Origin of the sequence: Paenibacillus xylanilyticus (genome assembly GCF_047246825.1) — a bacterium.
GTDB lineage: Bacteria > Bacillota > Bacilli > Paenibacillales > Paenibacillaceae > Paenibacillus > Paenibacillus xylanilyticus_B.
In genome coordinates this window covers 1-57,671 of record NZ_JBFOLB010000010.1, presented here as the reverse complement: position 1 = coordinate 57,671, position 57,671 = coordinate 1, and the positions used below count along the sequence as shown (strand labels likewise).

General features: G+C 39.3%; 55 protein-coding genes, 4 tRNA genes and 4 pseudogenes. 10 read left to right on the top strand and 53 right to left on the bottom strand.

The genetic code is table 11. From position 1 onward, the window contains the following. Positions 1-43: 43 nt before the first annotated feature. The 9 genes from AB3N00_RS28930 to AB3N00_RS28890 form a co-directional block, all read right to left on the bottom strand. A complete protein-coding gene (locus AB3N00_RS28930; RefSeq protein ID WP_413037595.1) occupies positions 44-1,087 on the bottom strand; it encodes a hypothetical protein in 1,044 nt (347 codons plus the stop codon). Continuing rightward, on the bottom strand, positions 1,071-2,942 hold the full coding sequence (locus AB3N00_RS28925; protein ID WP_413037594.1) for an AAA family ATPase: 1,872 nt from the start codon (positions 2,940-2,942) through the stop codon (positions 1,071-1,073). The genes AB3N00_RS28930 and AB3N00_RS28925 overlap by 17 nt, the downstream gene beginning before the upstream one ends. Before the next feature lie 878 nt (positions 2,943-3,820). Continuing rightward, a complete protein-coding gene (locus tag AB3N00_RS28920; RefSeq protein WP_413037593.1) occupies positions 3,821-5,173 on the bottom strand; it encodes a WD40 repeat domain-containing protein in 1,353 nt (450 codons plus the stop codon). A gap of 23 nt (positions 5,174-5,196) precedes the next feature. Further along, positions 5,197-5,562 (bottom strand): hypothetical protein, encoded by a 366-nt coding sequence (locus AB3N00_RS28915; protein ID WP_413037592.1) that lies wholly within the window; start codon positions 5,560-5,562, stop codon positions 5,197-5,199. Between the two features lie 34 nt (positions 5,563-5,596). Further along, a complete protein-coding gene (locus AB3N00_RS28910; RefSeq protein WP_413037591.1) occupies positions 5,597-6,109 on the bottom strand; it encodes an AbrB/MazE/SpoVT family DNA-binding domain-containing protein in 513 nt (170 codons plus the stop codon). A 352-nt stretch (positions 6,110-6,461) separates the two neighbouring features. Next, the gene (locus AB3N00_RS28905) at positions 6,462-6,782 is read right to left on the bottom strand and encodes a nucleoside triphosphate pyrophosphohydrolase (RefSeq protein WP_413037590.1); all 321 of its coding nucleotides are present in this window, start codon (positions 6,780-6,782) and stop codon (positions 6,462-6,464) included. A 23-nt stretch (positions 6,783-6,805) separates the two neighbouring features. Beyond that, the gene (locus AB3N00_RS28900; protein ID WP_413037589.1) at positions 6,806-7,726 is read right to left on the bottom strand and encodes an HNH endonuclease domain-containing protein; all 921 of its coding nucleotides are present in this window, start codon (positions 7,724-7,726) and stop codon (positions 6,806-6,808) included. Positions 7,727-7,789: 63 nt separating this feature from the next. Next, a complete protein-coding gene (locus AB3N00_RS28895) occupies positions 7,790-8,191 on the bottom strand; it encodes a DUF6979 family protein (RefSeq protein WP_413037588.1) in 402 nt (133 codons plus the stop codon). Between the two features lie 215 nt (positions 8,192-8,406). Continuing rightward, complete coding sequence (locus tag AB3N00_RS28890; protein WP_413037587.1) at positions 8,407-8,751, bottom strand: DUF3221 domain-containing protein; 345 nt, start codon at positions 8,749-8,751, stop codon at positions 8,407-8,409. 496 nt (positions 8,752-9,247) lie between these two features. Between AB3N00_RS28890 and AB3N00_RS28885 the strand changes: the two genes are divergently transcribed. Beyond that, positions 9,248-9,592: a DUF3221 domain-containing protein gene (locus AB3N00_RS28885; protein ID WP_413037586.1), complete on the top strand. Its 345-nt coding sequence runs from the start codon at positions 9,248-9,250 to the stop codon at positions 9,590-9,592. A 67-nt stretch (positions 9,593-9,659) separates the two neighbouring features. On the opposite strand, the gene AB3N00_RS28880 is transcribed toward AB3N00_RS28885, so the two are convergent. The 6 genes from AB3N00_RS28880 to AB3N00_RS28855 all read right to left on the bottom strand — a co-directional run bounded on the left by AB3N00_RS28880 (position 9,660) and on the right by AB3N00_RS28855 (position 14,421). Next, a complete protein-coding gene (locus tag AB3N00_RS28880; protein ID WP_413037585.1) occupies positions 9,660-10,136 on the bottom strand; it encodes a hypothetical protein in 477 nt (158 codons plus the stop codon). 443 nt (positions 10,137-10,579) lie between these two features. Next, positions 10,580-10,825 (bottom strand): hypothetical protein, encoded by a 246-nt coding sequence (locus AB3N00_RS28875; protein WP_413037584.1) that lies wholly within the window; start codon positions 10,823-10,825, stop codon positions 10,580-10,582. 322 nt (positions 10,826-11,147) lie between these two features. Beyond that, on the bottom strand, positions 11,148-11,609 hold the full coding sequence (locus tag AB3N00_RS28870) for a GNAT family N-acetyltransferase (protein WP_413037583.1): 462 nt from the start codon (positions 11,607-11,609) through the stop codon (positions 11,148-11,150). Between the two features lie 202 nt (positions 11,610-11,811). Further along, a complete protein-coding gene (locus AB3N00_RS28865; protein ID WP_413037582.1) occupies positions 11,812-12,738 on the bottom strand; it encodes a phosphotransferase enzyme family protein in 927 nt (308 codons plus the stop codon). A gap of 86 nt (positions 12,739-12,824) precedes the next feature. Then, the gene (locus tag AB3N00_RS28860) at positions 12,825-13,691 is read right to left on the bottom strand and encodes a YwqG family protein (protein ID WP_413037581.1); all 867 of its coding nucleotides are present in this window, start codon (positions 13,689-13,691) and stop codon (positions 12,825-12,827) included. Positions 13,692-13,776: 85 nt separating this feature from the next. Next, a complete protein-coding gene (locus AB3N00_RS28855; protein WP_413037580.1) occupies positions 13,777-14,421 on the bottom strand; it encodes a hypothetical protein in 645 nt (214 codons plus the stop codon). A 538-nt stretch (positions 14,422-14,959) separates the two neighbouring features. On the opposite strand from AB3N00_RS28855, the gene AB3N00_RS28850 reads away from it, so the two are divergent. Continuing rightward, complete coding sequence (locus AB3N00_RS28850; RefSeq protein ID WP_413037579.1) at positions 14,960-15,211, top strand: hypothetical protein; 252 nt, start codon at positions 14,960-14,962, stop codon at positions 15,209-15,211. A gap of 181 nt (positions 15,212-15,392) precedes the next feature. Then, positions 15,393-16,712 (top strand): hypothetical protein, encoded by a 1,320-nt coding sequence (locus AB3N00_RS28845; protein ID WP_413037578.1) that lies wholly within the window; start codon positions 15,393-15,395, stop codon positions 16,710-16,712. Positions 16,713-16,973: 261 nt separating this feature from the next. Here AB3N00_RS28845 and AB3N00_RS28840 read toward each other — a convergent pair whose 3' ends face one another. From AB3N00_RS28840 to AB3N00_RS28780, 13 genes and pseudogenes are all read right to left on the bottom strand, one after another. Continuing rightward, positions 16,974-17,834 (bottom strand): phosphotransferase enzyme family protein, encoded by an 861-nt coding sequence (locus AB3N00_RS28840; RefSeq protein ID WP_413037577.1) that lies wholly within the window; start codon positions 17,832-17,834, stop codon positions 16,974-16,976. Between the two features lie 450 nt (positions 17,835-18,284). Next, positions 18,285-19,046 carry a helix-turn-helix domain-containing protein gene (locus AB3N00_RS28835; RefSeq protein ID WP_413037576.1) on the bottom strand — a complete coding sequence of 254 codons (762 nt, stop codon included), beginning with the start codon at positions 19,044-19,046 and terminating at the stop codon, positions 18,285-18,287. Positions 19,047-19,108: 62 nt separating this feature from the next. After that, positions 19,109-19,383, bottom strand: a pseudogene (locus AB3N00_RS28830) (DUF6886 family protein); the annotation flags it as partial. Positions 19,384-19,660: 277 nt separating this feature from the next. After that, a complete protein-coding gene (locus tag AB3N00_RS28825) occupies positions 19,661-20,260 on the bottom strand; it encodes a hypothetical protein (RefSeq protein WP_413037575.1) in 600 nt (199 codons plus the stop codon). 116 nt (positions 20,261-20,376) lie between these two features. Further along, on the bottom strand, positions 20,377-21,234 hold the full coding sequence (locus AB3N00_RS28820; RefSeq protein WP_413037574.1) for an ATP-binding cassette domain-containing protein: 858 nt from the start codon (positions 21,232-21,234) through the stop codon (positions 20,377-20,379). A 56-nt stretch (positions 21,235-21,290) separates the two neighbouring features. After that, on the bottom strand, positions 21,291-22,049 hold the full coding sequence (locus AB3N00_RS28815) for an ABC transporter permease (RefSeq protein WP_110756142.1): 759 nt from the start codon (positions 22,047-22,049) through the stop codon (positions 21,291-21,293). After that, positions 22,046-22,795, bottom strand: coding sequence for an ABC transporter permease (locus AB3N00_RS28810; RefSeq protein ID WP_413037573.1), 750 nt, complete (start codon positions 22,793-22,795; stop codon positions 22,046-22,048). Before AB3N00_RS28810 ends, AB3N00_RS28815 begins: the two co-directional genes overlap by 4 nt. Then, complete coding sequence (locus tag AB3N00_RS28805; protein ID WP_110756269.1) at positions 22,792-23,505, bottom strand: ABC transporter ATP-binding protein; 714 nt, start codon at positions 23,503-23,505, stop codon at positions 22,792-22,794. Before AB3N00_RS28805 ends, AB3N00_RS28810 begins: the two co-directional genes overlap by 4 nt. Before the next feature lie 92 nt (positions 23,506-23,597). After that, positions 23,598-24,608 carry a histidine kinase dimerization/phospho-acceptor domain-containing protein gene (locus AB3N00_RS28800; protein ID WP_413037572.1) on the bottom strand — a complete coding sequence of 337 codons (1,011 nt, stop codon included), beginning with the start codon at positions 24,606-24,608 and terminating at the stop codon, positions 23,598-23,600. After that, a complete protein-coding gene (locus AB3N00_RS28795) occupies positions 24,605-25,282 on the bottom strand; it encodes a response regulator transcription factor (protein ID WP_413037571.1) in 678 nt (225 codons plus the stop codon). Before AB3N00_RS28795 ends, AB3N00_RS28800 begins: the two co-directional genes overlap by 4 nt. Before the next feature lie 435 nt (positions 25,283-25,717). Continuing rightward, entirely contained in the window at positions 25,718-25,915 is a 198-nt protein-coding gene (locus AB3N00_RS28790) for a hypothetical protein (RefSeq protein WP_413037570.1), read from the bottom strand. An 84-nt stretch (positions 25,916-25,999) separates the two neighbouring features. Then, complete coding sequence (locus AB3N00_RS28785) at positions 26,000-26,611, bottom strand: class I SAM-dependent methyltransferase (protein WP_413037569.1); 612 nt, start codon at positions 26,609-26,611, stop codon at positions 26,000-26,002. Positions 26,612-27,085: 474 nt separating this feature from the next. Beyond that, positions 27,086-27,679 (bottom strand): TetR/AcrR family transcriptional regulator, encoded by a 594-nt coding sequence (locus AB3N00_RS28780; RefSeq protein ID WP_110758095.1) that lies wholly within the window; start codon positions 27,677-27,679, stop codon positions 27,086-27,088. A 172-nt stretch (positions 27,680-27,851) separates the two neighbouring features. Here AB3N00_RS28780 and AB3N00_RS28775 point away from each other — a divergent pair, with 172 nt between their 5' ends. Then, positions 27,852-28,247, top strand: coding sequence for a VOC family protein (locus AB3N00_RS28775; protein WP_110758097.1), 396 nt, complete (start codon positions 27,852-27,854; stop codon positions 28,245-28,247). Between the two features lie 379 nt (positions 28,248-28,626). On the opposite strand, the gene AB3N00_RS28770 is transcribed toward AB3N00_RS28775, so the two are convergent. The 14 genes and pseudogenes from AB3N00_RS28770 to AB3N00_RS28705 form a co-directional block, all read right to left on the bottom strand. Next, a complete protein-coding gene (locus AB3N00_RS28770) occupies positions 28,627-29,040 on the bottom strand; it encodes a hypothetical protein (protein WP_110758100.1) in 414 nt (137 codons plus the stop codon). Between the two features lie 195 nt (positions 29,041-29,235). Next, positions 29,236-30,111 carry an alpha/beta fold hydrolase gene (locus tag AB3N00_RS28765; RefSeq protein ID WP_413037568.1) on the bottom strand — a complete coding sequence of 292 codons (876 nt, stop codon included), beginning with the start codon at positions 30,109-30,111 and terminating at the stop codon, positions 29,236-29,238. Positions 30,112-30,258: 147 nt separating this feature from the next. Beyond that, the gene (locus AB3N00_RS28760; protein ID WP_110758102.1) at positions 30,259-30,762 is read right to left on the bottom strand and encodes a ClbS/DfsB family four-helix bundle protein; all 504 of its coding nucleotides are present in this window, start codon (positions 30,760-30,762) and stop codon (positions 30,259-30,261) included. Between the two features lie 404 nt (positions 30,763-31,166). After that, the gene (locus tag AB3N00_RS28755; RefSeq protein ID WP_110758105.1) at positions 31,167-31,898 is read right to left on the bottom strand and encodes a DNA polymerase beta superfamily protein; all 732 of its coding nucleotides are present in this window, start codon (positions 31,896-31,898) and stop codon (positions 31,167-31,169) included. A 520-nt stretch (positions 31,899-32,418) separates the two neighbouring features. Then, positions 32,419-32,715, bottom strand: coding sequence for a hypothetical protein (locus AB3N00_RS28750; RefSeq protein ID WP_413037567.1), 297 nt, complete (start codon positions 32,713-32,715; stop codon positions 32,419-32,421). Positions 32,716-33,111: 396 nt separating this feature from the next. Continuing rightward, a pseudogene (fabZ, locus tag AB3N00_RS28745) lies at positions 33,112-33,551 on the bottom strand (3-hydroxyacyl-ACP dehydratase FabZ). Between the two features lie 323 nt (positions 33,552-33,874). Continuing rightward, entirely contained in the window at positions 33,875-35,683 is a 1,809-nt protein-coding gene (locus AB3N00_RS28740) for a serine hydrolase domain-containing protein (RefSeq protein ID WP_413037566.1), read from the bottom strand. Between the two features lie 47 nt (positions 35,684-35,730). Then, positions 35,731-37,359, bottom strand: coding sequence for a serine hydrolase domain-containing protein (locus AB3N00_RS28735; RefSeq protein ID WP_413037565.1), 1,629 nt, complete (start codon positions 37,357-37,359; stop codon positions 35,731-35,733). A 716-nt stretch (positions 37,360-38,075) separates the two neighbouring features. Beyond that, a complete protein-coding gene (locus tag AB3N00_RS28730) occupies positions 38,076-38,252 on the bottom strand; it encodes a hypothetical protein (protein ID WP_181429751.1) in 177 nt (58 codons plus the stop codon). A gap of 302 nt (positions 38,253-38,554) precedes the next feature. Beyond that, positions 38,555-39,442 carry an AraC family transcriptional regulator gene (locus AB3N00_RS28725; RefSeq protein ID WP_413037564.1) on the bottom strand — a complete coding sequence of 296 codons (888 nt, stop codon included), beginning with the start codon at positions 39,440-39,442 and terminating at the stop codon, positions 38,555-38,557. A gap of 146 nt (positions 39,443-39,588) precedes the next feature. After that, the gene (locus tag AB3N00_RS28720) at positions 39,589-39,957 is read right to left on the bottom strand and encodes a DUF5071 domain-containing protein (RefSeq protein WP_413037634.1); all 369 of its coding nucleotides are present in this window, start codon (positions 39,955-39,957) and stop codon (positions 39,589-39,591) included. 196 nt (positions 39,958-40,153) lie between these two features. Then, on the bottom strand, positions 40,154-40,885 hold the full coding sequence (locus tag AB3N00_RS28715; protein ID WP_413037563.1) for a DinB family protein: 732 nt from the start codon (positions 40,883-40,885) through the stop codon (positions 40,154-40,156). Positions 40,886-40,928: 43 nt separating this feature from the next. Next, positions 40,929-41,654: pseudogene (locus AB3N00_RS28710) on the bottom strand (IS1595 family transposase); the annotation flags it as partial. Positions 41,655-41,790: 136 nt separating this feature from the next. After that, a pseudogene (locus tag AB3N00_RS28705) lies at positions 41,791-42,954 on the bottom strand (IS3 family transposase). A 236-nt stretch (positions 42,955-43,190) separates the two neighbouring features. On the opposite strand from AB3N00_RS28705, the gene AB3N00_RS28700 reads away from it, so the two are divergent. Further along, entirely contained in the window at positions 43,191-43,340 is a 150-nt protein-coding gene (locus AB3N00_RS28700; protein ID WP_413037562.1) for a hypothetical protein, read from the top strand. A gap of 48 nt (positions 43,341-43,388) precedes the next feature. Here the strand turns inward: AB3N00_RS28700 and AB3N00_RS28695 are convergent, their stop codons facing one another. The 7 genes from AB3N00_RS28695 to AB3N00_RS28665 form a co-directional block, all read right to left on the bottom strand. Further along, a complete protein-coding gene (locus AB3N00_RS28695; protein WP_413037561.1) occupies positions 43,389-43,607 on the bottom strand; it encodes a hypothetical protein in 219 nt (72 codons plus the stop codon). 537 nt (positions 43,608-44,144) lie between these two features. Then, positions 44,145-46,241, bottom strand: a complete 2,097-nt coding sequence (locus AB3N00_RS28690; RefSeq protein ID WP_413037633.1) for an immunoglobulin-like domain-containing protein — start codon at positions 46,239-46,241, stop codon at positions 44,145-44,147. 1,376 nt (positions 46,242-47,617) lie between these two features. Beyond that, entirely contained in the window at positions 47,618-48,058 is a 441-nt protein-coding gene (locus tag AB3N00_RS28685; protein ID WP_413037560.1) for a methyl-accepting chemotaxis protein, read from the bottom strand. Between the two features lie 47 nt (positions 48,059-48,105). After that, positions 48,106-48,342: a hypothetical protein gene (locus AB3N00_RS28680; RefSeq protein ID WP_413037559.1), complete on the bottom strand. Its 237-nt coding sequence runs from the start codon at positions 48,340-48,342 to the stop codon at positions 48,106-48,108. 215 nt (positions 48,343-48,557) lie between these two features. Further along, positions 48,558-49,646 carry an IS200/IS605 family element RNA-guided endonuclease TnpB gene (gene tnpB, locus AB3N00_RS28675; protein WP_413037558.1) on the bottom strand — a complete coding sequence of 363 codons (1,089 nt, stop codon included), beginning with the start codon at positions 49,644-49,646 and terminating at the stop codon, positions 48,558-48,560. A 117-nt stretch (positions 49,647-49,763) separates the two neighbouring features. After that, a complete protein-coding gene (locus AB3N00_RS28670) occupies positions 49,764-50,039 on the bottom strand; it encodes a hypothetical protein (protein ID WP_413037557.1) in 276 nt (91 codons plus the stop codon). Between the two features lie 440 nt (positions 50,040-50,479). Then, complete coding sequence (locus tag AB3N00_RS28665) at positions 50,480-51,877, bottom strand: erythromycin esterase family protein (protein ID WP_413037556.1); 1,398 nt, start codon at positions 51,875-51,877, stop codon at positions 50,480-50,482. Positions 51,878-52,898: 1,021 nt separating this feature from the next. Here AB3N00_RS28665 and AB3N00_RS28660 point away from each other — a divergent pair. The 5 genes from AB3N00_RS28660 (at position 52,899) to AB3N00_RS28640 (ending at position 56,206) form a co-directional block, all read left to right on the top strand. Next, a complete protein-coding gene (locus tag AB3N00_RS28660) occupies positions 52,899-53,078 on the top strand; it encodes a hypothetical protein (protein WP_413037555.1) in 180 nt (59 codons plus the stop codon). Continuing rightward, positions 53,053-53,280, top strand: coding sequence for a hypothetical protein (locus AB3N00_RS28655; RefSeq protein ID WP_413037638.1), 228 nt, complete (start codon positions 53,053-53,055; stop codon positions 53,278-53,280). Before AB3N00_RS28660 ends, AB3N00_RS28655 begins: the two co-directional genes overlap by 26 nt. 14 nt (positions 53,281-53,294) lie before the next feature. Beyond that, positions 53,295-54,596: a hypothetical protein gene (locus AB3N00_RS28650; RefSeq protein WP_413037554.1), complete on the top strand. Its 1,302-nt coding sequence runs from the start codon at positions 53,295-53,297 to the stop codon at positions 54,594-54,596. Positions 54,597-55,026: 430 nt separating this feature from the next. Next, positions 55,027-55,206, top strand: coding sequence for a hypothetical protein (locus AB3N00_RS28645; protein ID WP_413037553.1), 180 nt, complete (start codon positions 55,027-55,029; stop codon positions 55,204-55,206). A 382-nt stretch (positions 55,207-55,588) separates the two neighbouring features. Continuing rightward, positions 55,589-56,206, top strand: a complete 618-nt coding sequence (locus tag AB3N00_RS28640; protein WP_110821762.1) for a hypothetical protein — start codon at positions 55,589-55,591, stop codon at positions 56,204-56,206. A gap of 986 nt (positions 56,207-57,192) precedes the next feature. Here the strand turns inward: AB3N00_RS28640 and AB3N00_RS28635 are convergent. The 4 genes from AB3N00_RS28635 to AB3N00_RS28620 all read right to left on the bottom strand — a co-directional run bounded on the left by AB3N00_RS28635 (position 57,193) and on the right by AB3N00_RS28620 (position 57,504). Continuing rightward, positions 57,193-57,265 (bottom strand) — tRNA-Lys (locus AB3N00_RS28635). A gap of 9 nt (positions 57,266-57,274) precedes the next feature. Then, a tRNA-Trp gene (locus AB3N00_RS28630) sits at positions 57,275-57,348 on the bottom strand. A gap of 3 nt (positions 57,349-57,351) precedes the next feature. Further along, positions 57,352-57,425: transfer RNA gene (locus AB3N00_RS28625), tRNA-Val, on the bottom strand. A 7-nt stretch (positions 57,426-57,432) separates the two neighbouring features. Beyond that, positions 57,433-57,504: transfer RNA gene (locus tag AB3N00_RS28620), tRNA-Glu, on the bottom strand. Between the last annotated feature and the right edge of the window lie 167 nt (positions 57,505-57,671).

Sequence of the window (57,671 nt, the reverse complement as noted above, 5' to 3'; positions counted from 1 at the left end):
AACCATAGATAAGTATAAACAGGCATTACTACATTAATAATTACTATAGCCTTATGTCTTTAAACCTTTGAAGAAGACCTAGTTCCTCCACAATATCTTCTGTCAGTTTTGAAAGAGTCCTTTTATGGTGACCATCATTAAATACATAATTCCCCACTACGAAACGAGCAACCTCTTCACGTGTTTGAAATATCAATCCAGAATTGTCCAGCAAATTGTCAATTGCTTCAGACGAGTAGTGGTACGACTTCTGGATAATCTCAGTAATGTAGTCATCATGAAAGTTATATAATTCTTTTATCTTAAACAAATTCACAGAGTTTTCTACTCTTTGTTTAAAATCAGAATCATTTGTCATAAAACGAATGCCAATCTCTAATTCTTTTTTTTGCAGTAGCTCGGTTAAATCGATCTCATCAGTACCGTTTATGCGAGGGGGATTAATCGTGAAGCGAACCTTATCCTCAAAACCATCTTGATAAGGATGAAGGAAACTGTTTAAAGTAAAGGATTTAGTCCCTTTAAAGTCAGAGTTACAAACTTTGCAACAAGGAATAAGGTTATACAGAGACAATGACAAATAAGGAAAGTTTGCTTTATCATAGAAATGATCGAGCACTGCTCTTGTTTGACCTTCTTTGTAGTTCTCAGATTGAGCTTTTCGATCCTTAGACTTTGATTTCATTCTGTAAGCATGAATATACTGCCGATTACAATAAGGACATACGGATATATTCAGTTCTTTCACGAGCAGATATGCTCCCCAATTATTATCATGGACTCCTGGTTGTCGGACGGAAAACTTTCCATAGTCAAACACAGTCATCATGCCTCTAGATATTGCCTTGCTGAGAGAACGTCCTCCATTTATCCGGTTAACCTCTGTAATAACTGTCTCAAGTTGTTCCGGTTCTCCTAATATAACTGTTTTATATTCCTTCAATAAGTATTCCCATACTTTTCTCTCTTTTTTTAAGCGACTTGGCTTTACTGCTAAGTCTTTAAGTAACGGCAATCCAGTTGATTCAAAATAACTTAGATGTTTATCCTTTACGCTTCTTATCTTGTCTTCAGGAATTTTTATCATCATTTTTTCCTTTCATTTTAAGAAGTTCATGCTCTAATTCTAGAATTCTCTTTTCCATTTGATGAAGAGAACTCTGAGTCAATTGAATCTTGTCCAAATACATCGCCCTTAACTTATTTCGTAGAATAGGCTCACCAATAAGTTCTATGAGCTTTTCTATAGTTTCTCTATGCTCCAATATACTAGTTGTATCTGACTGCACAATGTAGTTCGCTAATCTATTTATTTTCTTTTTGGCATACTCTCCAATTAAACCTTCACTCATGAAGAAGGCATCCGAAAACAAAGTATTTATGTTGGCTGCAAACGTCTGTTTGTGATCGTCAAGTCCATCCATTGTCTTTATTTTGTTATCACTTCTACGAAGAAAAACAATATGATCGTTCGGTAAATCAGAAATAATAAAAGGTGAATGGGATGTTAATATGATTTGTAAGTTAACTCTGTGTTTCTCACAGTATGAATAAGAGAAATATTCAATAAGGTCATTTATCAACCTTCGTTGCCATAGAGGATGAAGATATAATTCTCCTTCATCAATCAAAATTAAAACGTGTGACTTTTTATGAATTTTAGAATATGGACTATTAATTGCGGAAGAAAATCTGGAAATGATATTAAATAAAGCCCTCTCACCTGAGCTTAGATCACGCCAATCAAAATGTAGAAATGGATAATGTCTAAAAGCGTTTCTATAGTAAATAAGGAAATCACTAATCGAATCATTTATGTCAATATGAATTCCTTTCCTATCTATCTGGAGACGTTTTTGTTCAATCTCTTCAAGCAAATAATTAATAAATTTATATAGTCCTTGAAGAGTTTCATAGAATTGAAATGAATTTTTTGCTTTCAAAGTGATGAATTGGATCATTTCTAAAGCTTGGTAAATGTCGAATTTCTCACTATATGTATAGTAGTCCAGAGATTTATTAATTTCTTCGACTACTTCTTTGGGGCTGTTACGTATTTCAAAATATATATGCATTATCACTAAAAGTGTGAAATGAGAGACAGCATCATTTTTGTAGACTAAATCGTCATAAGCGGAGTTTAATATTTTTTCAAGTTGATAAGCATCTTTATAGCTCCTTAAATCGTTTACCATATGTTCATAAAAAATCATTGTAGGCTCAAATTTAGCTGTTACTTTCTTTGGCATTGAAAAAGGCAGGCTCCATTTTTCCACTTTATTTCTATGCCTAATGAGAAAGTTTAGTTGGTTTTCAGCGTCTAAGTAACGAATCATTTCAGACTCACGAGGAGTAAAGTCGTTTGTTTTATAACTACTATGAAAATATGGTCGATGGATCAGGAAATTTGTTGATATATTCTCTAAATTTCTGAATTCATTAGGAGTTGGAACATATGCTGAGTCAAAAATATTAGAAAAATAAACAATAGACATATCCTGAAAATGATCCTCGGTCATCAATTCAGTTTTTTGAATTTCCATAACACCCGATTCTTGAAAGTTACCATTATTCACATGCAGTTTATCTCCAACAAATAATCTTAAATCTCCATCAATTTTGAAAATAAGTAACACTTCGTATTCTTGAGAAAACTCTATAAGTTCCGTACTCCCACCTGACATAACAGAAGCAATTCGATTTAATAAGGTTGTTTTTCCTGTTCCGTTTTCTCCTATTAATGCTGTTATGTTTCTAATATAATAATTTTCTGAGAGGTGTTTTTCTGGCACAAAAAAACGAGGAATATGTAACTTATTCTTTTTCACGGATAGCTCTTCTGACGCTCGATCAAAACTAAATCTCCATGGTCCACCAAAATTAAGCTCCCATTCGTCCATACTTCTCAAAGGATCATTTATCCACATATATACAATTTCCATTTTCTTATATTACTCCTTCTCTTGACTCTTTATTTTCTAGTCCGTATTAAATCCATTACCTAGATTTAACAGTCTTATAAGGTTTTCTATTTTGATTCAATAACTCCCCCTCTTTTTAGTCTTAACCTTAGAAAAGTGATTCAATGACGAAGAATTATTGATTTCAATTCTGCTATAAAAACATACGTCAATCCACTATGAATAGAGTGAGATAACTGGAATCCTATAATTGTATTCAACTTAACTTTGAGCTCTTACACAATTTTCTTTTAGAGTTCCTCCAGTCCCTGTTAATAAATATACTCTATAACTCGTAGATATGCTTTAGATAGTAAAGAAGCGACAAGTAAAACTAGTCGCTTCTTTTTCTTCTTTTATCATATAGTTGCTTAGTTACTTGAATGTAATCGAAATCAGGAGCCATGAATCAACAACTTTAATAAACCTGTCTATTTTATTACCTATTTCTCGTACTTTATAGATGCCTATGAAACCCCATAGGGTGGTCGAAATCCGCTCCTGCTAAACTCACGGACACAATACTCCCCATCAGTCCCTTTTTGCGGGCTCTTCTGCACAATCTTTACAAATGCCCAAAATCACCACTTCGATCTCCCAGGCGTCTGTATAGTCTCCCGGCAGAGTCATTTCGTTTCCAATGTCTTTTGTATGCTGTAGGTGTTGACGGTTACTGGTGAATTAGCCAGTCCATCGGCGACTCTCCAGATGACTTCTCCATTAACACCCCATTTACTTCTTAGCTTGGAAAGCGGAGTGTTCGCCAGATCTCAACAAAACGAGCGATATTAAAGTGTCTCTCTTCAAGGTCGGTAATATGTAGATTACTCCGAGTCATTCATTCCATTCTTGTCGCTGTTCTAGACACCCAATTCTACCTGATCTTCGTACGCTATAAGAATTTGACCATTTGGGTTATGTATCGCATACCGGTTATAGACTACACCATAGGAATATGACCAGCTGTGCGGATTCCATGACTGAACTCTCTTACCACTCGAATAGTGATACAGCTCTGTTGCAGTGCGATCGATCAGCCACAAACGGTCCCTCTCTTCATCTATCATGATCTGATGAATGTCGTTTGAATTGTGGGTATCAGTTATGGCCTCAGCCTGATCGTCCGTGATCTGCCATTGATACATAAGAGATTCCTTAGAATTAAGCACCGCAATGAGGACTCGATCTTTCGAGTCGATTGCCACTGCACAGCTAGTATGCGGCTTTTCCAAATGACATAACCTATCCGGATGGTGGCCCTCCACATGGACAGCACGTACCTCGCTATTCTGCGCCGCATACACCAACCATTCGCTGTTAGGCGTGAAGGCCATAGTTTGAGTCGATCCCACACGGTCAGCCCGTGCAAGCCACACAAAATCATTACGCGAAGTCACAGGCTGGCTTTGTACCACATCCCAGATCTCTATTTCCTTTCCTTCCAGGCCAATAGCAAGAAATCGTCCATCCGGACTGAAAACGCTAGCGATAATCTTTCGATCCACATAGGTATGTTTGAGGATTAATTCACCTGTAACAAAATCCAGGATATAGAAAGTCCCGTATTCAGCTGGTATGGAATAACCGTTATCGCCCTGAGGATCATATTGAGCCGCTGTAGGTATGATCAGAATATACTTGCCCGAAGCGCTAAACGAAACATGAGTGTACTCTTCGTAATAGGCATTGGGAACCAGTTGCTCCCAATCCAAGCCCGGATATTTTAACTCCCTGACGAACTCCAGGCGCTGTAGATCCACAACAGCAACAAGCCCCACAGCCATCCCTACAGCAAGGAATTTCCCATCTGGACTGAATGCTAACCGAACCTCCATCGCTTTTTCTCCCAAAAAGAACGTATTGTAATCGGTCAATACCTTTAGTACCATACCATCCTGCATTCGGATCAACTTCAACTGTCCCGAGTAATCCATGACCGCGCCAATCGATCCATCTGGGCTTATCGCTATATCTCCTATCCACGAGTTCATCCGAGTTAATTCCAATAAAGCTGCACGGTTTCGGGAAGGGAACTGCACCGCTTCGGTGTAAAGCATGTTGTACTCACCCAAGGATTTCTCCATATCCTTCAACATTGTATCCCAGTATGAGCTACCAGAAGTTGGTCGCTCATGTAATTTAGCTTGAGCATCGAGCAGGTTTCCTTCACGTAGATTAGCCAGAGCCATCGTGTAGACTGCTTTAAACCGCAATTTCGGATGAATTTGTCCCCTGTCTAGCCACGGGCCGACTTCCCCATAACCGCATAACTATCACAGGGTTCTTGAAATACCAAAACCATTCCTTCGGTGATATCAAGCAACTGCCGAACGAAGCTCTCATTTTCGCTAGATTCCGTCTGTGTCGTGAATATCCCCTTCAAACAGGGAATCAGGTCACTCTCTACTCTGTGGATGTTACCGATATGCAAAGACGCTTCTATGTATAGAGAAAGTACTTCCATATGAATGACCTTACCTGCTTGATCGGCAAAATCCAGCCATTCACCCGCCGTAAAGGAATCAAATAGTTTCGTCAGTTGGGTAAATGAGCCTTCCGCATAGAAGTGCTGCACCTGATTGCGCTGATCCTTCGTAATCATGATTCCTTCACATGGCCTGCCTTTCTTACGTCTATTATAGAAGTTTCTTTAATTGAGAGATCCGACCTTGACTAATCCCCAATTGTACTGCAATTTGCTGCTGAGCCAGATCCGGCTGCTGTTCCATAAGTTCTTTCAACTGTTGAAGTTTAATGGCCGTTTTTTGCCTTACCTGCGGATATTCACTACTGGCTCTCTTAATAGACTCGTTAGAAGTATCTTGTTTAGAAGCAGAAACAATCGTACGCTCCGAGGATGCGGGAGTTTCGATGATTGGAGGAACGAACTCTTGAGGAATGTCATCTTGGTTTTTTAAATCTTGTGCACAGGTTCGGCAAATGAACTGCTCTTTATAGTACGTATCTGTATTCAGATCTCCGCAGAACACACATATCGTCGACTTATACTTTCTTAAAATCAACTCTTTTCCCTCTGTGAAAAACTCAAGCGGATCACCAATATGAATACCCATGGTATCTCGCATCTCTTTTGGAAGAACAATGCGTCCAAGGCGGTCTAAAGATCTCTTCATTCCGGTTCGTTTCATCAAAAATCCCTCCCCAAGTATATGAACTTCAAATGCTATCTTGTTTATTGTAAGAGGGAAGCCAAATTATTACAAGAAATTTACTTTTTAAGAGTGTTATCCGTATCAATTTCCTGAGTCTCACTCAAATAGACGGTCGATCAGCATTCAGGATTCGATCTTATTCTCGAGTATGGATAAACAGAAAAAAATACCTAGATAACAAAAAAAGTCGCATGAAAGCGACTTGAAATGCAATTGCATTGTGTAGCTGGAGTAACGATGAAACAAATATGATGTCTACCTAGAACTAATGACATAGAGAAAACTGCTGTCTTTTAATCTCTCTACTTGAGTGTTAAAAAAATTGTAACTATTGGACGGTTAAAAGCATAATTTTTTGATCAAACCCTCCACGCTCATCGTGTTTAGTTTTGCGAATATGCTCTAGTTCCTCCACTGTAGTACCTTGACTACGCGCAAAACTATAGACTACCTCTAACAAATCGGCCAAATCCTCGATCTGCTCGTTTTTCTCTTTCGCTTCAAGAAACTCGTTCAGTTCTTCTTGTAGCTTCGTCTTTAGAGCAACCGGATATTCTTCATCATCAAGTACTCTTATCTTACATTCCTTATCGTCTGCTTCAATAATTTGGGGTATCTTATCTCGAACAAGCTTGTTATATGTCTTCATCCAAAAAACCTCCTGTCGATTTCTTAACCCTGGCATGAAATCCAGAACTTGCGTACAAGATTACTTTCTATTGCTAGGTCTAGATCAGAAACATGCTTATTCAACTTCGCATTCTCTTTCAAATGGTCAAGAAGTGCTTGGTTTCTTGCTTCTAATCGAAGAATCATGTCCTCACTCGGTATCACATTGGATTTACTACTGTTACAAGATTGATGCGCGAACACTAAATTCCAGAGATCATCCGAATACAGATACGACCATGGGATCACATGATCAATCGCAGGTGTTTCAGCTTCTATTATTTCACCGCATAAAAAGCAAAGACACTCTGGGTTCTCAGCTTCAATAAACTCCGCAAATTTACCAAGTGGTTTCCGGCGCACCTGATCTTCGTCAATGATTCGTACTTTCTTTGACAATCTTGGCGAGTGATTAAAGTTCTCTAACATCTGCGTCCATCGATAATTAATGGCATCAAACACAATGAGACAATTGCTCTTAAGGGTAAGTAAATCCCCTCTTTGCATGAACAGACTATCCGCTTTTTGCTGATATTGATAAACACCTTCCACTTCTTTTCCTTCTATACGTAAGAAGCGGTAACTTACATCCGATTTTAGCGCTTTGACTGTAGAAGATACAGCCTTCTGATACTCTACACTGCATACGGTCTCTATATTAGATCTAAACCATTTTACTGGTTTCATCGAGCCTGTACGAGCCTGATAAGCGGTTATCAGCTGCTTTGCAATTGTCACCATAACAGGCGGCTTTACAGGATTTGAACTTTGCTGAAGAGCAAAGAATATGGTTTGCTCAAAATAATAGCGAAGTACCTTTTCTGCAATATCTCTTAACGGAACCTCAACTAGAATTACTTCTTCCGTTGGAAAAGCTTCTTCTTGCTCTACAGCAATTTCAGTAATGGCTTTAGCCCAAGCCATTTTATACGTGTTATCAAAAGAACAATTCCGAATGATATGTAGCCATTTTTCTAAGAAGTTCACTCATTTACTCCGATCTATCATATGGTTATTCCACAATGCTAACACAACATCCATCTGTGAGTTATGAGACATTTGTTTCCCATTCAACACCTCTCTCCACAAACCTAGCTTGTCCTTTGATAATCCAGGTTTGCTTTTCAAGACTTCAATCGCATGGATAGCGTAATATTTATTCTTCTCTGATCCACTTCTTGCAGAGTAATTACCATGAGGTATACCATTTACTAAACCCTTCTCACATAATCCAAGAAAAGCATTCTTAGGACAACCTTTACGCTGCCCCCATGTCCCCTCTCCGAAAGAAATTGACGCTGCTTTCTTCCAAGCAGAGAGTGGATGGGTTTCTTCACCATTTAATATGGAATGGATTGCACGAACCGCCACTTCACCGTACTTGTTCACCGATGTTTCCTCCAGAATTAAAAGTTAATGGGCTTTGACGAGATATGTTGAACCCCCTATATCCTAACATATCCAATTGATCTCAAGGTATAGATTTAGAGTTGTTTGGTTCATGTTGTTTTCACAAAGGCGCCTTGTCCACAACTTAGAACAAGAAATTGGTTTCTAAAACAAAAAAGCCGCGCGGCTTTTGATATCAATTACCATAACTCTTATTATTCAATAATAACTTTTTCAGCTAGAGCTTGTGGAGGCGATGACTGGGCTATAAGATTTTTTATCCATACTTCAGCTTTTTTGTTTTTTATTGAATTAGCAAATGTAGACTCGGCAGATCCACCGATAACCATTTCACTATTTTCATCTTGACTTATCCAAATTTGTTTCATTGCAGGATCATCTGGGTTATCTTGTTCAATCAATATTTGATTATCTTGTTCATTAACTTCTATAATTGTACCGCTGACGTCCGCATCTGATTGAGTTGGTTCATTTTGAGAACTACAGCCGGCGACTAGTAGCAACAAAACGAGCGTGAGCCCACTCACTAATTTAGCCATGATCATTACCTTCCACTTCATTATAAAGCCATCAATTGGAGGAATCAGTGTTAACTCCCGAGAGACCTAGCGCACTAATTGTATAACTATATTTTGAAAAAGCTTGCCAGATTTTCACTCCATCTATTCTAACTATACCCGAGTGGGTCCCTTCAATTCCTGCATAGTTTCGTACCCACTATTGACGACATTGTATACTAACCCTCCACTATCTCCTAACTGTGTACCACTAAGTTCAGTAATTATCATATCTGTCAGTCCACATTTAATCTCGTAACTAGTGTGAACAATATCTCAGCTAGAGGATAACTACTTCCATTCAGATTCTATCCACTCTTACCATACGCCTTGAGCTTCCCAGAAGTTATTTGAAATGTCGTCTCAAGGTGTATGAATTTTTATATGAATCGATATCTGTAGTTCGATCCCATTATGAAGCAACATCAAATGGGGATAGAGCGTTAATAAGTAAGGAAAACACATTAGGAGGTGTACAGTGAAAAATTGGAGTCTATTTGTATTACCTTGTCTTTTATTGTTTATAATCGGTTGTTCTGGCAACGAATCAATCATCCCTGAGAAATGGGATCGTTCAGAGGGCTATGTCATTCGAAAAGAAGATCTGAAAATATTGGTAGTTAAGCATATACCTGAGACTGGTAACATCTCAGTATCGCAAATTCTCGAACTAAACGAACCTGATGCAATTTGGATAACAGTCAAAAATTCTGAAGTGTATGAAACCATAGTAATAGGTGATAATGTTGACTTAAGCATTGAAGAATCGATAAAAAAGTCGTATCCATCTCAAGCTAATGCTACCGTTAGAATCAAGAACTAGTATCATTTTATAAGGTAGAAACGCTCATGTGGGATCCATAGAACAGGTCACACGTTCAATTGCTAAGCTAATTATCCGTATACTTCCTTTCGTGAATCGGTGTACCTTTAGTCACTTCACCTGTCGCAGTGTTGATTTCCAATGGCTCTACTAAAACCTTCCACCCATTGTCGCTATTAAAAACTATATAAGGGAGTGGCGGTGACTGCTGGTAGCCTTGGCCTGCATATTTTTCGATCACTGAAATTTCAACTTCCTGACTATTGATCTGTTTGCTTCCCACAATTTCATACCCAGTAGTAGGATTGGTTTTAAAATCCTTTAGATACCCTTCTTCACGACTCTTCTCATCCAAATAGTTTATATCTTTTGAATAGAACATCATTCCCTCTGCATCCCTGGCAATGTAAGCATCATAGTACTCCTTTGCTGCCTCTATCGGAGTTTGGGCAACAACTCTTTCCGCAGTTGTAGTCGTCGTTACTAAAATGGAACCAGCAACAATTCCTGCAAATAAAAGCGGAACTATTTTTTTCCTCTTCATGGATCGAAAACTCCTTTCAACGTAATATTTCTAAAGAATGGAAAATTCTTATATCTACTAAGTATAACGTGTTCAATTACCGGAAAGTTTTAAGATTTTTGAGAACTATTATTCCACAAGGAGGACAAAACTACTGATAGATAAATTTCGAGTTGAAGTTACAGTACTACTGGTAATAATCACCGTCTTACTAAGCCTTATCTATTTTGAAATGAAGTATAGCAACGAGCTACAAAATATTATTATTGAGTATTTGTATAATCATAGAGACTAAGCAAATAAATCGCCATTTTCAAGGAATTCCAGTTAATACTAAGCTTTCTTTCCCATAATCTCTAAAAGTATTCAAAAAGGACCGTTAGCATTTCTGCAACGATCCCTATTATCATCCACTAGTTATACCACAGTTGATCCGTTGATGCGGATGTATAAAGTTTCATTTATTATTGGATAGTTTCATTTGCTAATTCATCATTCCAATGAGTATCGGTATACCCGCGGCTGTTATTCCACTCTGCTAACATTCTTATTTGTCTCAATTCTAAATCCCTGTAGGGGGCTGCAACAAACTCGATGTCGCGGAACAGATCATTATAAATAGGTAATTCGCTATTTAATTCCTTGAATTTTTTAAATGCACCTATATCCCTATCATTTGCAGCCCAAACCACTTTTTTAATCAAAGACAACACAATTGTTCCCGTGCACATGGGACAAGGCTCACAGTAGTATATAAGGTAAGTTCGTTCTTAGGGATAAATTTCTTGCTCTCAAGATGAAGTATCACATTTCCGGCTTTTCTTATAGCGTCCACTTCGGCGTAAAATGCTAGAGATGAAGGTACTTTTCCTATCGGGGCAATTATTGTTGCTGCAGATGGTTCAGTTGTAAGCAGAGGTAGGAACCGAGTTTTTTCAAGTTGTGATTCTACAGCCCATCATCCCATCTCAGTAATTCCCAATGATAATATATTCCAGAAATATACTGCTACTTCTTCTCACATAATGCTCTCTAGCTTAATTTAATCCTGTAGATTATTTCTCCGTCCTGGTTCAAACGGTTCTCACTGATGAAGCCTAATCCTTGATATAAACGCTGTGCAATAAAATTCTCTTTTTCCACAGTCAAAGAAATGAGGTTACAACTTGGATGACTTTCTCTCAAAAATTGAATGATTGCTGCCATGGCTTTTTTTCCGCACCCTTTTTGTTGGTACTTTGCATCAATCTGAAATCCGCCAATCCAGTAATTATCTGAACTGTTAGGGGTGTACGACACGTAAAAGAAACCAATAATTTGTTCATGTATGGATAGTATGAAGGGATCTAACGCTTCATCCCATGGCTTGATATAAGCATATGCGAGTGATTGAGTCACTGAAGGGACAAAGCATTTCTGTTCCTCAAAAACAGATATATTAATCGCTTCTTCCCAATTTTCTGCAGATACTGGTTGTATGGTGAAATGCTCCATGTTTCCTCCTCGTTAACTGTTATAAATTTTTTTAATAAGTGTGTTTGCGGTATGTACTGCCCATAGCAAGTTCGGCGCACCCTATTTTTGCATAATAGAAATGTACTGCATATTAGGTTTAGTAAGAAAGGAGTAGCTGCTGCAACGGCCAACTGTTTCTGAAATTGTTCAAATACAAATTCGAGAATTATCCACCGTTAGCTCAAACATCCATGTTTTCAATCCTAATTCTATATAAGTTCAAGATTCGAACTTGTTCCTCGCTGAGCTCTTCAAAATTCCAATACATATGCATCAAGTTATATTCAAATAATTCTTTAAGTTTTAGAAATAGCGGTAATTGCATAAGCACTTCAGAAGAGAGATCATTCTCTTCCTTATATCCTTCGATTAGCGCTTTGGTAATGGATTGTTCATAATCTCGTATGTTCCCTCCCCCGGAGTACGAGAACTCAAGTGCTGAATAGATTGGAACGGCTAAATCGTATGCATAAAAATGCTTCTCACAATCTTGAAAATCAATCATAGTTAGTTTAGATTCATTGTCTATGAGGATATTTTCTAGCCACAGGTCTCCATGTATTAGACCATAAGTTGAATGATCCTGTGGCAGGCCCTTCACACGCTTTACCACGTCATGTGCAATCTCCCGTATGGACTTCTCTTCTGTAGGAATATATTTGAGAAAATCATATTCATCACTTTCGTACCAATGATTAATATGTACAATCGTTTTAGACTTCAAGTATCCTTTACTCACTCGATGCATTTTTCCCATTTGTTGTCCAAGTAGTCTAAATGCAGTTCCGTCCCATTTTGAGCGTGGCAGATGAATTCCCGATGCAGACTGAAATAAAACGGCCAACTTCTCTTCATCTATTGTTATCTTTTCAATTAGTAGATCGTTGTTAGATGGTATGACCTCGGGTACCCCTACACCTTGGGTAAATAAAAAATGGGTCCACATCACTTCTTCCAGTTGTTCTTGATATGTCTTATAGTTCGTTATTCGAACAAAGAAACTACCCTTGTTTGATTGGCAACGGTACATTTCATTAGTTATGGTTTCTACAATATAAAAATGAATAGGATATGTTTCATTCAAAAATAGTAGAATTCTTTCATCCATTCGCTTCTCCTCCCCATGTTTGCCGCAAGAAAAACAGCCGATCGCGTTACACAACTACCCCATTATTTTTATTGAGCTTTTATACCTTACGTACATTGCATCACACAAATTACTCGTTCAAAACATAAATTAGCAAGATCATCTTCATGGATCCAAAAATAAATTCTACCAACATCTCCCCACATCATCCCCGTCTTTTCTTCTTCCGAATCAATTTGGAGAAGTAAACGCCATTTAAGTGCAGAATGTGTAACTTGATCTCGAATCTTTGGGTTATTGCTTTCAATCCACTTATGTGGTCCATAAGTTAACTCACAGCTAACTTGCATGTCTCCCTGAATTTGATCCGGATGGCCCATAAGTCGGTTAATGTATCCTTTAGTGCTCCAATTCGGTAAAAATAATCTCCAATACTTTTCAAAATCCTCGATGTTCCCGTTCCAATCGAGCCCCAAGCTCTCCAGATAAGCGGACTCAGCGTCTGGTACTGAGAATTTGGATTCGAATACAACTTGGTTCGGCTTCATTTTTTCTAAATCAGTTAAACCATCGGGCGTGTCTCTTCGTACTAATTTTTTGAGACGGTCCGAGTCGAAGTAGAACACTCGGCATGTGGTAGGATCATGATGAAATTCCATATCTTCATACATAGGTTTTACAGCGTAGAAAAAGGATAGGAGTCCACTCGTAGGAAGAGACATGTATTGTGGGCAATCTGACAAATTAATTTGCGAGATAAAAGTCATATCATAGTCTTTCCATTTTGGCCATGCTAGGTCTTCTGGAAGATCTGGATTACCGCCTACCTTACTTTTTCCCAATGAAATATCAGAATCGGACATAGGCTTCAGGAATAGTTGAGCCGTCGGGAAAATCCAGTTGGCAATAGCATTACTGTATTCTTTTAGACCCACTTGTTCGAGCTGTTGTATTACTTTTTCTTTGATCATCATTATAAGGCCCCCAAAAGGTACTTTATTCTTTTCATGGTTAAATCATCGAAGCACATAATAGTGCTGGCTAAACGTTTTGCGTTTATCATATAGACTCAACAGCTTCCGGCAATATTCTCTCGTATTCTTTATGTAAGACATAACGATGGACACCTCTTGAAGCATCAATTGCTTCCCTAGCATGCTGGATGGCCTTTTCCCGGCATCCTGCTTTGATTTCTATTTCGGCGAGTAACGCAGATCTCATCCAACGCTTTTTGATTGACTTCGGACGTTCTCTTGCCTTAGTACTTTTCTCATCTTCCGATAACAATATGGTTTCGTAATATGTACGGTAATCCGAAAAGCGGATATGCGGCACGGCTTTCCGAACATCATTCATATCCTTGCGATAAACCCCATAAGCTGCTTTGTACACTGCTTGTGCCTTTTCACTCCTATGCTTATTCATAATCTGCTCCATAACCATTCTTGATTCATCCTCGAATCTATTCGCAAGCACATAATTCATATAAAGTTCAGGCGTACTTTTCTGAATAAGTAAAAAGGACTCCACACGATCCAAACGCTTTTCAAGGGCTAACGGATAAAAATAGTGGATGATAAACGCCATAAGGGCTGCTCCCATACCAACCCCTATGGTCAGGATTTTTGAATACCCATTTAAGCTCATAAATAAGACAAGCAGGAACACGGCGACATAAAAGGCAACTTTCCATCGAAACTTCATTATTACTCTCCTTTGAACATGGTAATGAACAAGCAAGTCTCTATTATACCAAAATAAATTCTCTTTTTTGTAAAATGTTAGGAGTGGTGGTTTGCGCTTGCCCAGTCGCTTCACGAGATGAGTCTACTCGTCTTCAGGTACAATCTTTATGAAGCTTCTGCACACAATGAATGATAACAATGCGAGGAGGAAGCTTCTTCACATCCACAAGCCCTATGAATTAAAACCCTTCTCAGGTTGATTCCAAAATGACTCCGATCCCCTTACATGAATTGGGTCCGCAGAGTACCTTTATTGTTCTAATCGAACGTTTAAAGCGTATTGCTCGTGACGCAGAATATGTTGGGTCATACCGCCGGTGAATCATTGCAGACGTCTAAGGGGTCACATCCATCTCCTCTATGTACGCATAAACACAAAATATAGTAATATACCCATATCATGATAGAACTAAGGAGTGGACATTATTCGTAAAAGTAAGTCATTTATTGCATTCATTTTTGTTTGCTTTGTCCTGATCATGGGAGGCTGTAGCTTCTTGTTTGATTCACACGAAAATACTCAAGTGATCAACAAAGCTATAGAAGCAGGGATAACACACTTTAAAGAAAAATACGGTCTCAATGTTGAATTTACTCGCCACAAGATAAATCCTCCCGATCTCGGGACGGACGTTGGGCTATACGGACATTTAATAGAAGATAAGGATACAGAAGTGTTTCTCCTCATTAACTATGAAACACTTGAAGTCGTGACTGTAGGTGTTCCTGAAGAGATCATTCAAAAATAGAAATTTTTAAACTTAATATTACTATTCCCACCTCTTATGTACTTTCCATCAACCCCATGCATGCAGAGTTGGTGCAATGGGCTGGTAATTCAGATTGGTAATATTTACTCATTAAACTAAGTTCTCGTCTTTGTTAAAGTGGATAAGCATTATGAAGACATAGACGGGAGTTTTAATTGACATGAACGTTCGCACCAAATCTATCATTGGCTTGCTTTGTGTGACAACAATAGCGGGCACGTATTTCAGTTATACGGAGCATCAGAAGAATCAACAATGGGAGCAGCAACAACAGCGCAATACGCAGTACTGGTCGCATATGCAATCGTTCTACCTGCGCGATTTCGACTATGCGCTTGCGGAGTCCCTTGCGGCCTCTACGATTTCAGATCGCCAAGCAGCACTTCAATCTGCGATAGAAAATGCTAATCTCATCTTGGAATATGTAAGGATCGGATCCGTTACAATGAACTTTCAAACTTGGGCATATGAGACGTTTATCTCAGACGGCAGCAGCTACTTGGCCTATCCTGCCAGTGAGAAAGATAACTCGCTTAACCCGGACCAATTAGAACAAATTGAGCGTTTGAGAACGTTCGCAAAGACCGCCCTACCGTATCTCGATCAGATGGAAAAGAAAGCTACTATTTCCTCTACATCAGATATACAACAGATATTAACTGAAATGGAAGAGGCTTTGTCTCAACTTGACTCGGTCTCCACGTATGGTAATAAAGCCTTTAACGAGTTCCTGTACAACCTGAATCCTTACATACCTCCGAAGCCAGGAACCGTTTTCGCCGGTGAAACCAAGTATACGGCTACGGAGCTTGCGGCCAAAGCAGAAATTTTCATGGGCGAGGCTTGGAATAAAGGAGCTGGTAAGCAAATCGTCCACATCTCAGGCGGGAGCAGTGCCGAGTTCGGAGAAGTCATGGATTTCAAGTTATCGGACACCGAAGGAAAATCGAACAGCTCCTATGTTGCAACGCTAAGTAAAAGCGGACACGTACTCCAAGTGACACGCAAGGGCTCGATCTCCGAAAAAGAAGCTGAAGAGCAATCTATGGACTTAAAGCAGGCTATCGCGGTTGCAGACATCTGGATGGCTCGCTGGTCTGACGAACGTCTGACATTAGTAGCAAAAGAAATAAAAGAAACATCCATTTATCTCACGTATATTCCGGTCCGTGAGCAAGTTCCTATTCCGCAGATGAAAGTCGTATGGAAATTTGATCGCCGTACCGGTGCGTTGAATAGCTTTAATGCGTTTAATTATTTTTCCCATTACAATAAAACCTTCCCCCTTCACCCGAAGCTGACAGCAGAGCAAGCCTCCGAGAAGCTTGGTCCAAACGTAAACGTATCGGGTAAGCCAAAACTGAAAATCCACAACGCCAAGCTCATATATGCATTTCCCGTCACTGGGATCGAAGGTGTATCTCACATATACGTAAACGCCCGCACAGGCGCTAGCGAAGGTATTGATTATAACTTGTAACCTCAACAAAACGAGGCAGCCCCCCGAATACCTTCGGTGCGACTGCCTCATTTTTGCGTGCAAATTTTTGGGTTAACATTTCATTTTTTAAATTGATGCGGTTCATCATATGTGAATACTAGTAATAAAAAAGAAGGAGCTTACGAGTTTTGGCATCTCCTAGAGATTCAATCAATTAACGTAAGCGATATTTCCTAACCTAACGCTGCATTCAGAACTGGTTATAAGGACGACGGGACGGGGATTACCACAACAATAAGACTAAATATTGCGATTCTCATACTCAAACGGTTCTTCACTTGAGTATATCTCATGAAAAAAACCTATATACGAGATATCTTCTTCCAGACATTTTATGAGATACGATAGTTCCTCATCACACTCAGGCTCTTCTCCATTGTTGCTCATATATTCGAATCTATCTAGTATATTTTCCATAAGATTCACTTGAATAAATAAGGGTAACTTAGCCAGTATCGACTCTTCAAGATTGGTCTCGGATCTGTATCCTGCAAGAACTGACTCAAAGTAATCATCCATAAACTTTCTGCGACGGCTAGCGTCTGGTTCAAATTGTATCCAACCTACGCCGTTTCTCCAGATACTGGCGAGGTCAAGCATATACCAACCAAAACATGAATTATCGAAATCATATACAGTTATTTGTCCGGTATCAGAATCTATCGAATAATTTCCATCGTTGTAATCAAAATGAATCATACCAAAAGTCTCCTGGTCTCTACTTAATCCTCCCAGGGTATCAAGCAGTTCTACCATCTTCGCCTTAAGTAAAGATAAGGAACATGGTATCATCTTATCGATATATTCGGCATTGAATTTGTCATGAAAGCTATACCGGTGATGGACAGGCGTATACCCTTTTGATATTTGATGCAGTCGCCCCAGCGTTTTGCCGCAATTATAATAATATTCGATAAGTGGAGCTCCTTCTCTGTACTGATAATTATTTTCTATAAGCAATTTCCCCTTCGCCTTTTCAAACAGGCAGACAAAAAAGATGTGGTTATTATGGGTAATCTCCTCTAGCAGATTCCCATTTCGGGAGCTAATTATATTGGAGACACTGCCTCCATGCTCAAATAGATACCGTACAAACTCCACTTCGCCTAGGAAATCTTCTCGGCTCCTGTCTGGTAAGAAAGCAATTCTGAGTATTTTAGCGACCTCGCCCTCTTTTTCACAGTATAGACGACATTCCGCCCTCCATCATGTGCCGGAATCCGCTGGATTTCATAACGTTCTAATCCGAACAACTCTGATACAACTGTAAGTAAATAGGCATCTCCGATTACAACGACTTCGTTATAGTTTATAACTATCTCTCCTTAACTGTACAAACATCTATTTGTGATTACTTTCAAAAATGAGTATGCCACAGTATCGGCACACTCAATGGACTTTTTTGATCATTTCAAAAAGATGTTCACTCTGATGGGCGCAAACCATTCCATCTGGCAATACTCTCCATCATATGCCTCCGTATCTACTTTTTCGAAGAAGAACTCGCTATCCAGAAGTTCGAATCTCTTGCTGTGCTCTGCTGCTAGCCTATCAATGGTAGTATACAGCGCCTCTGCTCGTTGTTGACTCAGATCCTCGTAATGATGATTTCCGATATAACGAAAGCCAACACACATTGAAGCAGGGACGGTGTCCCCAATACAGCCCCTCAGGTATGTTGTTCAGATCCGTTACACGCATAGAGGGTAGGTAGTACGTCCAACTAAGCGATGGATCTGGTGTTCTCGTTAGACCGTAATAGATATGGGGTTCTATCGGATTAAGCACTTCATGACGCTTGTCCCACCAAAACTGTTTTGCCACTTCGGGTGCTTTGGTCGGCGATTCAGCAATTTCAATTTGATACATTCGCCCGATTACATGAAAAGATGGGATCATGACCATGTCCGGCCCATATACTAGATTTCCGCAAATGTCGTTCTCTGGAAACAAATGAATTGGAGCGGTTACTTGAATGCTTTTTCCAGACTCCCTGCATTCGCCAGGCGTTATTCCGTATTCGCGTTTAAACGCGCGTATGTAAGTTTGTTCATGTTCATAACCACATTCGATGGCAATGTCGAAAACGCGTTTCTCCGTTTGCATCAAATCTTCTAAACTAAAGGCTAGCTTTCGAGAACGGATATACCTTTGTAGCGGTACGCCAAAAACAAACTTGAAAAGTCGACGCAAATGAACTGTAGAGATCGGGAAATAGTTCAAATATTCTGTCTCGCTGGTACCAGAAACACTTTCTTCTATTCGAAACAGGAGCTCAGAAAGAATTTTGTATGGTTGGTTAGCTTGTGTCACTCTCCTAATATGTTTTTGTTCCTTAGAATTCATAATATGGAACATATTCGCTACTAGCGGAATTATACCATATGGCGAGAGATGTAGTAGCCAGCTGTTTTATCAAAAAGATCAAAACCCTCATTGTCAAAGCAATATCTAAATATGTTTGCCTTTGATATCCTCTTATACCAGTCACTTTCTACTGTAACTATGGTATTCGCAATTGAATTATTAAAGAAGAGTTTTAAATGTTGTTCTGTTCTCGCCTCATCTTTCCTAAGACAATTCGGGGACGATCTCTAGGGAAATAGTACGAAAACTCGTGCTCTTCACCTATTGCCCAAACTTCCGTAGGAGTATCAGGACGATTAAACTGGAATAGAAGGCGCTACCCTGTGCCGGATACCGTTGTCTGTCTTACTTAGTAAGTAAGACAAAACTACTATATCTTATGAGGCAAAAAAAGAGGATCGGCCACCCTCTTTTTTTGTATAGCTTGACGGCAACGGTCGAATATACCACAAAGAAAGCAAAGAAAAGAGGACCAAAAGTAGATGGCCCTCAAATAATAGCGTATAAATCAATAAATACTCATTTTCAAAGAGATCAGTTACTTCATAAAACAAAATTTCTTATGAATAAGATGAATCCAGCTTTCGTCTATGAAGCATGAACAGAAATAACGCAGCACTAATTACACCATATAGTAATGATGCTCCAATTACATTTAGTTTGCTATAAAGCGTTGCAGCATCATAATCAACTAGCACGTTTACAGTGCTATTTAATGGAGGCAACAAAAGAATCATGTTTTCTAAGCCTTCAGGCAAAATATTTTCAATTCCTTGTACGGAAAGGGTAACGACAACGACAACACTTAACAATAAGAAAGACATGACTCGGGATCGGATAAATTTAGAACTAAACCAACAAGCTAGTGCGACACCTAACCAGGATGAAGAGACATGATAAATCAAGGACATGCATAGCTCTTCAAAGCTAGGATTTCTATCAAATTTTTGGAATAATGCAGGAAACAACACCGCATATAACGCCAATGGGACAGAAAATAGCCAGCTATATACCAATTTAGAAATATACAGTTTAAGTAAACTTCCACTGTGCAACATAGTTACAGATTCCTGATTCGAAGTTTCAATATCTATGAACGTATAACAAATAACCGCAGAAATAATAAATAAAAATGTAGTTGAAAACGCATAGCTTGCCATCACGGGATTTGGAACTACACTGTACACAAATATAATACCCAGAAAAAAGACAAATGTAGGCGGGCCATACCGATAAGAACGCATGTAGCACGTATGTAAGAAGGACACCAGTGAAGTCATTCATTCAGTTCCTTTCTTGACAGGCTGTTAATCTCTCCTCCGTTATGTATAAATTCAATTAAAAAGTCACGATAATCCTTCTTCATGATAGTGAACAGGAGATATCCATTATCGAATGTTTTCCAAGTAACATCAGAAAATAAACCTGAAAGACGATCTAAAGTCTCCTGGTCCACTGAACCTTCCAATTCGAAAAAGGCAATCGAATGATCTGAAGAATTATCTACACTATCCATCAATATTCGCCCTTGCCTGATCCAGTATGTTCTACTCTCCAATTGACCTGCTAGTAATGGATCATGAACAGCAGCAACTATTGAAGTGCCTTGAGATATTATTCTCTTCAATGAGCTAAGTAAGTGCCCTGTAGATTCTTTATCTAATCCTGAAAAAGGCTCATCCAGTACAAGGACATCTGGCGTTTTAATCATTGCTTGCATGAGGTTCGTTTTTTGCAACATTCCTTTAGAAAAATGAGACATTTTCAACGTATTATTCTGTTCAAGACTAAAAAAATCGTGCAATTCTCTAATGCGATTTTTTAGATTATTTTTGGGGATACCAGATATCCTCCCCATTTGTGTCAGGTACTCAGTCGAAGTCATCCTTAGTTTTGAGAGTCGGTCAGGTGTGTAACCAATAACTAAGCCAGAATGCTTCAGCAACCTTTCACCTGAATTTATTGGAATTAGCCCACTTACAATTCGGAGCATCGTACTTTTTCCTGAACCATTTCCCCCCCTTAAAATTAAACAATCTCCTTTGTTTATCGTAAGAGAGACATCTGTTAACACATCTCTATTTCCATATTTTTTTGAAACACCTTTAAGTGTTAATAGTGCCTCCGTTGTCATTTACCCACCACCTTAAAAAATTACTACGTTATATATGGAATTGATGAAACTTAAACTTAGGCATCTCGTTTACGGTAAAATACAATAGCTACTGTAATAAAAATCAGTGTCCATAACATCAAAATCCCTGTCCCTTGCATTGGTGAAAGGACATTTATTTCATCAGAGGTAGGCGGCATATACATATAATATCCTGCCGTATCCGGAAAATACTTTTTAAGTATAGGTAGAAAATCTCTCGATAATGGACTGACAATGAAATAATAACCAAGCAGTACCACTAAAGCAGGGGTGGTTCGTCTTAATAAAGCACCTATAGCTGCACTGAGAAGTGTGGTTAATGTGAGATAGCCTGTTGCACCTGCTAATGATTTTACCATTGTATCAACATCAATCGCTGCGGCTGTGTCTTTCATCATCATATAAGTATATAGTACACCGGATGCAGCTATAATAAAGGCCGCGGGAACGGTTATGATTGCCAACGCCATGTTCTTCATGGATAGATGGAACCCACGACAAGGTATCGTAGCTAACGTCGTTCGAATCTGTCCACCGGTATACTCTGAACAAATAGCTATGATCCCAAGAATAATGAATCCTGCTTGTAGATAACCCATCGAAGCAAACCCTATATTCAGTATTCTTTGTGTCCCTAATTCCCCTTGTAGAGCAATAGAAGTAAAAGCTGCGGCTAATCCTAAATTAAGAATGAATGTACCCACAAGAGTGAGCCATATCAATGGTAGTGTAGCTAATTTATCCAGTTCAGCACGAAGGATTTGTGTTATCTTTCTAATAGAAGGGTCACTCATGCTGCAACGTCCCTCCTATGGAATACAATAGCTGCAGCAATGAGAAGAACGGCTACCCAGGCAGACATGACTAAGCCGCCTGTGAACGGGGTGAGAAATCTATCGCTCATAAACATAAACATTTCAAGGCCGGCCCGATCCGGTAAGTATAACGCTAACCTTGTGGCCTTAGAAAGCAAGAAACTAAATGATACCATCGATGTATTTATGATGAGCACAGCAAGCGGAATAGTGCCATTTTTAGTTATAACAGTAATCCCAAATGCTAAAAGAGCAGTGAATGTCCAGTAACAAACTGCACCGAGCAGTTTAGACCATTCAAATGCAGGGGTATACTGACCAAGAACAAGATGCGTGGCAGACACAGTTGTCACTATAGCAACAACACAAAGCAGTATACTGATTACTGTCACAGCGCCCGCTTTTGCTAGCAAAAAATGAAGCCTTGATGAAATAACCGTTAAACTTGTTGTCATCTGTTGTCCTCCGCCAGATTCACTGCTCTCTGTCAAATACTCGCTACTGACAGCTAGCACACCAAGGATGATGACACCTTGTACACCAAGAGCTAACCCAATATAGCCAACTTCCAATAGCCGTGTGCTAGCTCCAGCTATAATCTCCTCTTTTTGTGCTTTACTGTCTAAGGTGGCTATGACCGCAGGAGAAAATGCTCCAACAAGAAAGGCAAGCCAAATGCCCGGCAGGGAGAACAATTTAGATAATTCCGCGTTGAATGCTCTCATACAATACCACCTGCATGTTCAGATGTCCGGGCAAAATAAGCTTTTTCCAGCGTGGAATGGTTATTTATCACCTCATCCAAGGTTCCATCTGCAACGATTGTTCCTTGCTTAATAATGATCACATCATCAACAGTCTCTGCAAGTTCTCCTATTAGATGACTGGATAGTAACACCGTGTTGCCAGACTCAGCCCGTTTACGTAAAAATGTCCGAATCCAACGAATTCCTTCCGGGTCGAGCCCATTTACGGGTTCATCTAGAACCAATATTGGGGGATCACCCAGTAGTGCAGCGGCCATTCCAAGTCTTCTCCCCATACCAAGCGAATAATTTCCAACTCTTTTCTCAGCTGCATGAGTAAGACCTACGAGTTCCAGAACTTCCTCGACTCGTGAATTAGGCAATCCTGCGGCACGAGCAATCCAGCGCAAGTGCGCTCGTCCTGTTCGCATACGATGGGCCCCAGATCCATCAAGTGCTGCACCTACTGTTGCTAAAGGATTATGTAATTCTGCAAATGGCTTTCCATTAATGAGTGCACTCCCTGATGTGGCACGATCTAATCCAAGCAGGATGCGAAGTGTAGAACTTTTACCTGCCCCATTTGGGCCTAAAAAACCAGTCACTCTGCCCGGTCTCGCTTTAAAACTGATACCTTTTAAAATTTCTTGAGTTCCGCGATGTTTGACTACGTTATTAATGGTAAGCAACCATAACACTCCCTTTCTGTTATGGCTCTCATTATAAAGAAGCAAAGTTACATCACGGTGATCCTGGTGTTTACTTCTGGGTTACCTTTAGGTTACGCTCTACCAATAACTACACGTGTGCCATTTTCATTTGATGTAAAGTCAGCTTTCAGCTTCATTTTTTTCAACATATAATTTGAAGTCGATAAACCAATCCCTGCCCCATGCTCATAGGAAGAGTTATCCAAACCTGGACCTCTGTCTGCAATAATGATCTGTTCTTTTTCTACATCAACCACAATGTTTGCATATTTCCCTTCTGCTGCATGGCGAAGAATATTTTGAAATAAATTATCCAAAACCCGTGTCATCCAATTCGGATCTACTTCCCAATAAAAAGTCTCCTCTCCCGGTAAATCAACATCGAGCTGAATTTCTTTTTCTTCAAATACAGGATACCACGCAGCAACAGATGCTCTTACTAGACGTCCAATATCTGTTGAAACGGGTACAAAAGGATGTTTTCCGGAGGTAAGCAATGTATAGGACAGTAAATCCTCCATTAGATCTCCGACTCTTGTAATCGTATGGTTGATCTCTGTTATCGAGTTTTGTCCTTCTTGACTCATGGGCTCTTTATTTAAACGGGTGACATGTCCTCTCAAAATGGTAAGCGGTGTTCGTAAGTCGTGAGATAAATTCGCAATCAGTCGATGTCTTAATAACTCCTCTTCATATTCTCGCATGCGACTGTCTTCAAGCTGCTGAATCATCCAATTAAAAGAACTACCTAACTGGTCAATCTCATCCACACGATTTGATTGGACAGATATAGTTTTAGGAAATGAGTTGTTTTTAGCAGAAAATGACATGACTTCTTGTAAGCTGGCGAGACGTTTTTGAAGTATCAAGAAGAACCGCCAAGATAAGATCACAAATGCGACAATAATAAAACCAAACACTAGTACGGTAAAGTAAAACAGATTTAACGTATTTACATTTTTATCATGGATTTCTGAAACCCCAAAAAACGCACTGAAGAAAATAATAATAATCGGAGGAAAAAAGATAAATAGAAAATGTACTTTTAAGAAACGACGAAATAGTGATCTCTTTTGCTTCATAATTTCACCCGATAGCCTATTCCCTTCAATGTTTCAATAATCTCCGGGGAATCCGGATGACGTTCCAGCTTTTGACGCAGTCGGTGGATATGCACCATTAGTGTTTTATCGCCTGTTATATAGGCTTCTTCCCAAATAGCCTCATAAATTTGTTCTTTTGTTAAAACTTGATTAGAGTGGCGTATGAAGTACATTAAGATTTGATGCTGTTTTCCTGTTAATATAATTTCTTCTCCTGTGTGTTTGTCAAATATCATTTGACCTTCAGGATCTACTTCAATCTGATTTCCTAATGAAATGCGATCGGATTTTATTCCACCACTACGACGTATTAATACTTCTATTCTTGCAACTAGTTCATCCGCATGGAATGGTTTCGTTAAATAGTCATCAGCAAATTGCAAACCATCTACTTTATCTTCTATCGATGTTCGAGCGGTTAACAGCAAAATAGGAACAGCAGGAGCTGTCTTCTTTAATCGTCTTCCCACAGTAAATCCGTCTAAACCGGGTAACATGACATCCAAAATAACGATTTCATGCTGATTGACTTCTCTTTCGGCTCCTTCCCCAGTTAGCAGCCACTGAACTGAAAACCCTCGCTGTTCCAATTCTTCCTTTACCCAAGTGCCTATTTTCTCATTATCTTCAATATATAATACACTTCTTTTCAAGTGACGTCCCTCTCTCTAAATGGAGTCCACTACAGATTAACACAATATAAAGGAATAGTTCCCAGTTAAGACAATTTTATTGTTCGTTAATAGAGTTTTATAAAAAAAAGGGGCTCATCTAACTGGTTGGCTCTTTCTGTTCTTAAATTAATTAAACTTATTGGTCCAAAACTGAAATTAGTTAGTTGAAAACTAAAGCGAGGGTAAAAATGGGAAAAAATCTGCAAATCCTGTACTGTTGTAAGTCCTACCTCAACAAACAAAAAGGATGTGACAGATGCCACTCCTGTATCAACGAACTGCTCGGAATACCAGGACTACATCTTCATAACGTACTGAATATCAATGCTAAAAAGGTTCATCTGGGAACGAAGACAGCCGATCACTATAACTGGTTGCCTCCTCGTCTTTACAAGACTAACGTTTACAGTTAATTTAATAAGCATCCTTGTTTAGTTTCTTTAAAGTAATCAGATTGCCAATAACTCCTATAGATCCTGTGACCGCAAGTACTATTGGAATATTCAACAGACTGAAAGTTGATGGCGTTTCTGTAATTAAACGATATCCCCCAAAAAAACATACAATTAGGGAACCAATCACCCCAATAATTCCTTTTGTTTTTTTGTTCATCAAATACACCACCTTAAAAACAATTATAACTTTCTTAAACAATCCTCCCCATTAGTTTATTGTTCAAGACAAACCATGAAGAAGTTACTTTATTGCTAGAAAACATAGCCAACCTCTTTTTTCTTTTTCAAAAACAGATACGTCTCTGAAGCCGGATCTCTCCAGCAGATGCAACATATCATGCTGCGATTCATAATTTTTCATATGATAATTCATCTTATATTGTTCTGAAACAATCATAAGTTGACCCGATGGTTTTAATACTCTGTGCAGCTCACTAATATCATGTTCTAGATCGGGCCAAAAATAATGAGTTTGAAAAGCAGTTATGAGATCGAAATATTCCTTAGAGTAGGGGATATCTGAAACAGATGCTTGACGAATCTCGACTATGCCTTGTTCTACTTTCTCTTTATTATTCCTTATTGAATCTGTAACGGCTTGATGTGAATAGTCAATGCCGCATATTTTTCCTTTCGGATTAATCCTAGACAGGTTCTGGATTGCACGGCCGCCTCCGCACCCTACATCTAATATGACGGAACCCGCTTGCACTGGATTTAACTCTAATGCCCATCGATTCATTCCCTCATGGGCACGATTCATTATACCGAGCATAATAGAGCCCAAAAAACCTTTTGGACTTTTCGCCTGTTCAATTAACCGATTTAAAATGTTCCGTTCACTAGTAGTCATTCTAGTCACATCCAACTAGTTATTTTCCCAACTAGCCATTATTACGTTTTAAGTTCTCCGTGGTTTCTGATCAAATTGTGCGCATCACAATCCAGATAATGTGATCTTAATTTACAATTTTACCAGGTAATCTTCATATTATGGTGAAAAGTTGTTTTTAACTAAATTTTAATGCCCCGGTAGTCAAATAAAGCCGCCGATCCTGTTGATCGGCGGCCTCCTATGGTTTTATGGAACTATTGTTTCCCGTTGGTTGAGTCGCTACCTACCCTGCATTGGACGACCTTATGAGGACAGTGAAACGTCTCTACGCAGTCGATCCCCGTTGGTCAAATGGCTCGAAGTGAAGATTCGCTATATATTACACCTCATAACCTTAAGACAAACAAATTCCTGGGTTCTGTTCCGGAACAAAACAGTTTGTTTGCAGTTTGTAACCCTCGTGAGAGGGTCAGTGGCGGAGCATAGGGGATTCTATAATTTAAATATGCGTTCACTAATGGCGCGCAAAAACTCAGTCCATTTTTTTTGAAATTCTGGATCTTCAGGGGTATGGCCTGTTATCATTTTCGTCACATTACTATAGAGAATTGGGTATATCGTCAGGCTAGATATCATCAAAGTAATCAATGACGGATCTAACTCCTTTGGAACCAGCCCCATCTCTTGCTTAGACCTCATATCATCATTGTAAGATTGAAGCAACTGCCCCCTGCTATTTTCACCATTCTTATTCTCAGGTATTTGTTCGACAGCTTCCCAAGCTGTATATTTTAGAAAATCCAATAAATGGGCTACATTGACCTTGAAACGAAATTCAGCAATATCCACTGGATTATCAGGTAATGTGAATGTTCCCAGTGGAACAGAACTCAAAAAATCAGTTACGGTCTCATTCATTAACTCTTCTTTGTTCTTAAAGTAATGATAGATTAATTGTTTGTTTGTACCTGCGCGTTTAGCGATGGATTCAACTCTTGATCCATTGAACCCCTTCTCAAATAATTCCTCTCTCGCTGCTAGAAGTATCGATTTACGTGTACGTTCAGCATTACGAATCTCACCCATTTAAAATCACACTCCAGTATGGTCATTCTGTAATATTACCAAAACTTGAATACCCCCTCAAACCATACTTTAAAATCACTCAAACTTACTTTACATTAGTTAAGTTGTAGAATATAATGAACCTACAACTTTACAACTGTAAAGTTAATATCCAGTGAAATGGGGTTGTTATATGGGAGCTCAATTACACGCGTATTTAATGTCAGACGACGCAAAAACTCAGGCAAACTTTTACATCCAATCGCTTGGAGGCGAAATTTTATTCCTCACTACGTTTGGTGAAACACCGGGGACTCCTGAAGCGATGAAGGATAAAGTCATGCACTTGGCTATAACAATCGCGGGTGCAAATACGATCATGATGGCCGACTCTTTCGAACCAGTTAATTACACCCGAAGCATCAGTATTTCCTTAAGCTTTGACGATGTATCAGAGGCAACGACGGCTTATGCTAAGCTAAGCGAGGGCGGAGAAATGAAATATCCTTTCGCTCCACAGCCTTGGGGTGCCCATTATGGTGAACTCGTAGATAAATTTGGCGTCACCTGGATGATTACCAAACAATAATCATTAAGCGAAGAAAAGCGCGCCTAATTTGGACGCAGTGGCCTGTAGGCAAAGTTTCGCAAGAATTAGGGTCCTTCAGTTTCTTCTTTATGATTCAGATAACGTAACTTGAGGCGTGGAAGATGCTGAGTATGAACCTTATGAAGACCACTTTCAAGAATAGCCCCAGTTCATGCGGATATCATTTTTTCAGAATTAGTCATTGTTCCCACGCCCCTCTGCTTTAATATGCCGCAACATTATCGAATAAGATTCCAATTTCTGAAAAGTTGCGTTAGCCTGCCCGTTAGCTGAATAAAAGCAGCTGATCATTATAATCAGCTGCTTTCTTTGTAGTATAGAACTATTGCTTCCCGTTAATGTAACCGATTATCAGTTATTAATCCCAAAAGCTATCGTTCAATATTTGTTGTTTAACTTTTTCGAAATCCTGAAAGACAGTTGCTTTGCACGCAGGATGAACATAGTCACATATGCGTACTGGTGAGATAGTTGTGCTGCTGCCATCGCTTGAGCAAGGGAAGGTGAGGATTCGAAGATTGTCTCTATTAAAACAATACAATGCTATGAACCAGTGTGTAGCATAAGAGTATTCACTGACTTGCATTTCTTCGTTCCAGTACTCGTTGTTCAAGATCCTGTAGTCATTCTCACCCATCGGCATTAAACTATACCTAAGAGCATACCATTCTGAGTTAACATGCTTCTTGCGACTTAATTTCAAAGTTTTTAGCATAATGTTATGCTTCTGTTTCCAAGGTAACCCCAGTTTTTTTCTTACTCTTTTGTTCATGTTTCTCCTCACTCTAATATTTAAATTAAGGATATCCATTTTATTTAATTTTAACTCTCGTTTGCTTAACAAAACAACCGTTCACAATGATCAGCTTCTTCTCTGTTCTTATTGTGCTATTACTTCCCATCATTTTAAAGAACACACTTTAAAGCAGAAAACGATCATTTACTCCCACTCTTGGCTGTAGTTCATTCAATGCAAAAAGCGAATAACCTCCATATTGATCAGATTAGCCTGCTCATGATTAATTGCATGGCCTGTATCCGGGATAATTTTGTAGTTCATCTGGTTGTCCTTAAGTCTCCTTATCGCTTTTGGACAGTTCGACAATCTATCGTATTCACCGATCAGGAACAGCACCTTGTCTCTCAACTCAGCTATCTCCTCATCCGTATGTATTTCAATTTTGTGTTGCATTATCGACCTGTTATTGAAGTATTTTAGCAGATAGTACCAATGCTTCGTCAAAAGTTTATTGTCATGAAATGTGGAACGCCGAGGCCCGCTCAATTGATTCAGTAGTTTTGTACAATTCTTTTCAGATGGAAATAATGCCTCTGGCAAAAAGGCTGTCATCATTTTAAACAGCACTTCAAATGAATTGCTCGGGATTCTACCGGCTAGGCAGGCTACCTTATTCACCTTATCGGGTCTTTTCAATGTATAGTAATAAGCTAAATATGCGCCATATGAAACCCCGCAAATGTTCATATATTGTATGTCCAAAGCTGTTACAATGTCATCCATCCACGTTATTTGATTGAATGATCTCCAATATTCATCATTCGGTTCGCTTTTACCAGACCCACCAATAGCATCCACTGCGATGACATAAAATTCCTTGGACAAGTCCTTCATATTATAAATCCACATCATGGCCGAGTTATCAGCAGTTCCATGAAAAAGCATCAGCGGAGGATTCGAACGGTCACCGGTAATAATGATATGTGTTAATCCATACGTCGTTTCAAAACTTTTTTCTTCGAAATCCGTTCCCCACGCTTGTAACAGCTTGTTATATGAATCATGGATTAGCATCTTTCCAGATGAGCTCTTATATCGCTCCATCGTTATGATCCTTTCATGAACATTATGGTTAGAAAGATGTATATTCGCTCTAGAAAACACTCATGCAAATCGTTTAGCGTTAGTTAAAGGGCTTGTATAGAAAATATAAAGAGGCTCCTTCATCCCCATTATATATCTGGTTAAAATTTATATGGAATTTGCGATAACTTCACATTTTTTAATAGCCCAAATGTAATGATTTGAAGTATTTGCAGCAAAATAGCTGTATAAATTACTTGTTTTTGTCCATTTATAGTATTTCTTTGTCATGATTTCTTCATTGGTATGTGAATTAATTAATACCATCACTCTCTCATGGCTTAATTTCAATTTTTTTATAGCTTGATTTAATGTAACATTTTGATATTTTCCCCATATTTCCATGTTAAGCAATTTAATCGCACTCCATTTATAACCAGCTGCTGGCATAAAAGGAGTGTCACCATCCATACCTTCTCTATACCATCTTTCAAGCATGGCATGCCATTCGTACAAATGCATTACTACATCCCGAAAATTTTTGTCTCTCTCCTCAGTTTCAAAAGAATTCTCTCTTTTGCTTCTGGGTACAGATTCGATTATTGCAAGTATTGATTTAAAATTCTTGTCGCTATTTAATAATAATACTTCTTTTTCATTTTGTGTTTCCATGACGAACACCTCCTATTTACCATATATTAGCACGTGAGTAATCGTTCTGATAAGTATCACTTCATACATTGTTTTTAAACTAACCTGCCTTTTAGTTGAGGAAAAGCAACCGATCACATTGACCAGCTGCTTGCTTAATATGTAGACAACACAAATCGAACGGAAGATTCATCAGTGTTTAGTTCATATCCATCTGAAATTGTGAAGGATTTTTCCAGGTTCTCTTCTTGCCCTGTATGCACTTCGTATCTAACCTTATAGATATACTTGCCATTGTTGTACTTTCCGTTCAAATGATCCGATAATATTTCGTGGGCTATCTTGGTTTCATCATCTAGCGAGTTATAGTATATAACATAGTCCTTTGAATACACCCACCTCATATCTTAGAGAAATAACTTCTATCAAATTGTTTTCAAGTGATTCTTAACCAGAGTTTGTAAGAGGTTCTTCAGGTAATAATTCGCTTCCTTATTAAGTGGTACTCCATAATAACTTTGTTCCAGTTGCAGGGCGATTTCTTCATTTGAGCTAGCAATTTTCTTGAACTCATCCAGTGAAAGTTCTCCATGCTTTAGTCCAAGCATAAACTCTCTATCGCTTCCTTCATAGCTAATAGCATCTTGAAAACCTTTAAAGTCTGACTTATGGAATCTGATCAAGAACAACAAAAAATGTAAAGACATCATCGCCTTTTTCGTGTTAAACCCATATCGAGCAATCATGCTTTCCTGTACTTCAGAGTTTGGTTTGGTAAGATCCTTCATCTGGCCTCTATACATACCGAAACAACTGTTGAACAAACTCCTTAGATTCATTGTTGAGATTCTATCTCTATATTCAAGAAGTTGCTTCATCTCAGCGTATCCAAACGTATCTACTTCTACAGAATACAGTAGTTCGAGGAAAGTGAGGTTTGAATGGGTAAGTACTTTTTCTAACTTTCTGACATCATGAATTTCGATATCTTCTGTCTCTGAAATTTGAAAGTTCTTATATAGCGATCCGGTATACAAATCATCGAAATTCGGTAATACAAAGAATTTGACATCTCTATCTGATGCTTCATCATTCAAGTTTCGATTTATGCTTCCTGAAACAGCCTTAAATACGGCCACACGATTATGGATCTTCATTATCCCTCACCCCTCTCAAATTAAAGATTTTTTCTTTAGGCATCTTTTTTTCGTTTAACTAATGCAATCCACGAATAATACAAAACCCAGAATAGTAATGGAAATATAGCTACTGCAATATAGCGTTTATCATGAGGGAGCGTAAAGATAGCAATCATGGAGATCGGTAATATGATGGCAAGTAGAAATTAGTATTTTCCCCAATGTCTTTTTATCATGACAGTTCCCTCCTTAATTATTTTAAATCCAAGCCTGACTTCACTTAGATTGCCCGTCCTCGCTTAATACTTCTTCGTCCCAAACCCAAACCGGTTTTGAAAGAGCTGTCGCGATTTTCATTATCTTCCGGTGCAACTCGTCAAGCGAATCTTATTCAATGGATTTTTCAGGATAGAGCTGTTTGGAATATCATGATCGTAATACACTTCTAATACTTCGAATACTTCATCATCTCCAACTCGATATTTGACTACTCGATAATTCCAATATGAACTCATGGAAACACTCCTTATAATCAAGCTCACACATCGTCATTACTTGATAATGCTGCAATATGTGCTAGTGTCTCCCCATCTGTCAATTTTTCAATTCTATCCTTGTGTACGTTACAAAATACATCTGTATCGAGGAAACGCTCCGTTGAACCAATGACACCATTACCATCCAGGTACATTTCGTACTCTACGTTTGAATTGAAATAGATACGTATTTCACCGTTGTCATCTGCAAGCTTATCGATATCGTATCTAGGGTTTACCTTTAATCCCTCTTCTCTTTCTCTTGCCAATCTTTCAAAGAGTTCTACTATATTCTCCATTCAGTTCAGCCTCCTATACCATAGATTCGATTTACTAAACTGCACAGTCTCTTCAACGAGTCTGCATTTCACAAGTATTGTTCTCCAGCCAATCCAATAGATTAGATATGGATTGTTTTGCTATTGTCACCTACATAACACTATTCTACCGAAAAAAATCATAAAACTACATCTCGTAGAACAACTCCAAAACTGTGATAAAAATATACGTGCTGAGACCTATACACATGCCACCAAACGTAAAATACATGGGGATCGCTAACGGACTGGGATATCTTTGTCCATAATGATGACCACAGTGTGGACAATGATTCGCTTCATATGATAAGGAATGCCCAAAGATAACTTACTTGACTAAAGATTTAATGATCATCAGGATTCCAACGTCCAGTTCCGTTAGTTGAATGCCTCTTTAGAATTAAATGCAAACATTATTTCTGCTTTACAAACCAATTCATTATTTACCATTGCAATGCCTGTTCCTTTGACAATCTGTCCCTTAATTCGATTCACTTCGAATTCAAGATGGAGTTGATCCCCTGGTTTTACTTGCTTTTTGAACTGACAATGATCAATACCAGTCAGTAACCCTATCTTATGTATATTGCTTTCTACGTTGGACATAGCGATCCCCCCACTTGTGCTAGTGCTTCTACAATCAACGCTCCAGGCATGACAGGATATTCGGGAAAGTGACCAAGGAAATAAGGTTCATTAAAAGTCACATTTTTAATTCCAACAACTTTCTTTCCCTCAACAATTTCTATGATTCTAGCGACCAAAATAAAGGGATATCTATGGGGAATAAGCTCTTTAATTTGATTAATATCAAGCATGGAAATCCTCCTCAATTAATGGTATATAAACATTCTAACGTTATTTGGAGAAATCATCCATTATTATACTAACCTGCCCTTTAGTTGAACAAAAGCAGCTGATCCCGTTGGTCAGCTGCCTTTTTGGCTTTTATAGAGATATGGTTTCAAGAAGGTCACATTGATCTGCTTCTTTTAAACCTAGAATTTACTGAAGAAAAGGATTGTCTATTGCCAGAGTTAACCCGACAAAATTACATCGATCAACATACCAATGGAATTAAATATTCAATTAAACGGAAAAACCTCACCACTGGTCGGATTAAATATCGGTGCTTGCCACACTAAAAATATAAATCCCATCCCAGAATGAAAGCAGCGAATAGGAAAGCCGACAATCCAGACATAATGTATACAGCCTTGCGCTTTTTGCTGTAACTTATTTTTCGCAGTTTGTAGGTCAGCAAGACAAGATATGCTAAAGCTAGAATCACGTATATTAGGTTGAAGATCAGATGGATACGTAATGAAGAATAAGAGGAGTTTAAACTCACTGCCCGCATGCCTAATACTATAGTATTCAGTACAAATGCCAGACCAGCAATATTAATGGCAACATGATATTTATCAAACCCAGTCCCGGGTCTTTCCCATTTTTTTTGTTTGTATTTGGATAACCGGAACAAATAGCCAATAATAGCTCTTAAATTGAGTACGATGGCTACTGCAAAAGCTATGAAAGAGGCAGTGATCAAGACCAACGTTGAGCTTGATACACGTACATAATCATTGTATGTAAAGGAGACTTTCTTAACGATACCATCCTTCTCCACAACATTGGTGAAGTTACTAAGCTCAAACGTGGAGTACTTTTCCATTAAAAGATACGCATAGAACTTAGTAAATCCAGAACTGGAACGTCGTGTAGTAAGATAATATCCATCATTTCCAGAAGTTACAGAGCTAGTTCTGTAATTGTTCCCAAACAATTTCTGGACAAGACCAAAACAATAAACTTCTTCTTCAAACTGGTTGGTCATTACCACTAACCCAAAATTAGATTCGGGGTCAAAGACCAATTTATTCGAAAACCCTAATGTATTTCCGCCGTGTTCCAGTGCAGGCGTCCAGTACTCTACCTCAATGAAACCATGTGCAATTCGAGGGATAGAAGTTCCATCATAGTATAGGCTGGTTGACAGCATTTCGTTTAAGGTTTCTTTGTTCTTGAATAATAAATGACCATGATTAATCGGCATCAGGGCCGCAAGGAATTTTGCTGCATCTTCTGCTGTGCCCATAGCACCTCCTGCAGGATATATATTCATGTATACTTTGGTCTTGGGAATGAGTTCCACATTAGGTGTATACCCTTGAACCTGATCCCTTCTCAGCATGAGGTCTGGTCGATCTTGATGTGACGGATGAATCGTAGTTTCTTTCATATCGAGTGGTTTAAATATATGTTCATTAACATATTCGTAAAAAGGTTGTCCGCTTTGCAGTTCTACAATATAGGCAGCCATAGCAACACCATAGTTTGAATAAGCCACTACGCTCCTTGGTTCATAAATCTGTTTTGGTTCAAATTTCTGTAATGTTTCTCCAAGATCCATAACTTGATTCTCAGACTGATACCATAAATCAATCATTTTATCTTCCCAGCCCGCTTGATGATTCATAAGGTCTAATAGCGTAATGGGGGCATCATATTCCAGCTTCTTTAAAAACCCTTTCGGCAGATATTCCTGTATATTGGTATCCAGATCAAGCTTTCCCTGCTCGACAAGCTGCATTACGCTTGTCCAGACCAACAGTTTAGTGACTGAACCCCATTCAAAAACAGTAGAGCTATCCGCCTTTCTCTGTTGTTCAATATCTGCATAGCCATAGGCCTTATTAAAAATCGTTTGACCGTCCTTAATAGCAATAACTGAAACGGCAGCGGTGTTTCTCTCATGCGTAGTCACATAAGAATCGATCGTCTCTTCTAGCGAAGACAATGGAATTCTAGAGGGCGTAGTTTCCATATTACCTGTCTCAGCATATACAGGTACCGCACATGCGATAATGACGAATACGAGTGACAGAACACAAGCAATTACTTTGTTTATCGTATGAAAACCAAAATCTCTCTGGCAATTTTTCTGCATCAGCTGCTCTCCTTCAGCATTATATATAATTCCGACCTTCTCGGGCACTAAAAATATAAATCCCATCCCACAATGAAAGCTGCAAATAGGAAAGCCGACACTCCAGACATGATGTATACAGCCTTGCGCTTTTTGCTGTAACTTATTTTTCGCAGTTTGTAGATCAGCAGGACAAGATATGCCGCAACTAGAATCACGTACAGTAGGTTGAAGATAAAATGGATACGTAATGAAGCATAGGTGGGGAAACCTAATGCTCGCATGAACAATAGTATCGTATTCAGAATAACTACCAGACCTGCGAAATTGATAGCGATGTGATACTTATCGAATCCTGTCCCAGGCCTTTCCCATTTTTTTGATTTGTATTTGAATAACCGGAACAAATAGCCAATAATAGCTCTCAAATTAAGTAGGATGGCTACTGCAAGAGCGATAATAGATGCTTTGATCAAGTTTATCGTTAAGTTAGATACAGGCAAAAAATCATTGTAGGGAATGGAAGCCTTCTCAATTATGCCGTCAGTCTCAACTACATTAGCAAAGTTACTCAGATCAAATGTGTTAAACTTCTGCATACTTAACATCGAATATCCCTTGCTAAATCCGGATACTACCTGTCGTGCAGGAAGATAATATCCACCACTCTCTGACGTAACAGAACTGGTACTGAAGCTATTTCCAAACAACTTCTGGACAAGACCAACACAATAAGCCAGTTCATTGTACTGATTGGTCATCACCACTAATCCAAACTTAGATTTTGGGTCAAACACAAATTTACTTGAAAACGCAGCGGTGCTTCCACCGTGCTCCAGCGCAGGCACCCAATATTCCACCTCAAAAAAACCGTGTGCTATCCGAGGAGTGGAAGTCCCATCGTAATATAGACTTGTTGACAGCATCTCGTTTAACGTGTCCTTGTTTTTGAATAATAAATTGCCACGATCCTGATCTGTAGGCATCAAGGCTGCAAGAAATTTGGCAGCATCTTCCGCTGTACCAATGACCCCTGCTGCAGGATACAAGCTTATGTATGCTCTGTTCTTAGCGATGAGTTTCAAATTAGTAGTATACCCTTGAATCTCATTTCTTCTTTTTAAGACGTTTAGATTATCATTTTGTGAAGGATGGATTGACGTTTCTTTCATATTCAGCGGTTTAAATATATGTTCATTGATATATTCATAAAACGGTTGTCCACTTTGCACTTCCACGATGTAGGCGGCCAAAGCTGTACCATAGTTAGAATAAGCGACTACGCTCCCAGGTTTATAGAGCTGATTCGGTTCAAATCTTTGTAAAGCCTCACTTAAATCTACAATATCATCGTCGGACGAATACCATAAATCAATCAATCTATCCTCCCAACCCGCTTGATGATTCATAAGGTTCATTAGAGTAATGGGATCATCATATTCTAGTTTTTTTAAAAATCCCTCTGGCAAATATTCTTGAATATTCGTATCTAAATCTAGTTTCCCCTGCTCGACAAGTTGCATGACACTTGTCCAGACCAATAGCTTAGAGGTTGAACCCCATTCAAAAACAGTAGATGTATCTGCTGTTCTCTGTTGCTCAAAATCTGCATAACCGTACGTCTTGTTAACGATTGTCTGCCCATTCTTAATAGCCACAACCGAAACGGCAGCGGTATTTTTTTGATTTGTAGCCACATACGAATCGATTGTTTCCTCTAGCGAAGACAACGGGATCCTAGAAGGCGTTGTTTCCACACTCTCTGTCTCAGCGTAGACAGGTAACGCTCATGCCAGAATGAAAAACACGAGTGACAAAAAACAGGCAACCACTTTGTTAATATAGGGATAACTACGACTCATCGGCATTAGCTTCTCTCCTTATCTTCAAAATAACTGCATTAATCTTGAGCAATTCTATAGTCCGGTATTGTGTTTCATAGTCAGACGAGTTCTTTAAACGGGAGCTACTGCTCACACGTCGATTCGATGATAGCAAGGGAAAATGATCGTGAATGCAAATGTGACAAACATTAGTACGCTAATCATGTATACGCTCTCAAAAAAGGTGTATTTTATGGATTAAAACCTTTCAACTCTAATGCGTTAGTGAATTTCGCTTTTAAATAGACTGTTTGCTGTAGTATGTGTTCTCACGAATTCGAAAGGCCTAAACACACCAAAAAGCCTCATAGCAATCGCAGCCATCACTAGGGAACATGTCTTCATACTACTTTGAGTTTCCTACAAATTATCTCGATCGTTTGTATTGCCATCCATTCAAAGTAGAGAACCACTTTCAAACCTGGAAAGGATCAAAACTGGCTGGAAATACATTACTTTAGGAGTAAACGCCTTTACTAGACTACATTTTTAACTGCTTTCACTGATAGGATATCTAATTAAGAATATGACTATGTATTTCTGTGTTCAAGTTGATCATAAAGCGCTTGTCCGTCATAGTTGCGATCTGTAACAACATCTCTGATCAATCGAACGCCATTGCCGGTATCGCCCCCAAAAGAAGCTCCGCTGACCACTCCTAACACCAGAGCAAAGGGATATAACAAAACAGCTAAGACTCTTTTCATTTCTTCAACTCACCTTCCTTTTTACGGAAACTATTATATGTTTATCCTATTCATACGAATACATCCTATCTAGGTTTCAACTTTTTGTAAATAAATACATATTGTTGAGTGAGGTATCATGTCGATGAATCCGTTGCATCCCGTTCAATCACTTCAATGCAAAAGAGTTTATAGCATATTAAGATAAAATATCATTTAATCCTAGTATAGTTGGATTATCAATCAAGTATTTAGAAACTTGTTAATGATCGCATGTAAAAAAAGGCCACCTAGGGTGACCAAGAGCTTCATGGAAACTAACATTATTTTTTCCTAACCGGAATCCATACTTCACAGATTGATTCTTGATGAGTATCATCAACCCAATAGTATTTCTCTATACACGGCCCTTCTACTTGTTCAAAACTCACTGAAGGGAACCATTCGGAGTAAATGCGTTTCCAGATATTTAGAATCTCCAATCCAATATCTGCATCGTCTGGAATCATCTCACGACTATCAAATACCGCATAAGTTTGGTTTGGCACAGGAAGGATGGAAAATTCATCAGGAATCTGTTTTCCAGTCGGTAGTTCTGCTCCCATTAAATATTGTTTTGACCCATCTTCGTCAAAGTTGAAATAATAACCATAAAGCAGTGACCCTGCTGGCCTCCCCACCAACTCGTTAATCTGATCATGAACACCATTTCTCCAAATCCCCTCTACAAATTCAGGTACCTCCTTGTAAGCATCCTTACGGATAGTAACGCTTTTTCCAATTACCGTTGATTCGATTTCCTCCACGATTCGGTAATTCATCTCGGTTTCCCCTTTAACTTGAATTTGAAAGGAGATACGAGGAAATGCTTTAAGTTTCACATTCATTTTCTTAGCCTCAAGAGGTGTTACCCCATGCATCCGCTGAAAAGCTTTTGTAAATGCTGCAGGACTCTCGTAACCGTATTTAAGCGCGACATCAATGACTTTACAATCCGTTCCCGCTAACTCCTGCGCCGCAAGCGTTAGCCGTCTATTCCTTACGTACTGGGTCACAGTAACACCGGTTACTGCATGAAACATGCGCTGAAAGTGATATTTTGAACTCATTGCTGACCTAGCAATGTCATCAATCTCAATGGGCAAGTGCAGATGTTGTTCCACATAATCAATGGATTGGTGAAGGAGCTTAAGCATCTCTAAATTTCGCACCTCCTTTCTCCTACAGTGTAAAAGAACCGCTGAATCTCTTCTTGTTTAGAAATGCTCCCTTTTGTCTAGAAATTCAAGTACAACAACAAAAGATATAAATAACGCTTCAATTCCTCAGGCCTATTCAACTAGAGTTTCCCGTTAGCTTATTCGATCCTTGATAACAGTTCATCTATAATTTCATTAAGTTCCTCTTGTACCTCATCCTTTGTAGGTTTAAATCTCATGCGTAATAGCTCTGGCTTTAGTTCCGAGAGATTCTTATTAGACAACCGATTAATTAGCCCATGGAGCAAGAAGTATTTCCAGCTGCCATCTGTTGTCTTTGAAACAGCCAAAAGATGAGGAAGTAAATACTCCTCATATTTAGCAACTACATCTTCAATATCCTTAGCTATAGGCCAGTTCATGTCCTGTAGCCATTCAAGTAGTTCAGGGAGAATAGGAACAACCTTTTCTTTTGGCGCACTTTTCAATAGCTCTACACGCTCGTAGTCCATTTTTGTTCTCGGGATTAATTCGGAGCTCTCCAGTTAATACCACTCCTAACTTCGTTTAGACAGGTCGCACTAACCTTGACGTGGGATATACTTTTCTTCAGAGTTCCATTCGGAATTCAGCATCGGTTCTCTTTTAAAATAGGCTATGTTAAACAACATTGTTGATTACTATCTAAATGAAAACCGCCTTTTCCAAAGGCGGTAATTAGGGCTATCGTATCCCAGTTTGTTGAGCTTGTCGGTTTGATTTTTTCATTTCCTTTTGCAACTTATCCTTAATACGGGCACATTTATTCAAATGCAAAAAATTATGTCTTGTTGCTGGCATTAGCACAAGTCCAGCAATTGTCTTCTTGCTCCAATATTCAGCAATACCACTTGCTTCCTGAAGAATAGCATTTTCATCAAACAACTTTTTGATTCTACAATCTTGAACTTTATCTCTGAACTCGCCTGGTTGCAGTGACGAAATTATTAGTCGAGTTTGTTTTCCCACGGCTATTCTATATTCTAATAATGATTCTATATTTATTCGTGAACTTAATTCTGTGATATCGTCATCACTCATGCAGTTTCCGCTATGGGGAAATCTGATGTTCATTTTTTGTAGCCAATCATCAGAATGAAGTACCTGCTGATTGTCAGCTACTAAAATATTCATCGTCATGTCCTCGACTCTTGCAATATGCCAGAGATGCCATACGATTGAATTTTTTGTATCTGGAGCATTTACTGGATACTTCCTTAATGCACTTTCCTCCAGACTATCCAATATGAAATCCTCTAAAGTATTGATACGGTCGTTACTCATATTCGCTGAGTACAACAAAGCATGGTGATTGAGAAAATGCTCAATCGCTCGAACATGTTCGTTTGGATTTAAAATGATTTCAGTTAAATTCTTATGGTTTTCATTCCAGACCCTTCTTTGCTCCAAATCCATTGAAATCAACTCCATAATAAAAGTGGGGAAGTGACCAGTTCCCTTAGTAATCAAACGATGCATGACGAAGATGAGCATTCGTCTCTTTTACAGGAAACAGACAGGAAGAAACTAACATATTTTTCTTATTCTACGCTGTGTTCTCATATTCCTTGCTGTCTAAATAACGGAACCATGCCAAGTAGTTTTGCAGATACTTGGTTGCCACACCGTTGAAGCGGTCTGTCCATCGGTTTAGTCGGCTGTAATAGCTGTTCACATTCTGTATATGGTAAATGCCTTTTAAGCGCTGTTTCCCATCGGATTTAAACCGATAATGAGACAAGCTTATTTTGCTGGCGAAGGAACTGAATGCTCTCCATGAGTCTGTACAGAGCACATTTGCCCCCGATAGATGAACGCCAATAGCTTCTTCGAGTTTTGATGTTCGAATGCGACCACGCCCAAGAGTTCCAGAGTAAGTGGTCCTCTGAAGGTCACGAGCAACCAAAACACAAACTTGGTCATTACTTATCCCACGGAACTTGGCTTCACCTCCACGTTTACGTGGTTTACGTCCATTAATATTTTTCTTTCCCTTTACAGAGTATAGGAAATAGGTCTCGTCCAATTCAACGATACCTTGGAAGGTTTCGGATGGTATCTGTTTCAAGGCAGATAAAATCTTATGTCGCCAATAGAACAGGGTTACATGGGTAACCTCCACATGCAGTAATTCCGCACTCTTACGTAAATAAAAACCCTCAATCATGCATTCTATGAACCGGATTCAAAGATGAGGTCGTTTCGTCCTTTGTAGCGGGGGTTTCATGCGTTTCACGCACTCAACTGGCTAAATCCATAATAAAAGAAGCCAATCACTCTGGTCATAACCCCGTCAAGTAGGCAGTTCTAAAAAGACAAAATTAAGCTGCGGCCGTTTCCCGATATTCTATCGGGTAACGGTCGTTTAGTTTTTTCTGAAATCGGTTTTGGTTGTAAAACAATATGTATTCGCTTACTTGCTGTTCAACCTCTGCTTTGTTTGCTGCCTTGTTCAGATAAATTTTCTCACTCTTCAAATGGGAGAAAAAAGACTCAATACAGGCATTATCTAAGCAATTTCCACGCCTGGAATGACTCCCTAGCATGCCGAGCTGGTTCAGTTTACGGTTAAAGGGCTTCGACGTATATTGAAATCCTTGATCCGAGTGTAGGATTACACCACTCAGATCCACGTGCTGACGGAGTCTATCCAGCGTTTCATGAACCAAAGCAAGGTCATTTCGTTCAGAAAGATGCCATGCAACAATTTCGTTATTGTATAAATCCTGAATAGTAGAGAGATACACAAAATGTTCTCCAGCACGAATATAGGTAATTGCGGTAACCAGCTTCGTTCGTGGCGTATCCGCCCGAAACTGGCGCTCAAGCCAATTCTGGTCCACCAAAGAGGCTTGTTTTCCAAAGAATCGACGTTTTTTTTCGAATGACAGAACAGATGCCTAATTGTTTCATTAATCTGTATATCTTTTTGTGGTTGACTCGAAGGCCTTCTCGCCGTAAAGCTACGGTCATTCGAAAATAACCAAAGTAAGGATGCACTCGATGGATGGCAAGCAAATAGGACTCTAGTTCATTTTCCTTGTGTCTACGCTCCTTTGCGGCTGCTATGCTTTTTCTCCACTTGTAATAACCCGAGCGGGGAACTGCAGCTAACTTCAAGAGCCAAACCAGACCATGCCGTGTTCGTAGGTCCTCAATGATTTGAAATCTGGCCGCTTTACTTGTCACTCCTTGTGTAGATTTGGATACTGCTTTTTTAAGTATTCAATCTCCGCCCGTAAGCACGCCATCTCTTCTTCCATACTGGAGAACTGGTTCTAGGGCGTCCCCGTTTGGGTGTAGCAGGTTCTAGACTCATTCCCTGTTTAGCTTTGGCTGCCCACACTTGTACCTGAGATTTATTTTGAATATCTAAACGTGTCTCTACTTCACGTATACTCATATGTTCTTCGTTGACCAGCCGGACGGCCTCCAATTTCAACTCCAAGGAGTACCGGCCGGTATGTTTGTCCTTTTTTAGCCATAAAAAAATCCCCTTCGTTTACATGATTAAGTTCATCTTAACAGATGTCTTTTTTCTCATGTCTACTAAAAGGGGATAATACCACTCGGACGGCTTCTTTTATATTTTTATTGATTTGTCCTTTCTCCCTAGCTGTATCAATAGATTAGCTATGACCTTAAGATTCATTGTGAACTATCCCGACTTTACTGCAGTTAGAAGTAGGGATTTCTTGGGAAGAACCCGTACTTGACCCGCATGGCATACATTCGAGCAGCGGTAAGGTTTATGGGCCAAGCGCTCCCTGCAGTTCCTACGGTTCGGTGTTCGTTATACAAAGGCAATGATGCTGCTGAATTGGTGTGGACCCTCCCCGATGTCTCTTGGTCCGCTTCTTATCCAAACTAACTTACAAAGCCGCGTGGTACGGTACACAAGTGATTTTTACGTAAACAGCTATTTATTCAATTTACGACTTACTCTCCATTTTTGAATCCAAAAGACAAGCGCAGATATTATAATGGTCAATCCACCAACAGCTATTTCGATTGCTCCTAAGAAACCGGCACCAAGTGCACCCATGCCTTCAATTTGTCTTGCTTTATATATGTGATAACCACCCATACCAATAATTAAAATACCAATTGACTGAAAGGTGTACAAAACTAGTTTCATTTTTGGATATCTCCTTCATAATTAAGAGCGTGGACATGCTTTTCCTAGCGATTCACTGCCCACTAACTAATCTCCAACTACGGATACAAAACCCAAAGAACAATGTTCTAGACGTAAATCAATTTTACTCTAACAGGTTGATTTTGGGAATGAATACTCTTCTTACATAACGATCAATATGCTTTTTCTTCTATAAGTATATGAGTTCCATAAACATGATTTGGATGTCGTTGCATCAATACTGCAGACAAGAATAATCAAGATCATATCCCTGCTCTATACCTAATAAGCACATGTGAGTAAGAGCAGTCATAAATCCTGCTACTTTATTTTGTTTATTACTTTAGGGCTAAGGAAAACTAGTTTATCCTACCGAGCCATTAACTCTTTTCTTTAAAGACTGGTGAAGTTGAGATCGCTATTAAGAGTTCTGTTTTATCATTAGTCATATAACAAAATCTTTTTGTTTAAAAATCATTATTGATTACAAAAAAAGCGCCTACAAATCGAGGCGCTTTTTGTTACCAATCTTTCCCATTATAAAAGTTCAAGCATCGTTTTAATTTTGGAATTTAGCTTTAAAGTGTTAAGAATAAGCTGCAATGCTTCCGCTCTTGAAGCCGTGCCCCTAGCATTGAGGTCTCCATTCCCATTACCTTGAATAACACCCGCTTGTGCAACCACTTGAATTGGATTGGAATCATCAATCTTGTTTTGGCCTTGGAAATCAACGATCTTGGATAGAATCATGGCCATCTCTTCACGTGTAATGGCCTTGTTTGGTTTAAATGTTCCATTGCCGTTTCCACTAATAATACCTGCTTGTGTAAACTGCACAATCGCATCTTCTGCCCAATGACCTTTAATATCTTTTAGATCAACTTGCTTTGTCCCACTAACATCAAAAATGCGGGACAGTATCCCTACGAACTCCCCACGAGACATGTCTTGATTAGGTCTGATCGTCTTGTCTTCATATCCTTTGATAATGTTCAATTTAGTGAAAATATTAATAGTTTGTTCAGCCCAATGGTTTTTTATATCAACCGGTTTAAAACCGTTACCCTTATTACTTAAAGTATCGTTGATTTTTGATTCTAGAATTTGAGTAGCATTAGTTCCAGGCTTAAAAACATCCTTCTTAAAACCACCATCAGTTGTTGTCGGTGTAGATGCTGGTGTCGGTGACGGCGCTGGCGCTGGTGTTGGCGTCGGTGTCGGCGTCGGTGTTGGCGTCGGTATCGGCGCTGGTGTCGGCGCTGGTGTTGGCGTCGGTGTCGGCGCTGGTGTTGGCGTCGGTATCGGCGCTGGTGTCGGCGCCGGTGTTGGCGTCGGTGTCGGCGCTGGTGTTGGCGTCGGTGTCGGCGCTGGTGTTGGCGTTGGTGATGGCGTCGGCACTGGTTCTGGTGTTGTAGATTCGCCTGCAAAAATCAACGTGTAGTGTACAGGGTTCAGCATTTCATCTGTAGCAGTAACACTGTAATTTTTAATGAAGAACGGATATATCTTGTATACGCCACTAGTCATCATAATAGCATTATCGAGAACCTGTAGTGCTTTTGCAGTATACGTAACAATCATGGATTGGTCAGACGCACCCCGAGGTATATCGAACGTGATTGTCTTTTTATCTTCATCTATAACTCCAACATGGTCATCAAGGGCAAACGAAGTAATGATTTTATCTCTATTGATATATCTGACATTAATGAAGAAATCGCGTCTTTCAAACACACCATCCACATACACTCTTGCAGTTAATTTAACTTCATGATCTGTATCATCTAGCGTCCGGTACACTCTACCATTGGAACTAATGATGGAAGGATCGCTTGATACCCAAGATATAGATGAGCCATATTTTCCTCCCGTTGGCAAGCCTACCTCTGGACTTTTAACCCCATCCGCCGTGTCTCCATAATAATAAGTAATCTGTAACTCATCTAAGGCTTCACGAAGCTTATCCTCTGGTGTAGGTTCTGCTTTGACAATGTTAAGGATAAACTCCTTCGTTACTGGAACTTCAGTTCCAGCTCGAAGTGTAGCCGTAAGCGTAACCTGCTTATCTCCACCCACATATGGAGGACGTTTGACGTTACCGTCATTGGCAATAACCGTTGTGTCAGACGAAGACCATGACAAAAATACATTCTCCATTTGAGTAGGTAAATTGATTCTTGAGGTGACTTTATCCTTAGTTTGACCACCGGTAAATGGTAGTTCTAATGAATCCTTAGTTTCTTGTAACTTTTGGTATGTTGCCCAAGTTACTGTGACCGGGAACGTACTAGAGACTTTCCCATCACGTGATGCCGTAATATTGGCTTTACCCTCCGTGACCCCCATCACGATTCCTCCGGGAGATACCGTAGCAACAGCTTCGTTATCAGAACTCCAAGTAGCTGTTGAACTGATATCTGTAATGGTGCCATTGTTCATCATACCGTTCGCGGTTAGTTGTAACTCATGATTAGGTGAAAATTCAAATGGCCCTGTAATATAGATTGAGTTAGCCTGCGGTTCAGCCGCGAAGGCTATAGTACCTCCACCATAAAAATTGTTAATACTAGCCGGTGGCAATACCATAGGTGATAACAGAAGAACAGATAGAAATAAAGACGCTTTTTTGTGCATTTTCAAGCAGAAGACCTCCATGAGATGTTAATTTGCTGTTAGTGCGAATGAAATGAGATTTTAATGATAATATTTAGCAGTTATGGACCTATCGTTTTAAAAGGATCCCTACAACGTAATGAAATAAAACAAGGAATAGAAGTCCTATACAGGGATAAACACCCTTTTCGGGGTACTTCTTTCGATACTTCCCCTCTCTGGTGTCATATGGATCTGATGGTATGAATGGTTCCGTAACGTTATCTATTTACGTTGAGTAAAGTTATGACCTCCTTGTGAGAGAAATTAAATAAACATGCTTAAGTATAGCAAGGCACGCTGAACAAATTCTGAACATTAGTAGCGAATACAAACGAAAAAAACAATTAATTTGTCGAATGTTGTCTAGCCACGATATACTGGTAAATTGTTTATCCTGTCTTATGGGAAGAGAGCAAAACGAATTGTAATTGAGATTCCGACAAATCAGTAAGCTGTACTCAAATTCGCCTGCGATTTCAACCCATGCCTGATCAACATGATTGGGTTAATATTCGGACTTTATTGGTGAGTAATGACAAAGCCATTCGGGATATACGAAGAGCGATTCGTATTATTTGGAGAGGATTGACGACAGCTCAGCTCAGGATCATAACGGGGAAATGGATATCTATATTCTAGCTAAGCCTGCACGTCTGTAGAAAAACAAAATCAGCCGATCATATTGATCAGCTGATTTCTTTAAATACTATCTTGATCCCCAATAAGTGCCTTTCTTGAACAAGCTTTATTCGCCGTTATTCAAGTAAACCTCTAGGTTGGTGCGAATGTAGTTGGATAATGTGGATGATATATAGCACTTATGGACCTATCGTCTTGAGAGATTCCCAGAAACTTACTAGTGATAAGAGAAGAAATAGAAGTCCTATGAGTGCAATGCCATTAGCTATAAATATCACTTTTAAGAATTCTTTGCGTTTCTTCCCCTCTCTTGGTGCCATACGGATCAAACGGTATAAACGAGAATTTCCGTAACGTCTTACTATGGACGAATTTAACGGCCAGCACACCACTGCACAAACGAGAAATAAAATAAAATATATCACTACGTAGACCTCACTTTTATCATCAATTGGGGAGAAAGTAAAAGAATTTCGGTTAGTGTCCGAGTGGAAGCTGTACCACTAAACAATATGGACACGAAGCTCGTCTAGAGAAAAAAACTTTCTGGGTTCCATCTAACAAATGCTCATCATGCTTGGCTTCTTGTTGCCTCAAGTAAAGACAAAGAGACTTTAGCGTAATTATGATGTTACACTTCCCTTCTAAAGAAAATTAACCAACTCTTTTGTCTGATCATTGAGTTGATTTGCCGTATCATTAATAGAGCTAAACTCTTATACCGCGCCCTCAACAAGGGACTGAGTATGACATATCGCTTGTTTTGATCGTTTAGTGTTGTTAGTGATGTTTACTACCTGCTCGGTTATTCCCTCCACTATATCATTTACTTGGTCAGTAGCCTCATGAACTTGTTTAGAGAGCTTTCCTACTTCTTTTGCAACAATATTAAACCCTAGTCCATGTTCACCAGCATGCGCTGCCTCGATTGCAGCTTTGAGAGCCAACAAGTTTGTCATCTTTGATAAACTATGTATGTTTGTTGCAATATCACGTATATTGGTCACTTCTTTTCCTAATGAAGCAAGAATTTGGACGTGATCTTCTGACATTTGCACATTATCATGAATCGCTTGATTGATATCCATTGCTCGGGTAATCCCTTCTGTAGCTCGAAACGAAAGATGGTTGGCAGTCTTTTGAAGATCTTTCGTCATTTTCGCTGCATTTCTTTCAACACGATCAGTAATATCAGTTGCTACCTTTATAATATTCTCGACTGATCCGAACTCGTTAGTGATCGGCGTTGAGCAAGAATATCTTTATCCGTGAGAGATGCAGATTCCTGATTGCTAAATGTTACGCGAACAACACCTGATTCAGTATCAATAACAGGGGCAAACTGCATTTCGCTAAGTTTTTCGCTCTTCTGGAAAGACAAGTCCGTTACCGCGTCCGTATCAAATTGAAGCTCTAAATGACCACCACTGAGTTGTTCCACTTGGTCAGCGGTAATATCGACCCTGTACGAATGTCCTGCATATACCTGCTCAGGTGTAACGTAACGGAACTTGGAGGCACCTGTATCTACGTTGAATGCTCCCCCACTTAGCTAACGCTTGAAGTGGTGGATTCTTGCGAACAGAAAAGGTTCCTCTTCTTTTTTAGCAAGCGATCCCTGCGTTCCCGCAGTTCTATCGTTTGGTTAGGTGGTGGTTAAACCGCTGCTTGTGCAATATTATGAGCTGCGTTTTCATCACGGTCATGAAGCGTACCACAAGCGATGCACATCCATTGCCGAACCGCAAGATTCTTTACTTCAGGGTGGATCATGCCACACACGTGACACCTCTGACTGGTCGGCTCGAACGGATCGGCGATCCGAAGGGTTCGTCCATACCAGAGGGCCTTGTATGTCAGTTGTCGTACCCACTCACCCCAAGATGCATCGGCGATGGATTTTGAAAGCTTGGGATTCTGAATCATACTCACAACACGTAGATGTTCGATACTAATCGTTTGGTTTTCACGGATCAGTTTCGTCGTCAATTTATGAAGGAAATCATTTCGTTTATTCGCAATACGTTCATGAATACGAGCAACATGTTGCTTTGCTTTCTTCCAGTTGGAGCCGCCTGGAGTACGCCGAGCCATCCGTCGCTGCCAAAACGCCAGCGTTTTCTCATGTTGGCGGTAAAAGCGAGGATTAGCATAACGTTCGCCATTCGAGCATACAGCATACTCTTTCAAACCTAGGTCGATGCCTATATGTGCATCCACTTGCGGCAGAGGATTCTTTTCAACTTCGCAAACAAGCGAAACGAAAAATTTTCCACTGGCGTTTTGACGCACGGTAGCAGACATTATCCGGCCTTCCAGCTTCCGGGAGTTTGCAAAATGCATCCAGCCAAGTTTAGGGAGCTTCAAGCGACTACCCTCAATGGCAATATTTCCGTTGGTGAATTTGGTTGTGTAACTTTGAATTGGATGCTTCCGGCTCTTGAAGCGTGGCGCTTGATTTTGCTTTTTGAAAAAGCGTTCATAGCTATCTTCCACATGACGAGCAGTCGACTGCAAAGCGATGCTATCGACTTCTTTCAGCCAGTCGTATTGTGCTTTTAATATGGGGAGTTGTGTCGCACAAGCGTGATAGGACAAACCCTTTCCCGTTTCCGCATAGCTTTGAGTCCAAGTTTCCAAGAAGTAATTGAACACAAAGCGGCAGCAGCCAAACATACGCCTTATGAGTTGCTGTTGTTCCGGTTTGGGGTAGATCCGGTATTTATAGGCTTGATGAATCAGCATGTACGACATCTCCTGTTTAGTGATCTTATCCATATTATAGCACATATGTTCGGATTGAAGTCAAAAACCGCTGATTCATCCCCACCCTATCGAGGGTGGAGTATTCTCAGCTTTTTTTCAGATAAATTTCCATTCCATTATCGTTTGGTTACCAGACAAGTCGCGGACGGCAAGTTTAACGGTGTGATAATCATCATCAAGTGTAAGTCCTGGCGGATACAGCGTATGAGTTACTTGCTCACCATCGATGTACATCCGAATCTGGTTAGGATCAATCAGTGTCGTGCCTGGATGAACTGCTGGATCCCAGCCGGTATCGGCAGCATTTGCACGAATGACCGGGGTACCTTTAGTTACGGTCTCATCTTCGTACGGAGCCACATCTGTAATCACCGTAGGTTCGCAGGTCCCAAAATATTCCTTCTTATAGATCTACTTATAAATGGATAGATTACTAAATACATAAAAGACCGATTCATTTAAGAATCGACCTTTAACGTATTTATTAAAATCATTTAGTTTGCTTTGCTCATTAATTTGTTTTAATCAGCTAGTGTTTTAGGTTAGTGAAATAGCCCTTAGGTCACTCAGTAAGTGTAGAAACTGATTAGATCCTGACTTGATACTGATGATCATCTAATACCCATTGTCTTTGATCTCGTCTTGGAGATCAATCTGATCTTGGTTTAAAATTAATATCCCTTATAGAAAAACTAATCAGTTATATCATGATTCCTTGTCCACACTTACATCTAAAATTCATTAATTCACATCAAGCATATATGGTTAACTCACCGAGTATTAATCACAATAGAATACTATCCGTATAGTAGCTATTTTCTATTTTTCACTGAGGTAGATGGATGAATGTTTTGAATAAGTAATATTCCATCATACTGATCTCGTGGAATCATCTTTTCATCTAAAACTCCCCATGCTTTAGCTGTACGAGGTGTATACATCCATTCTGTTGTCGGACTTAACTTTTTGTCCCTCATGTCAATAAACCGGGCTGGGCCCATTTCAGTACCCAGTATATCCTCAAGGCTACCCTTTTCATGAGGCATGACTTGCTCTTCCTCTCCATTGTTTTTATTAGCGCTTCCTTCATATGCATATAATCCAATTACATAACCAGCCTGTTTAAGTGAGTGTGGCAGCATTTCCCCCAAGGTCGGGTATGGGTTATTATCAAAATCGTATCCGTTATGCTCTGTGATCATTGTGGAGTTATTTTTACGTACATGATAGTTGTGTCCCCATAAAATAATCTTCTCATCCGGATATCCGGTTTCTGCAAGCCAAGCTACATTATCTGCCATAACGCGGTCTCGTTCAAAGTTCCCCCGTTTTATTTGCTTCTCGGGGTCTACCCCTGCTAGCAGATTTACAATGTGAGGATGGTAATTATCCAGCATATCTATCCTGTTTTGTAGGACGCGTTCAATTAGAGATAAATGGTTGGACTGTTTTTTGTAAGTTCTACTTAGTTCAGATTTGTTGTTTATAACAAAATTCTGAAATGTAATGTACTTTTCTTTTATCTTCTCTTTCTGAATAGCAAAATCTTCAACGTCGCTAATCATGTTAAGCTTTAAATACCAACGTTCCGTTTGCGCAAATGCTTTAGCCTTACTTTTATCCACATGAGCAAACCACGCTTCAACAAATTCAATAAAAGCTTCCGTCGTACCTTGTGAGTCAAACCCCGTCAAAATCAGGGGATGATCCGTCTTACTTTGTTGTGCAATATATTCGAAAAGGGGTAAGTTCTCTTCTACCTGCCATACGCCAAAGACTGACCTTTTCATCAATTCTTTTGGGGTCATATTATGTATTTGAGCATACGCAGCAGTCGTATCGGCTAAATTCGATTCAAATGCAATGACGTTGTATCCTAATTTTTCATGTAGGAATTTTACAAGTCTAACTTTCATAGCGTTGTATTCTGACGCTCCATGCGAAGCTTCGCCCAAGCTAACTATTCGTTTACCCGCTAAAATAGGTTGGAGAAACATTAAATCGGTGTATTGATCTTTTTTATTGGTATAGATGGATGAAATCGTATTTGAATTTGAACGAACTGTCTCCTTCCAAACTAAATCTGTAGCTATTGTGCTCTTCTCGTCCGCTGAGGGTAATCCAGACATAAATGCTACCTGGCCAATGCTCATAACGCTAAAACTACATAATACCGTAGACAATAATACTTTTCTGAGAAATTGATTCATTAGGCTAACACTCCTCTGCTTTTATGAATATTAGCTTAACCTCTCGAGTTTAAAGTCACTGTACTTCGCGTTTAAGATTGGTTTAAAACTGTAACAAGTTTTACAGGTATTTAGTTGTGCTGAGATTCTACATTCTTCATGTAGTGTTATTGCATCCAAAAACTGAACTATATGATAGCAAAGTTTGCTCTTTTTGTCCTAATCTTTCCTGTAATGTCTAGCATGTTGAAAAATGGGACAAAGAATCTATCCAATATATTCGGGAATCAATTGGTAAATTGCTATGGAAAGCCCTAGAAGACTTGCTTTCATTTTAGATGGATGATATCTTTTACTGCTAGACAGGTATAATAAAATCAACAAAAATCCAATGGGAATCGATAACTGAAAGACACCTTCTGTTGTAGCATGGGAATAGATTGGTGTAATGGACGTACTAATCAAAAAGTAAAAGAAAACCGTAAAACGTCTTGTTTCTAAGTGTTTGCTCCACCTTACTAACAAGAATATAATAATAATGATCCCGATAATCATAATGTATAAAGGTGGGAGAAGAATAGCGCTGTTCCCAAATCTGAATTCCATTTTGCATAGCCCTCCTCTTCATAGTGGTTCGCAACGTACGGTCCGAATGCTCTTATATCATCTCCGCAAAATATCTTCCTGCCTTATTCCTACTTAACTTACCTAATAAACAGCCAGAACAGATAGTAAGTGTGACGCCTCACTCTCCTGCTCTCATAAAGAGAAGTTGATCCTTGAGTCACGGTATTTCTCGGAAGTAATTTGTACTTATGTTGATATAGAATGGAGAATCATGTGTTATAATTAGAAGGTTGATTTTACCAAAAGTAAGGAGGAATGTAAAAAATATTTATAGCGTTTGTAGTTCTTAGCTGTATTTTTGTTTGTCCCCTAAATGTCTAAAAACGCTGTGAACGGAGAATCAAATTGATAGGAGGCTGCATGAAACAAGTTGAATACAACATTTATAGAGCTATAGCCGCGGGAGACACGGCCTTTGTTACACATCATCTTTCAACTGGTTGGGACTCCCAATTACTTTGAACAGTCTGGATGGACACTTTTAATGTGTACTGTCGAACATGAGAATAAAGAAATTATGGACATATTGATCGCAAACGAAGCTGATATTAACTATCAATGTGCTGGGGATGGACCGCTTTACACCAAGCCGTAGACTTATCATTGATGGGACCATTCAGACCGGTGGTTCTCCAGGCGAAGAACCCGTAGATATTTTAGAGTACTTATTTGATCGCGGAGCAGATGTGCACATCACGGTTTCAAAAGGTAGCTCTCCCATCGATGTGGCAATGAGCTATAAATCCAAAAAGATTGTCCAATTTTTACAAGAATATCGGCCAGTACAACCTGATTAGGGGGAACTCATACCATGAAAAGAATTACCAAACGTCAATTATTAATTGCGGCTCTAACAGCTTTCCTTACGATTCCCATAGTCATCAACTCTACCGTATCTGCTGCTGATTATAAGCAACTTCCAAAGCCGGAATGGACATATAATTTACCGACCGATACGACAACGGAAATACATACTAAGAACAACCATTATACGGGTAGAGTCATATTTCCTATCGTGTCAGAACTGACTAATTTAGAAACAGCATATACATTCTTGTATAAATCAGATCGTTCTACCGGGAAATCTAAAGCTGTAAATTCTATACTGGCAATAGATGATAAAACAGGAAAACAGAAATGGATTCATGACTCGCCTATGCGGTATAATTCTTTTGATCTAGATCAGAGTGGTAATGTCTACTATTATGATGAGGCAAAGTCCGGTAACAAAAAGGTATACAAGTTAATTGCCCTAGATTCAAATAACAAGCAACGTTGGGTAAAAACATCCAAAGAGTTTTTCCAATTCAACATACTGGAAGATGGACGTATAGCCGTAATTACGTTCACAAAAGACACTAGCGTAATCACACTTTACACCCAGGAAGGCAAGCAGCTTATCCAAAGGGAGTTTCCTGGCCACATGCGTCATATTCAGGGCAACTACGTCGGATTGATCAATTCTAATGCACCGAGAAACACGACGACTATTGATATCTACTCCATTTCCACTGGTAAAAAGGTTATTTCCGCTGTCCAACCGCAAGATCACGTCAATATTGTGCATGCTGACTTTGAAGTGCTCAGTGGCGGAACGGTTATTGTTCCTATTTACGATGCGAAGACGGAAGTGGAAACTTTACATGGGTACAAGCCTAACGGGAAAGAAAAATGGACCAGACCATTACCTAAGCCAGCACAGGATGCCGTGTACGGCACAACATACGCGCATAACATGTACGATTCTTTATATGTGTCCTTAGGAAATAATTATCTGATTCAAGAGAAAAATAAACTTAGTCTGTACAATACTAACAATCAATTGATTGCGACTAAGACGTTTGATGATTTACCTGCACAAGGACTATTACAACAACTCAATGATCAGAGTATCGTCTTTGGAGCCACAGACAAAACACAAGCTTGGTATGATTCAAAAAAACCAGAGCCAAAGGAAGCAACCTACTACATTCTAGATTCGCGTACACTAAAAATAAAAAACACTCTTGTACTCGATGACGCTCTTTTTCATCAAGCTGACGTTCGTTTTCACGATGCAAATACATTCTATATTCATATGGGTAAAACCATCACCAAATACGTTCTAAAATAGCCTATTAAGGCTTGCACACTCCCCAACAATAACGACGTATGACCTCGCTCCTTGATAGAGCTAGGCATACGTCGTTTTCTTAGATATCCCAGATTACCTATCTGTTACTTTAACTACTCGTAGTTAAACCCCTGCCAATCCAACTATCCCTGCTACTCTTGATCTAGATCGGCAACGATTATGTCTCTGTAGCATAAAGTTTCATTTTAATTCCGGTCTTCCCGCTGAATTTTAAAGATTACTTACATAAACCCCACCTTTTCAGAACTTATGTTCCCGTGTTAGAATATATTATTGGTTTCGGATAATTTACTGTTTAGAAAGGATTAATAAAATGAATCTATACAAATTTGAATTAACTGTTAATGGTTTTACGTTACGCGTCCATTTTAGTCCAACGGAAGAAAGTGGACTGAAATGGTGTAAACGAATGGCTTCTCAGTTTCAAAGGAATGTTGCTAATTTAGAGATTAAGGTCACTATACATAAAAAGGAAGACCAAAAATATGCATGGGAATATCACGGAAAACCATATTTATATCATCGAACTTTGAGAAAAAAGCCCCTTACAAAGAAAAACAATCTAACTGAATCATCTGCTGCTATGTAAAGGGTGTTTGCAGCTCATGCTCGGTTGTCCCCGTTGTCTGTATAACAACAAGTTTACTAATGTCTAAATTCAAAAAATCGATAGAGCCTCTGCCTTAGTACTCAAGGCAGAGGCTCTATAGCCAGCTTTCCCCCACAAGAAAAGCTTTGATTATTTTACAGATTTCTGAGGCTTACGCAATCCTAATTGCTTTGAAGATTTCTTAGCTAAAAGTGCAAACTTCAAAGCAGTACTTTTCAAGTCATCTTGTTTTTTCATCGATCAGTTTCTCCTTTGTTTATGCTGTATCCACATTCTTTCCACTTTCAAGCTATATCAAACATATTTCTTGAAAATGATAATAAATATAATAGAAAAGAATGTTTGGAGGACAAATCATAAAATGAAACCGCTAAGTAAAATGGATTTATTGTCCAAAGGATTACAGGATCTAACTGAAAACAAAAAAGGCCTCTACTCATATCTGTTAGCGAAATTCGAAAAATATGCTCGAAATGAACTGCACATCAAGCTACCACACTATGAGGTATTACGGGCAAACTCGTTCCTTGATGATGTTATGGAATTAACGGACCACACGGTATACTTAACGCTTGAAGATCTAATCGCGCTCCTCTATCATCAGTTCCTCGTTCAAGTGAGGAGCACAGCTAAATTTTCAACCCTTGGTCAGAAGATCCTAAATAAAAAGATTGAATTAGCTGAGAAAGAACAAAAGATAGTCACGACATTTGAAGAGATTAATCCCAACCACTGGGCCCTGGTAGAAAAAAAGATTCCTTCAAAAATGAAAACCAAGCAAATTACCGTTGAGTTTCATCGGAAATACCTGGAACGCGGAGAAATATTCTTGTATGATCTTATCAAGATTTCACCCAAGTTTTCGATGACTCTAGAAGAACTGGTTACAATTCTGGTAATTGATTTTGTCCAAGAAGTTGAAAAGGGAAATAGCAAAAAAGTAATGGATCAAATAATTAAAGCATTTGAACAGACCTAAGAGTGTAAACGTCTACATGGATAATTGTTAACTCCAGTATACTTCCTTAAACCATATACTTTCACCAGGATTTAGTATCTAATACTTCAAATAATTCCACCATGTTAAAGGATCTCTATTTAATAAAGAGCTTTATTCTTCTCTGTCACTGTACAATCACGCACATTGCATTTCCGTTTTGTTATGATTATAGTTCTTTGCAAACAGTAACCCCTAACATCTATAGTATTGGGGGTTACTTGATGAAATTTATATATTGAAGTTTAACTAGACCACGATAGATGAATCATCACTATTAACTTTCGTATCAAATCTTTCTTTCTCCTAATAGAACAACACTTGCATCATGGTCCGTGCCTGTCACGCTCTTTCTGTTGATTCTCCGCGCCTCTATGTATTTCCTCTACTAATTCCATTAGATCGATTAAAATTGCTCACATAACGTTATAAGAGCACTAATTGAGGCAACATGCCTACTTCTCCAAACGACCAAAGGATAATCCCCTGACGGGATTGATTTTTCCTCTCCACATACCTACCTGATGCCAATGTTCCCGTAACAAGATTGCCACTAATAGTTGGTGTTAGCCACAGGGTGCCCTATATTGGCGAATCTCACTAGATTCTCCAGAGTAAACGTGACTTTTTCCGGTTCTGATGCCTCTTTGACTGGAAAATAGATCAAATGCGGAAGATACCTATCGAGTCCATCTATTTTACTCCTTGAAGACAACTTTTTCACTGCAAACCGAAGAGCAGATATATTGATTTTTATTGTTCATGAACTTGTAGACAAAGATAAATTGTTCTTACAAGACTATCGTAAATGGATATACTCCACTCAGAAAATGGTTTCATTTACCTGCTGTAGAGTTTGAGAAACACGAAAAACCCCTGAGTACGCCTCAGGGGTTTTTTTAATTCAAAATATACATGTTCTAAGAGTAGTACGTCTACCCACTCCGCCACACACGTGCGCTTCACAATGAGCCATGAAGGGCTCGAACCTTCGACACCCTGATTAAAAGTCAGGTGCTCTACCAACTGAGCTAATGGCTCTCAAGAAAATGGCAGGGGCAGCAGGAATTGAACCCACACCAACGGTTTTGGAGACCGTTGTTCTACCTTTAAACTATGCCCCTAAATGGTGGAGGCTGAGGGGCTCGAATCCGAGCCTCTGCTTGTAAGGCAGATGCTCTCCCAGCTGAGCTAAGCCTCCATATCTATGACCCGTAGGGGATTCGAACCCCTGTTACCTCCGTGAAAGGGAGGTGTCTTAACCCCTTGACCAACGGGCCTTACTGGCTCCCTATGCAGAATTAAAACCGATACTGTCAATCCATCCTATTTCTCCATGAGGGGCAAAAAAAAGACACCGAAGGGTTTTCGCTTGGCAACGTCCTACTCTCCCAGGACCCTTCGGTCCAAGTACCATCGGCGCTAGAGGGCTTAACGGTCGTGTTCG

Excerpts from the sequence above, each read along its gene's own strand:
- AB3N00_RS28930 (WP_413037595.1), bottom strand. The coding sequence starts at position 1,087 with ATGATAAAAATTCCTGAAGACAAGATAAGAAGCGTAAAGGATAAACAT.
- AB3N00_RS28925 (WP_413037594.1), bottom strand. The coding sequence starts at position 2,942 with ATGGAAATTGTATATATGTGGATAAATGATCCTTTGAGAAGTATGGAC.
- AB3N00_RS28915 (WP_413037592.1), bottom strand. The coding sequence starts at position 5,562 with ATGATTACGAAGGATCAGCGCAATCAGGTGCAGCACTTCTATGCGGAA.
- AB3N00_RS28910 (WP_413037591.1), bottom strand. The coding sequence starts at position 6,109 with ATGAAACGAACCGGAATGAAGAGATCTTTAGACCGCCTTGGACGCATT.
- AB3N00_RS28905 (WP_413037590.1), bottom strand. The coding sequence starts at position 6,782 with ATGAAGACATATAACAAGCTTGTTCGAGATAAGATACCCCAAATTATT.
- AB3N00_RS28900 (WP_413037589.1), bottom strand. The coding sequence starts at position 7,726 with ATGGCTTGGGCTAAAGCCATTACTGAAATTGCTGTAGAGCAAGAAGAA.
- AB3N00_RS28890 (WP_413037587.1), bottom strand. The coding sequence starts at position 8,751 with ATGGCTAAATTAGTGAGTGGGCTCACGCTCGTTTTGTTGCTACTAGTC.
- AB3N00_RS28880 (WP_413037585.1), bottom strand. The coding sequence starts at position 10,136 with ATGAAGAGGAAAAAAATAGTTCCGCTTTTATTTGCAGGAATTGTTGCT.
- AB3N00_RS28870 (WP_413037583.1), bottom strand. The coding sequence starts at position 11,609 with ATGGAGCATTTCACCATACAACCAGTATCTGCAGAAAATTGGGAAGAA.
- AB3N00_RS28865 (WP_413037582.1), bottom strand. The coding sequence starts at position 12,738 with ATGGATGAAAGAATTCTACTATTTTTGAATGAAACATATCCTATTCAT.
- AB3N00_RS28860 (WP_413037581.1), bottom strand. The coding sequence starts at position 13,691 with ATGATGATCAAAGAAAAAGTAATACAACAGCTCGAACAAGTGGGTCTA.
- AB3N00_RS28855 (WP_413037580.1), bottom strand. The coding sequence starts at position 14,421 with ATGAAGTTTCGATGGAAAGTTGCCTTTTATGTCGCCGTGTTCCTGCTT.
- AB3N00_RS28845 (WP_413037578.1), top strand. The coding sequence starts at position 15,393 with ATGAACGTTCGCACCAAATCTATCATTGGCTTGCTTTGTGTGACAACA.
- AB3N00_RS28825 (WP_413037575.1), bottom strand. The coding sequence starts at position 20,260 with ATGGCAAGCTATGCGTTTTCAACTACATTTTTATTTATTATTTCTGCG.
- AB3N00_RS28820 (WP_413037574.1), bottom strand. The coding sequence starts at position 21,234 with ATGACAACGGAGGCACTATTAACACTTAAAGGTGTTTCAAAAAAATAT.
- AB3N00_RS28815 (WP_110756142.1), bottom strand. The coding sequence starts at position 22,049 with ATGAGTGACCCTTCTATTAGAAAGATAACACAAATCCTTCGTGCTGAA.
- AB3N00_RS28810 (WP_413037573.1), bottom strand. The coding sequence starts at position 22,795 with ATGAGAGCATTCAACGCGGAATTATCTAAATTGTTCTCCCTGCCGGGC.
- AB3N00_RS28800 (WP_413037572.1), bottom strand. The coding sequence starts at position 24,608 with ATGAAGCAAAAGAGATCACTATTTCGTCGTTTCTTAAAAGTACATTTT.
- AB3N00_RS28790 (WP_413037570.1), bottom strand. The coding sequence starts at position 25,915 with ATGAACAAAAAAACAAAAGGAATTATTGGGGTGATTGGTTCCCTAATT.
- AB3N00_RS28785 (WP_413037569.1), bottom strand. The coding sequence starts at position 26,611 with ATGACTACTAGTGAACGGAACATTTTAAATCGGTTAATTGAACAGGCG.
- AB3N00_RS28780 (WP_110758095.1), bottom strand. The coding sequence starts at position 27,679 with ATGGGTGAGATTCGTAATGCTGAACGTACACGTAAATCGATACTTCTA.
- AB3N00_RS28775 (WP_110758097.1), top strand. The coding sequence starts at position 27,852 with ATGGGAGCTCAATTACACGCGTATTTAATGTCAGACGACGCAAAAACT.
- AB3N00_RS28770 (WP_110758100.1), bottom strand. The coding sequence starts at position 29,040 with ATGAACAAAAGAGTAAGAAAAAAACTGGGGTTACCTTGGAAACAGAAG.
- AB3N00_RS28765 (WP_413037568.1), bottom strand. The coding sequence starts at position 30,111 with ATGGAGCGATATAAGAGCTCATCTGGAAAGATGCTAATCCATGATTCA.
- AB3N00_RS28760 (WP_110758102.1), bottom strand. The coding sequence starts at position 30,762 with ATGGAAACACAAAATGAAAAAGAAGTATTATTATTAAATAGCGACAAG.
- AB3N00_RS28755 (WP_110758105.1), bottom strand. The coding sequence starts at position 31,898 with ATGAAGATCCATAATCGTGTGGCCGTATTTAAGGCTGTTTCAGGAAGC.
- AB3N00_RS28750 (WP_413037567.1), bottom strand. The coding sequence starts at position 32,715 with ATGGAGAATATAGTAGAACTCTTTGAAAGATTGGCAAGAGAAAGAGAA.
- AB3N00_RS28740 (WP_413037566.1), bottom strand. The coding sequence starts at position 35,683 with ATGCAGAAAAATTGCCAGAGAGATTTTGGTTTTCATACGATAAACAAA.
- AB3N00_RS28730 (WP_181429751.1), bottom strand. The coding sequence starts at position 38,252 with ATGAAAAGAGTCTTAGCTGTTTTGTTATATCCCTTTGCTCTGGTGTTA.
- AB3N00_RS28715 (WP_413037563.1), bottom strand. The coding sequence starts at position 40,885 with ATGGATTTGGAGCAAAGAAGGGTCTGGAATGAAAACCATAAGAATTTA.
- AB3N00_RS28700 (WP_413037562.1), top strand. The coding sequence starts at position 43,191 with ATGGCATACATTCGAGCAGCGGTAAGGTTTATGGGCCAAGCGCTCCCT.
- AB3N00_RS28695 (WP_413037561.1), bottom strand. The coding sequence starts at position 43,607 with ATGAAACTAGTTTTGTACACCTTTCAGTCAATTGGTATTTTAATTATT.
- AB3N00_RS28690 (WP_413037633.1), bottom strand. The coding sequence starts at position 46,241 with ATGCACAAAAAAGCGTCTTTATTTCTATCTGTTCTTCTGTTATCACCT.
- AB3N00_RS28685 (WP_413037560.1), bottom strand. The coding sequence starts at position 48,058 with ATGACGAAAGATCTTCAAAAGACTGCCAACCATCTTTCGTTTCGAGCT.
- tnpB (WP_413037558.1), bottom strand. The coding sequence starts at position 49,646 with ATGCTGATTCATCAAGCCTATAAATACCGGATCTACCCCAAACCGGAA.
- AB3N00_RS28665 (WP_413037556.1), bottom strand. The coding sequence starts at position 51,877 with ATGAATCAATTTCTCAGAAAAGTATTATTGTCTACGGTATTATGTAGT.
- AB3N00_RS28655 (WP_413037638.1), top strand. The coding sequence starts at position 53,053 with ATGGACCGCTTTACACCAAGCCGTAGACTTATCATTGATGGGACCATT.
- AB3N00_RS28650 (WP_413037554.1), top strand. The coding sequence starts at position 53,295 with ATGAAAAGAATTACCAAACGTCAATTATTAATTGCGGCTCTAACAGCT.
- AB3N00_RS28645 (WP_413037553.1), top strand. The coding sequence starts at position 55,027 with ATGGCTTCTCAGTTTCAAAGGAATGTTGCTAATTTAGAGATTAAGGTC.
- AB3N00_RS28640 (WP_110821762.1), top strand. The coding sequence starts at position 55,589 with ATGAAACCGCTAAGTAAAATGGATTTATTGTCCAAAGGATTACAGGAT.